We start from the raw sequence: 55,317 nt of genomic DNA, 5'->3' as shown, positions 1-55,317 counted from the left end.
GGCCGTCGTCGAGCATCGGCTGGGACGTTTCCCGACCGTCGGGCGCGACGATGCGCAGCTGCGCCGACGCCACGCGGCCGGCATCCAGCCCCAGCCGCGGCGCGTTCGCACCGTCGTCGGCGGCCAGCATGGCAATGATGCCCATCGGTTCGCCGACCAGCTGGCGGCGATGCGCCTGGTGCGAGGCCAGCTCGAGCCCGGCGTCGCCCTGCAGCAGCACGTAGCCGCGCGCGGCCTTGCCCGGCCGCGCCTGCAGGTGCAGGGTCCAGTCACCGCGGACCAGGCCGTCCAGGCGGACTACGGTACCGACCTGGCCATCGTGTTCACCCCCGAGGCGGGACGTGCCGGCGCCGCGCGCGAGCGTGGCCGCGGGCAGGTCCACGCCCGCGGGCGAGACCAGGCGCGGCGCCCAATCGGCGCCGCCGGACAGCAGCATCGCGTTGAGCCGGCCCCCATGCAGCGGCAGGCGCACATCGGCACGGCCCGAGGCATCGAACACCACCGGCAGCAGCGCGCTGCGCGACAGGATCGCGGCCTCCGCCGGATCCGGGGCGCGCATCGCCGCGAACTCTTCCGGCGGGCCCGCCAGCTGCTTGGGCAGCAAGGGCGCATCCGCACCGGCCGCCAGGGCCGCACCTGTCGCCAGCATCAACGACACGCCCAGCAGCGTGCATACGACCGTTCCCGTCCGCTTGCGCATTCCGTCTCTCCACGTTGGTGGGCGGATCCCCATCCGCCGGCCCAACCCTTATAGCGGCCGACAGCACCGCGAAACGTGCGCGGGTAGGCGGTCCGACCGTACCTTCCGCCCCGCGTGCGGACGCTGCGCAGGCTCCTGGATCGGTAAGATCGGCCGACCATCCGGGGAGAGTCCTGCCATGCCGCACCGCACGCGCGTCCGCATCCCGACCACCGCCCTGCTGCTCGCACTGGCCTGCGCCACGCCACCGTTGCTGGCCCAGGACGCCCAGCGCAGCGAGGTCGCCGATGCCGCGCAGTCACTGCAGCAGAAAGTCGTGGACTGGCGGCGCGACATCCACCAGAACCCCGAGCTCGGCAACCGCGAAACACGCACCGCGGCGCTGGTGGCCGAACACCTGCGCGCGCTTGGCCTCGAACCCAGGACCGGCATCGCCACCACCGGCGTGACCGCCGTGCTCAAGGGCGGCCAGCCCGGCCCGCGCCTTGCGCTGCGCGCCGACATGGACGCGCTGCCGGTGACCGAGGCTACCGGCCTGCCCTTCGCATCGAAGGCGACATCGACCTACCGCGGCGAGACCGTGGGCGTGATGCATGCCTGCGGCCACGACGCCCATACCAGCATCCTGCTGGGCGTGGCCGAGGCGCTGGTGGCGATGCGCGACGAGCTGCCTGGCGAAGTGCTCTTCGTCTTCCAGCCGGCCGAGGAAGGCCCGCCGGACGGCGAGGTGGGCGGCGCCAGGGAAATGCTCGCGCAGGGCATCTTCACCGACTTCAAGCCCGACGCGGTGTTCGGCCTGCATGTGTTCTCGACCCTGCAGGCCGGACAGCTCGGCGTGCGCAGCGGGCCGACCATGGCCGCGTCCGACCGCTTCAACATCGTGGTCAAGGGCCGGCAGACGCACGGCTCGCGGCCCTGGGGCGGCGTGGACCCGATCGTCGCCGCGGCCGACATCATCGGCACCGCGCAGACCATCGTGAGCCGTCGCCAGGACATCTCGAAGCAGCCCGTGGTGGTCAGCTTCGGCGCGATCAAGGGCGGCATCCGCTACAACATCATCCCCGACCAGGTCGAGCTGGTGGGCACGATCCGCACCTTCGACGACGGCATGCGCGACGCGGTGTTCGCCGACCTGAAGAACGTGGCGGAAAAGGTCGCCGCCGCGCACGGTGCGACGGTCGAGGCGAACGTCCCCGACCAGGACGGCAACCCGGTCACCGCCAACGATCCGGCACTGACCGCGCGCATGCGTCCGAGCCTGGAAAAGGTGGCCGGCCCGGGGAACCTGGTCGACATGCCGCTGAACATGGGTGCGGAGGATTTCTCGTACTACGCGCGCGAGGTGCCGGGGCTGTTCTTCTTCGTCGGCGCGACGCCGGCCGGGCAGGATCCGGCGACGGCGCCGAGCAACCATTCGCCGGAGTTCTTCCTCGACGAGTCCGCACTCGACCTCGGGCTGCGCGCGATGCTGCAGCTGAGCCTGGACTTCCTGCAGGGCGGAGAGGCGCCCGCCAGCGGCGGCTGAGCGCAGGCGCGATAATGCGCCCATGACCACCGAACTCCCCCTCGGCCGCGAGGTCGCCTACCCGCGCGCCTATGACCCGTCCCTGCTGTTCCCGATCGCCCGCGACCAGGGTCGCTCGGCGCTCGGGATCGCCGGCGGCCCCCTGCCCTTCGCCGGCCACGACCGCTGGCATGCCTACGAGCTGTCGTGGCTGGATCCGCGCGGCAAGCCGGCGAGCGACGCCGCCACCTTCCTGGTGCCGGCCGATTCGCCGCACCTGATCGAATCGAAGTCGCTCAAGCTCTATCTCAACTCGCTCAACTCCACCCGCTTCACCGGTCGCGACGAGGTCCTGGCCAGGATCACCGCCGACCTGTCCGCGGCCGCCGGCGCCCCGGTGGCGGTCGACTTCGGGCTGCCGCCGGTGGATGCGGACGGCGCCGACGCGCCGGCATCGATCGATGGGCTGGACGTCGACTGCGACGAGTACGACGCGCCGAACCCGGACCTGCTCGCGGCCGATCCCGGTGACATCGCCGGGGAAGTGCTGCATTCGGCGCTGCTGAAATCGAACTGCCCGGTCACCGGCCAGCCCGACTGGGCCAGCGTGCGCATCGCCTACCGCGGTCCGCGCATCGACCGCGCCGCGCTGCTGCGCTACCTGGTGTCGTTCCGCGAACACGCCGGCTTCCACGAACAGTGCGTGGAGCAGATCTTCGTCGACATCTCCTCCCGCTGCCGGCCGACGGAACTCTCGGTCGAGGCGCGCTACACCCGGCGCGGCGGGCTCGACATCAATCCCTGGCGGGCCACGCCGGGACTGCCCCCGCCCCCGGCCGCGCGCGATTCGCGCCAGTAGCCCCGGCGCAATATTTTCTTAACGGGACCGGTGCTTAGCTGTCGCAGCCACGTGCGGCACAGGAGGCCCGAATGAGCAACCCCCAGAATCCCAACGATCCGGACGCCCTGTCGCTGAAAACCGGCAGCACCGCGTCCGGGGACAAGCCCGACTTCAGCAACGTCAAGAGCAGCGTCCGCAGCACCGAGGCCGAGGTGGCCAAGCCCGATTTCAGCAACGTGCAGTCATCGGTCCACTCGACCGAAGAGATCGTGGGCGAGACCGAGTACACCGTGCAGGCGGGCGACACCCTCTCGCACATCGCCAAGGCGCAGTACGGCAAGGCCAGCCAGTGGCGGCGGATCTTCGACGCCAACCGCGACCAGCTGGACGATCCCGACCGGATCAAGCCCGGCCAGGTCCTGAAGGTCCCGGCTGCACCGTCCGAAGACTGACCCGTCCGCATCCACACCACGGAGAGACCCTATGACCCGGAACCCGATTCCCGCCGCGCTCGCCGCGGCCCTGCTGGGCACGCTGGCACTGGCCGGCTGCAAGAAGGACGAACCCGCTCCGCCGCCGCCCCCGGTGGCCGCTCCGGCCCCGGCCCCCGCGCCGGCACCGGCGCCCGCACCGATGGTGAGCGTCACCTCGGTCGACGTCGGCAATGCGATCGACGGCAGCAACCGCCTCACCCCGATGACCACGTTCGCCACCACCGACACCATCTATGCATCGGTGGCCACGGCATCGTCGGATCCCTCGACCCCGCAGGCCGGCCAGCTGACCGCGCGCTGGACCTACGAGGGCGACCAGGTCGTGGACGAGACCAGCCGCGACTTCAGCTTCACCGGCACCGGCACGACCGCCTTCGAGATCAGCAAGCCCGACGGCTGGCCGACCGGCAACTACCGCGTCGAGATCCTCCACAACGGCCAGGTGATGCAGACGCGGGACTTCGAGGTCCGCTGAGCCCCGTCGCCTCGTGAAGGCGCGGTCCTGCGGGGCCGCGCCTTTTCAATGCCCGCACGTCGCGGAGCCCGGCGCCCTTCGCCGGCCGCCGGCTTTGCCCGCGCCGCCGCGAAGCGCGACAATGGTCGTCCGATTTTGCCGCGCGCCCCTGGCCGCGGCCCCCTGGAGGAACAGATGGCAGACTTCACCCCGGCCGTGCCCGCAGGCGGCAGCCCGATCACCAAGACCGCGAAGGGACTCAGCGTCCCCGACCACCCGATCATCCCCTTCATCGAGGGCGACGGCACCGGTCCCGACATCTGGCGCGCCAGCGTGCGCGTGCTCGACGCCGCGGTCGCGAAGGCCTACGGCGGCAAGCGCAAGCTCGAGTGGATGGAAGTGCTGGCCGGCGAGAAGGCCTTCAACCAGACCGGCGAATGGCTGCCCGAATCTTCGGTCGAGGCCTGCCGCGAGTACCTGGTGAGCATCAAGGGCCCGCTGACCACGCCGGTCGGCGGCGGCATCCGCTCGCTCAACGTCGCGCTGCGCCAGATGCTCGATCTCTACGTCTGCCTGCGCCCGGTGCGCTGGTTCGAGGGCGTGCCCTCGCCGGTGAAGAAGCCGGGTGACGTCGACATGGTGATCTTCCGCGAGAACACCGAGGACATCTACGCCGGCATCGAATTCGAGCCGGGCTCGGCGGACGCGACGAAGGTGCTCGACTTCCTGCAGAAGGAATTCCCGAAGGGCTTCGACAAGATCCGCTTCGGCACCGCCGACAAGGCCAATGCCTGGAACGAGCAGCTGTCCGCGGTCGGCCAGCCGGCCACCGATGCCTCGGTCAACGTCGGCATCGGCATCAAGCCGGTCAGCTGGCAGGGCACCCAACGCCTGGTGAAGTCGGCGATCGAGTACGCGATCGCCAACGGCCGCAAGTCGGTGACCCTGGTGCACAAGGGCAACATCATGAAGTTCACCGAGGGCGCGTTCCGCGACTTCGGCTACAAGGTGGCGCGCGAGCAGTTCGGCGCGGTCGAACTCGACGGTGGCCCCTGGCACGTCATTCCCGAGGGCAAGCCGGGCGCGGGCCTCATCATCAAGGACGCGATCGCGGATGCGTTCCTGCAGCAGATCCTGCTGCGCCCGCGCGAATACGACGTCTCGGCCACGCTCAACCTCAACGGTGACTACCTGTCCGACGCGCTGGCCGCGCAGGTCGGCGGCATCGGCATCGCGCCGGGCGCCAACATCAACTACGTCACAGGCCACGCGGTGTTCGAGGCCACGCACGGAACGGCACCGAAGTACGCGGGGCTGGACAAGGTCAATCCGGGTTCGGTGATCCTGTCGGGCGAGATGATGCTGCGCTACATGGGCTGGACCGAGGCGGCCGATGCGATCATCCGTGCGATGGACGGGGCGATCGGCAGCAAGCGCGTCACCTATGATTTCGCGCGCCTGATGGACGGGGCGACCGAGGTGAAGTGCAGCGAGTTCGCGGACGAGATCATCAAGCACCTCTGATCGCTTACCGCTGTTCAACGGCAATGCCTGCGATGCGAGTCGTGGGCATTGTTGTTTTTGGGGCTTGGCGGTTGGAGAGCGACGGGTTGGAGGATGGCGAGATTGGGTCGCGGGCTGGCGACCGCGACGCGGCCGTGGCGCGCAGCGCCATCAACCCGCCTCAGCGGTGGTCGCGGAGGGCACGTGGGGTACGCAGCCGGCATAAAGACCACCACGTGGTCAGCCGGCGGAGTACCCCACGTGCCCTCCGCCGCCACGAGCAAAACTGCGCCACACTCCGCGGCATGCCGACACTCCTGACCGACCCGCTGGTTCAGCGCGCGGCTGCGCTGGTGCTGGATGCGTTCGAGGATTACGACGCGCGCTTTGGCGATCTGACGCGGCGGGCGCGGCGGCGGTTCGTGCGACGGGACTGGCGTGGGGCGCAGGCGGATGCGGTGGCGCGCATCGACCTTCAGGATGGCTTCCTCGGCGAGGCGCTCGGGCGCTTCGAGGCGCTGGTGGGGGAGCGGATGCGGTCGCGGGCGTTCTGGGCCGCGGTGCGGGAGCGCTATGAGGAACTGACGGACGGGCGTGCGGATGCCGCGCTGGCGCGGACGCTGTTCAATTCGATGTCGCGGCGCTTCTTCCTGACCGAGGGCGTCGCGCCGGCGCTCGAGTTCCACGAGCCGGGCGATGGCGGGGCCGGTGACCCCGGCTGTCCGGGCGAGCTGCGGCCGCTGCCGGCGGCTGCGGATGCCTTCGAGCGTTGGCGGCTGGCGCTGCGGGCGCGGGGCTTCCCGCACTTCGACCTGGACGCCGATGCGCACGCCATCGCCGATGCGGTGGCGGAGCGACTGGGCGCGCCAGCCGCGGAACATGGCGACGCACGCGGGCCCGATGTCGCCTTGCTTGAGACCGTGTTCTATCGCGAGCGTCGCGCCTACCTGGTCGGCCGGGTCGATGCACCTGGCGGTCCGCGGCCGCTCGTGGTGGCGCTGGTGAACGAAGCCGAGGGCGTGCGCGCCGACGCGGTCCTGCTGGAGCGCGACCGGGTGTCGATGCTGTTCGGCCATGCGCACAGCTGGTTCCACGCCGACCTCGCGCGCGTGGGTGATGCGGTTGCGTTCATGCATGCGCTGCTGCCGCACAAGCCGGTGTCGGAGCTGTACTCGGTGCTCGGCCGCGGCAAGCAGGGCAAGACCGAACGCTTCCGGGAGATCCAGCGCCACTTCGCGGCGCATGCCGACGAGCAGCTGGTCCGCGCCGACGGCGTGCGCGGGATGGTCATGGCGGTGTTTACCCCGCGTGCGCTGCCGGTGGTGTTCAAGGTCATCCGCGATCGCTTCGCCGAGCCCAAGGACAGCGTGCGCGCCGACATCGAGGGCAAGTACCGGCTGGTGGCGCGCCGCGATCGCATCGGGCGGCTGGTGGAGGCGCAGGAGTTCCGCCGGCTGCGCTTTCCACGCGCGGCGTTCGAGCCGGCGATGCTGTGCGAGCTGCTGGAGGAATGCGCCGAGACCGTGGTGGCCGAAGGCGATGCGGTGCTCGTGCGGCACTGCTACGTCGAACGCAGGCTGCGGCCGCTGGACCTGTACGCACGCGAGCGACCCGAGGCCGGGGCCCTGGGCGCGGTGATCGATTACGGCCAGGCCATCACCGACCTCGCGCGCAGCGGGATCTTCCCCGGCGACCTGCTGCTGAAGAACTTCGGCGTCTCGCGCCACGGTCGCGCGCTCTTCTACGACTTCGACGAGCTGTGCCTGCTCGAGGACGTGCGCTTCCGCGACGTACCCGAGCCGCGCGAGGAGGACGAGACGCGGCCGCTGGAGGACTGGCTCTATGCCCGGCGGGACGATGTCTTCCCGGCGCTGTTCCCCAGCTTCCTCGGCCTGGCGCCTGCGCTTCGCGAGGCGCTGCTCGAAGCGCATCCGGGCATTTTCCGCGCCGACTGGTGGCGCGAAGTGCAGGCGCGACTGCGCGGGGAAGGGCACCTGGACGTCGCGCCCTATCCCGAAGCCGCGCGGCTGCCCCGCACGGCGCTCAGCGGAACAGCGACAGCGCCGTCGAGCACAGGGTCGTGATGCCGCGGCCGAAGTGCGCGGCCCCCGATCCGCCGTCGCGGCATGCCGGCGGCGCGGGCGGGGATTCCCCGGTGATGGTCGCCGCCGCTTCGAGCGCCTCCGCGGACGGCGATTCGGCGCCAGGAGTGGCCTGGACATCGCCTGCCTCGGGAACGCCGGCCAGCTCACGTGCAAGCCGCGGGTCGGAGATGTAGCCGTTGAGCATGAGGAGGTCGTGGTAGATGCGCATTGCCGGGCTCCATTACTTGAGTGCAATCGAAGGTAGGCGCACCATCGGTCCCTGAAAAGCGAGAGATCTGCAAGCTTTCCTTGAAAGGAATTCAAGTCGATGGCCGTTCGTCCACCGCTTCACGCGCTCCAGGGATTCGTCGCGGCGGCCCGCCACGGCAACCTTTCGAGGGCGGCCGAATCCCTGCATCTGACGGTGAGTGCGCTGAGCCACCAGATGCGTACGCTGGAGGAGCGCCTGGGCTATCCGCTGCTGGTGCGCGAGCCACGTGGCGTGCGCACCACCGTGGAGGGGCAGCGCCTGCTGGAGCGGATCGCACCACACCTCGACGCCATCGGTGCCGCGCTGCAACCCTTCGCCGCCCGCCGCGACGAGGTCCTGACCATCAGCGCCACGCCCTCGATGGCTTCGGCCTGGCTGGTGCCGCGGTTGGGCGCGTTCCTCGCCGCGCACCCCGCGCTCGAGCTCAACCTGCAGTCGACCGAGCGCCTGGCGGATTTTTCCGCCACCGACGCGCCCGACGTCGCCCTGCGCATCGGCCGTGGCGCCTGGCCAGGGCTGACCGCCGAGCACCTGTTCGACGAATGGCTGGTGCCCGTGGCCAGCCCGGCGCTGGTGGCGCGCATGCGCGAACAGGGGGATCCGCCGCTGGCCCAGTGGCCGCTGCTGGGCGACCCAGACGGTGAATGGAATCGCTGGTTCGAGAGCGTCGGCCGGCCGCCTCCGGCCCAGTTCGTGGCCGTGTTCGACGATTCCGAATCGCACCATCGCGCCGCGCGTGACGGCGTCGGCGTGGCCCTTGGGCGCATGACCCGCGCGCGCCTGCTGCTGGATGCGGGCGAACTGGTGGTGCTTTCGAAACAACGCATCAAGGCCGGCTACGCGCATTACCTCGCCTATCCCGCACGCAGCGAATCGCACCGCGGGTTCCTGGCCTTCCGCGACTGGCTGCGCGTGCAGGCGGCCGAGCACGTCGGCCACGTGGCCCGTGCGGACACGCTGCCGGTGGCGCACGGCGGCGGGAGCGGTGGCGGCGCGGCGTGACCGGTTTGCCGTTAGGCTTGGCGCCTCCAAAGAGGAACCACAGCCATGACCCGACGCCTGCTTCCCACCGCCTTGCTGCCGCTGCTGCTGTGCGCGTGCGCGGCCTCGCCCGCCGCCGGGCCGGCCGCCAGCGCCGATGCGTCCGATGCCGCGGCAGCTGCCGCAGCTGCGGCGGCGTCGGCACAGTCCACGCCGACGCCGCCGGCCGCCATGTCCATGCGCGCTCCCGACCCGCTGCTCGACCAGGCGCTGGGCGGAGCCTGGCGCTCGCCGGAAAACGTGGCCCGCGACGCGCACCGCCATCCGCGTGACACGCTCACCTTCTTCGGCATCGAGACCGGCCAGACCGTGGTCGAGATCACGCCCGGCGGCGGCTGGTATGCCGAAATCCTGGCGCCGTGGCTGCGTACCGGCTATGTCGCCGCGATCCCCGACCCCATGGCCTATCCGGAGGAGCGCCGCGACTACGCCGCGCGCTCGAAGACCGCTCTGGAGACGCTGTTCGCCGCGAAGCCGGCGCAATTCGGCGACGCGCACATCGTCGCCTACGATCCGGCGGCACCCGTCTTCGGCGCGGCCGCCTCGGCCGATGCCGTGCTCACCTTTCGCAACGTCCACAACTGGCGTTCGGCCGGCATTGCCGACGCCATGTTCAAGGGCTTCTTCGACGTGCTCAAGCCCGGCGGCGTGCTGGGCGTGGTCGAGCACCGCGCCGCCGGCGATGTCGCCGACGACGACAAGTCCGGCTACGTCGGCCAGGACCAGGTGATCGCGCTGGCCACGGCCGCCGGCTTCCGTCTGGACGAGAGCAGCGAGATCAACGCCAACCCGCGCGACACCCGCGACCATCCCAACGGCGTGTGGACCCTGCCGCCCACCAACCGCCACGACGCCGAGGACCGCCAGCAGTACCAGGCCATCGGCGAAAGCGACCGGATGACGCTGCGCTTCATCAAGCCCTGAGTGCTGGTCGCGTTCAACAAACCGCACGGCGTGCTCTGCCAATTCACCGACAGGAGCACGCCGCCGCGGCCGACGCTGGCGGGCTTCGGCCTGCCGGCGGGCGTCTATCCAGCGGGCCGGCTCGACCACGACAGCGAAGGCCTGCTGCTGCTCACCGACGACGGCCCCCTGGTCCACCGCATCACCGACCCGCGCCACAAGCTCGCCAAGACCTACCTGGTGCAGGTGGAAGGCGATCCGACGCAGACGCAGCTCGCCGGGCTGCGCGAGGGAGTCGAACTGCGCGATGGACCGACGCGTCCGGCACTGGCGCGCCAGCTCGATGCGCCGCCCGCGCTGTGGCCGCGGGATCCACCGGTCCGCGCGCGCAAGACGGTGCCCGACGCCTGGCTCGAGCTCGTGATCCGCGAAGGTCGGAACCGTCAGGTCAGGCGCATGACCGCGGCCGTCGGGCTGCCGACACTGCGCCTGGTGCGGATCGCCATCGGTGGCGTCGCGCTGGACGCACTCGCGCCCGGACAATGGCGCGAGCTGCCGCACGCGGCGCCGTTTTCCTGAATGGTTCAGGTCTCGCCTGCGCAATCGCCGCGAGCCCCCGCTTCGCCGGTTCAGCAACGCCCCTTATCTGATAACTTGCGCGTTGCCGCGCCACTCCCGTCCCGCGCCGCTCCAGATCGATGCCCATGAAGGCAAACACCAACCGCGGCCGCGTACTCGTCGTCGACGACCAGGCGGCCAACCTGCGCGTGGTCAGCGCGCTGCTCGAGCGCCAGGGCTACGAAGTGGCCATCGCCGAAGACGGCGAGGCCGCGCTCGCCGTGGCCGAGGACCAGGCCCCCGACCTGATGCTGCTCGACATGATGATGCCGGGCATGGACGGCTTCGGGGTGATGGAAGAGATCCGCCTGCGCGCGCTGCTGCCGCGGGTGCCGGTGGTCTTCCTGACCGCCGCGCAGGACCGCGCGCTTCTGCTGCGCGCCTTCGAGGTCGGCGCGGTCGACTACGTGGTCAAGCCCTTCATCCCCGAGGAGTTGCTGGCGCGGGTGAATGCGCATATCGGCCTCAAGCTCGCGCGCGACCGCCTGGAACAGGTGGCCCGCGAACGCCAGGAGCTGGTGAACCTGGTCGCGCATGACCTCAAGAACCCGCTCAGCAGCGTCGTCTTCGCCAGCGACATCCTGGTCTCGGGCACGCTGAAGCCCGAACGCATCCCGCGCTATCTCGAAGTGATCCGCGAGAGCGCCGAGGACGGCCTGGGCTACATCCGCCGCTACCTGGAAACCCAGGCCACTGCCCGCAAGGCGACCGGCGCCGGCGGGGCGAACGTGGCCCTGGCCGCCATCGTGGAGTGGATCGTCGGGCGCTACGGGCTGCAGTTCGAGGACAGCGGCTGCAGCCTGCGCGTGGGCGAGATCGCGCCGGCGGTGGTGGCCATGGACGAACTGGTGCTCCGCCAGGTCACCGGCAATCTCATCAGCAATGCCATCAAATACGCGCCGTGCAGCGACGTCGACATCGACACCGACCGCGGCGCCCCCGGCTACTGGCGGCTGCAGGTCAGCGACCGAGGTCCCGGTGTGCCCAAGGGCCGCCAGCGCGAGCTGTTCACGCCCTTCGCGCGCCTGGCCGACGGCGACCCGACGGGGGGTGGCTCGTCAAGCGGGCTGGGCCTGTCCCTTGCGCGGCAGATCGTGATCAATGCCGGCGGGCAGCTCCTGTACGAGGATCGCGAAGGCGGCGGTGCCTGCTTCGTGATCGAACTGCCGGAAGTTCCGGGCGCCTGAGCCCTGCCGGGCGAATCGCGCCCCATCAGGTCCGCTGACGGAGCGCCTGGCTACCGCCCGGGTCAGCCGGCGTCGCGGCCCGGCCCGACGCCGAGATCGCCGGCATGCGGATCGACATGGCTGCTGTCGAGGGCATCCCGGATCCGCTGCGAGCGGCCTTCGATCGCCGCGCGCTCGGCGGCCTTCCGGCGGTGGCGGGCGACGGCGTAGAGCGCGGCGCCGATACCGACCGCGGCCGCGGTCAGCGCCACCGGATGGCGACGCGCGACCTTGCCGGCCGCGCGTGCGCCGGTGCGCGCCGCACCCAGCGCAACGCCGGCCTGGAGCCACTTGCCGGCGCCATCGGGCACGCCCTGCAGCCACTGGCCCGCGCTGCGAGGTGCATCGTGCAGCCACTTGCCGGCACCGTCGGGCACGGCATGTCGCAGGCCGTCGCCGATGCGCCCGGCGAAATCCATGGCCCTGTCGGGAAGTGCGTCGCGAACGTCGCGGATGATGGTGCGCTTGCGCATGGGGGAATCCTCGATTGCGTGGGCTGGCGCGGATGCGCCGAGGGTGTTGGAAAAACAGATGGACAGTGTCGGCGGACGCGCGTGGTGCCGGCGTGAGCCGCCTGCATCCGTTCAGCCACGGCGCGGTCGCGCCCGATGGGTGGGAACGGCATTCCAGGGATCCTCGGGCCAAGGGTGCTTCGGATAGCGGCCCTTCATCTCGCGCCGCACTTCCGGCCAGGTGCGGTCCCAGAAACTGCGGAGGTCCGAGGTCACCTGCAGCGGCCGCCCTGCCGGCGACAGCAGGTGCAGCAGCAGGGGCACCCGTCCGTCCGCTACGCGCGGGGTATCGGCCAGGCCGAACAGTTCCTGCAGCTTCACCGCCAGCACCGGCGGCCGCGGCTGGCCGTCGTCGCCGATCGCGTAATCGATGGCGCGCGCCTGCCCGGAAGGCACGGTGATCCGCGTCGGCGCCAGCGCATCGACACGCTGCTGCAGGGCCCAGTCGAGGCGCGAGCGCAGTGCGTTGCCGAAGTCTTCCGTGGACAGTGCGTCCAGCCGCGACTTGCCGGCGAATGCGGGCTGCAGCCACTGGTCCAGGCTGGCCAGCAGCGCCTCGTCGCCGAGGTCGGGCAGGGCGAGTTCCGGCATCCACGCGCGCAGGCCGGCGAGCCGCGCCCGCCACTGCCGCAGGCCGTCGCTCCACGGCAGGACGTCGAGGCCGAGCGCACGCACCGCATCGGTCAGGGCCTGTGCGGCCGCGGCGGGGTCGGCACGTCCGGCGGGCCGGCTGTCGAGCACGATGCCGGCGAAGCGGCGCACGCGTTCGGCGACCAGCGCGCGGCGGTCGGCATCCCACCGGGTCTCGTCACGCTCGCTGAAACGCTCGCCGAAGTCCCGGTGCAGCGCGGCCTCGTCCACCGGCGCCGCCCGCAGCAGCAGCGCGTCACCGCGTGCTTCGTGGCGCAGCTCGCTGGCCACCAGCCAGGGCTCGCCGATGAGCTCGCTGTCGTCGAGCAGCCGCGCCATGCGGCCGTTGGCGAGCTGGTAACGGTGCAGGTCGCCGGCGTGGCGGGCGGCGATACGGTCGGGGAACGCGTGCGCGAGCAGGTCGCCGAGCGCATGCGCGGGCACATCGCCCGGTGGCGCCGCATCCACGCGCAGCCGGCGTCGCCACTGGCGCGCGGCGGCATCGATCGCGGCCAGCGCCGACCGGTTGGCATCGGCCGGAACCCGGCGCTGGCGGAACGCGGCGAGCGCCCCCCAGCGCACGGCGACCGCATCGCTGCGCGTGCGCAGCGGATCGCGCGCTTCCAGCAGCGCGGCCAGGTCGCAGGCAAGCGCACGCGACGACGCATCACCGGGCGCCAGCAGCATCGCCGCCAGCCGCGGATGCGTGCCGAGCGCCAGCATGCGCCGGCCCCGCACCGTGATTGTCATCGGGCCGGTTCCCGTCGCGAGCGCGCCGAGCTGCCGCAGCAGATCGCGCCCCGCGGCGAGCGTGCCCGCCGGCGGCGCATCCACGAACCGCAGCGCATCGTTGCCCCAGGCGGCAAGTTCCAGCGCCAGGGCGGCCAGCTCGACCTGGGCGATTTCGGGCCGTCGCTGCGCTTCAAGACGCTGTGACTCGGGCCACAGCCGATAGGCCCAGCCCGACGCGACGCGTCCGGCGCGCCCGGTGCGCTGGTCGGCCGAGGCCTGCGCGATGCTCACCACGTCCAGGCGGCTGAAACCGCTGTTGGGATCGTGCCGCGGCTCGCGCGCCAGCCCGCTGTCGACCACGACCCGCACACCCGGCAGGGTCACGCTCGACTCGGCCACGTTCGTGGCCAGCACCACGCGGCGACGCCCGTCCGCGGCCGGGCGCAGCAGGCGCGCCTGCGCGTCGACGGGCAGGTCACCGTGCAGCTCGAGCACGTCGGCACCGGAGGCCCGCACCGCATCTCCCGCGGCCAATGCCGCGGCCGCGCGCGCGATCTCGCGGCGCCCGGGCAGGAACGCGAGTACATCGCCGGGATGACGCTGCAACGCATGCTCCACCGCGCGCCGCAGCTGGTGCTCCAGCGCCTCCTCGCGCCGTGCCGGGAAGTGCGCGATCTCGACCGGATGGCTGCGCCCCGCGCTGGACAGGCGTGGCGCATCGAGAAACGACGCCAGCCGCTCGCCATCCAGCGTCGCCGACATCACCACGATGCGCAGGTCCTCGCGCAGCCCCGCCTGCACGTCCAACGCCAGCGCCAGGCCGAGATCCGCGGCGAGATGGCGCTCATGGAACTCGTCGAACAGCAACGCGCCCACGCCCTCGAGCATCGGATCGTCCTGCAGCATGCGCGTGAGGATGCCCTCGGTGACTACCTCGATCCGCGTTGCCGCCGACATCCGGTTCTCGAAGCGGATGCGGTAGCCGACGGTCTGCCCGACCTCCTCCCCCAGCGACGACGCCATGAACCCCGCCGCCGCCCGCGCCGCGACCCGGCGCGGCTCCAGCATCACGATGCGCTGGCCCGCCAGCCACGGCGCATCAAGCAACGCCAACGGCACGCGCGTGGTCTTGCCCGCACCCGGCGGCGCCTCGAGCACCAGCCGCGGGTGCTCCGCCAGGCTCGCCCGGATCGCCGGCAGCAGTTCATCGATGGGAAACGAAGCGTCCTTCACCCGCAAAGGATAGGGCCTGCCGCGTTTCGCCATGCGCACCACGTTGTCGCGCAGCGGCCAACTGCGCACACCCGCCCCCCGCACAGCGGCGTGCTCCGCCACGGAGCCGGGAATCCACGGCCCCTGCTTTCGACCCCACACAGCAGCACCGTCAACAAGTCACCCGATCCTCCTCCGCCTACAATGCCTCCATGCAACTGATCGACATCGGCGCCAACCTCACCCACGACAGCTTCGACCACGACCGCGACCAGGTCATGGCGCGCGCCCGCAGCGCCGGCGTCGTGCAGATGGTCGTCACCGGCGCCAGCCGCGAACACTCCCCGATGGCGCTGGAACTCGCCCGCGCCCACCCTGGCGAACTCTTCGCCACCGCCGGCGTCCATCCCCACCACGCCACCGACTACACCGCCGAATGCGACGCCGAGATGCGGGCGCTGCTTGCGCATCCTGAAGTCGTGGCCGTGGGCGAAACCGGCCTCGACTATTTCCGCGATTTCTCGCCGCGCCCCGCCCAGCGCAAGGCGTTCGAGCGCCAGCTCGAGATCGCGGTCGACACCGGCAAGCCGCTGTTCCTGCACCAGCGCGACGCCCACGCCGATTTCGTCGCGATCATGAAGGACTTCGAAGGCCGCATCGGCCCCGCGGTGGTGCACTGCTTCACCGGCAGCCGCGCGGAACTGTTCGACTGCATCGACCGCGACTGGCACATCGGCATCACCGGCTGGCTGTGCGACGAGCGCCGCGGCCAGCACCTGCGCGAGATCGTCGCCAACATCCCCGCCAACCGCCTGATGGTGGAAACCGACGCGCCCTACCTGCTGCCGCGCTCGCTCAAGCCGATGCCGAAGGACCGCCGCAACGAGCCGATGCACCTCGGGCACATCGTCGAGGAGCTCGCGCGCGACCGCGGCGAGGACGTCGCGGTGGCCGCGGCGAACGCCACGGCCACCACGCGCGCGTTCTTCAGGCTGCCGGCCCCCCGCTAGCGGCGCACCAGCTCCACGCGCCGGTTCGCGGCGCGGCCGTCGTCGGTGCCGTTGTCAGCCACCGGGTTCGCGGTGCCGAAGCCGCGCGCCTCGAGCCGGTCGGCGGCAATGCCGGCCTCCACCAGCGCTGCCACCACTGCCGCCGCACGCGCCTCGGACAGCGCCTGGTTGCGCGCCGCATCGCCGGTGTTGTCGGTGTGGCCGTCGACGTGCAGGCGCAGCGCATCGCTGCCTTCAAGCAGCGCGACCACCTGCTCCACCTGCGGCTGCGAGGCGGGCAGGATGTCGGCCTTGTCGACCGCGAAGTGCACCTGGATCGCGACCCGGCCATCGGCCTCGATCTTCGCCCGCAGGTCGTCGGCCGGCAGCAGCGCCGAGGTCGGCACCAGGGCGCGCTCGCGCACCACGATCAGGCCGGCGAAGTGGCGGCTGGTGCAGGCGCGCACCCAGACGTTGCCGTCGTCGCGGCGCAGGACGTACACCTCGACCGGGTTCATCACCAGGCACTTGGCTTCGGCCGGGTACTCGCGCATCACCGCCTGCACCGCCTTGTCCTGGCGCGCGCTTGCCGGCTCCTCGCCGCCATGGACCTTCACCCCGCCGGCCGCGGTCACCACGTGCTCGATGTTGCGCGCGACCTCGGTCGCGGAGAAGTCCTTGCCCGCATCGCGCTCCACGCGCATGCCGGCCGCATAGACCTGCCCTTCGACCGTCTCGAAGCGGTCGCCGACCCAGAACGCCGCCTGGCCATGGTCCAGTCGGCGGCTCTGCCGCGGCGTTTCGCGGTAGCCGTCGGGAATGGAGAAGTACGGAAACGCGCCCAGGGCCACGGTCGACGCCGGCAGCGCGGCGATATCGAAGCCGCCCGCCTCGCCCCCGGAAGCGGCGCCGTCGGCGGGCAGCAGCCCGGCACTGGCGGCGAAGTCCGCGCTCTCGCTGATGGCCAGGCTGCCACCGGCGCTGTAGGTGTTGAGGTGGATCCAGATGTTGCGGTCGGGCCGACGCACCAAGAACACGGTGCTCGGCCGGTTGCCAATGCCGCCGAGGCCGGTGTTGTGCCGGACCATGACGTCTTCGCCCAGGGATTTCACCGCCTCCGCCGGCACGCGGCCTTCGAACACCTTCACGCCACCGGCCTGTACCACCACGTGCTCGAGGTTGCGGCGCACTTCCAGCTCCGACATCTGCTTGCCGGGTTCGGTGCCGATGAACGTCGCCCAGGTCGGACCCTCGACCCATTCGAAGCGGTCACCGACCCAGTACGGGAAGCGGTCGAAGTCGCTGGTCTCCGGTCCGTTCGCGCGGTAGCCGGCCGGCAGGCCGATGTACGGGAACGCGCCCAGTGCAAGGGTCGACACCGGGACTGTTTCGATGTCGAACCCGGCGGCCCCGGCGTCACCGTCCTGCTCTGCGACCGCGTCTGCGGGCTGTGCCTGCGCCTGCTGCGCGGAGTCCGCGGCCGTGGCGCCGTCGGCGGACCGGTCGCACGCGGTCGCGGCGAGCGCGAGCATCGCGAACAGCAGGGTGGTGCGGGTGGTGCGGCTGGTTCCCTTCATGGCGATCTCCCTGATGGTGGTCTTGCCGCGCGCGGCAGCGGGCAAACCTACCAGATCGCGTCGCCGGATCTCAGCTGCGCAGGCCCACGCCCCGCTTCAGCAGCGACAGGCTGAGCGCGCCCAGCGCCGCCACGAAGCCCAGCATCAGCGCGTACGCCACCCACAGCGGCACGTCGCCGCGCCCGAGCAGGCCGTACCGGAACGCGTTGACCATGTAGAAGATCGGATTGGCGTAGGTGAGCTTTTCCGCCCAGCCCGGGAGCAGCGTGACCGAATAGAACACGCCGCCCAGGTAGGTCAGCGGGGTGAGGATGAAGATCGGCACGATGGCGACGTCGTCGAACTTCTTCGCGAACATCGCGTTGACGAAGCCGGCCAGCGAGAAGATCGTCGCGCCCAGCAGCACCGTCGACAGCGTCACCCACGGGTGCGGGATGCGCACGGTGGTGAACAGCATCGCGATGCAGAGCACGATCACGCCCACCATCAGCCCGCGCAGCACGGCGCCTGCGACGTAGCCGCCCAGGATCACCCACGGCGGCATCGGGCTGACCAGCAGCTCCTCGACGTGGCGGCCGAACTTGGCGCCGAAGAACGAGGACGAGATGTTGCCGTAGCTGTTCTGGATCACGCTCATCATCACCAGGCCCGGGACGATGAAGTCCATGTAGGTGATGCCGTCCATGGTCCCGATGCGGCTGCCGATGAGGCCACCGAAGATCAGGAAGTACAGCGTCATGGTGATCGCCGGCGGCACCAGGGTCTGGCTCCAGATGCGCAGGATGCGCATGATTTCGCGGCGGGCGACGGTGCCCAGGGCCACGAGGTTCGAACGGAGCACGGATGCCTCCTCGGCAGCAGCGGGCGTGGGGGTGGTGGCACTCATGCCGCCTTCCCCGTCGCCGCGGCGTCGGCAGCCGCGCCGGTATCGCCGGTCATGCGCACGAAGAGTTCCTCCAGGCGATTGGTCTTGTTGCGCATCGAACGCACGCGGATGCCCGCGGCATCAAGCGATGCGAAGACGCGGTTGAGGTCCATCGCGCGCGGCATGTCGACGTCGAGCGTGTGCGCGTCCACGACGCGCACCTCGGCGCCGGGGATCTCCGGCAGCGCCTCCGGCAAGGCATCCTCGACGTCGAGCAGGAAGCCTTCCACGTCGAGCTTGGACAGCAGCGAGCGCATCGGGCCGGACTCGACGATGCGCCCGTGGTCGATGATGGCCAGGTTGCGACAGAGGTTCTCGGCCTCTTCCAGGTAGTGCGTGGTGAGGATGATCGTGGTGCCCGCGGCGTTGATCTGGCGCAGCGTCTGCCACATGCCGCGGCGGATCTCGATGTCGACGCCGGCGGTGGGTTCGTCGAGGATCAGCAGCCGCGGCCGGGTCATCATGGCGCGGGCGATCATCAGCCGGCGCTTCATGCCGCCCGACAGCGTGCGGCTCATCATGTGCGCCTTGTCCCACAGCTGCGCCGAGCGCAGTTCAGCCTCGGCGCGCACGACCGCCTCGGCGCGGGGGATGCCGTAGAAGCCGGCGTAGTTGACGAGGATGTCGAGCGGCTTCTCGAACATGTTGAAGTTGATTTCCTGCGGCACCAGGCCGAGCAGGCGCATCGCGCGGTCGCGCTCGGCGTGGAGGTCGACGTCGAACACGCGCACCTCGCCCGCGGTCTTGTTGACCAGCGAGGAGACGATCCCGATCAGGGTCGACTTGCCGGCGCCGTTGGGACCGAGCAGCGCGTAGAAATCGCCGGGAACGACCTCGAGCGAGACGCCCTTGAGGGCCTCGACGCCGTTGTCGTAGGTCTTGCGCAGGTCCCGGACCGAGAGCGCGGCGGGCATGGCCTGGTTCATCGGTGCTCCTTGCCGCGGGGGGTCGCGGCGGAGCGGTATTATAGGAGTCCCTTGGGCCGTGGCCCGGCAATGGTCCGTTCCAACGTGCCCGCACACTTCCCCCTCAAGCTCGTTTCGCGCCGCATGCTGGCGCCCACCGTCGCCCACCTCGCCTTCTCCCGCGACGACGGCCTGCCGCTGGACTACATCCCGGGCCAGTTCCTGCAGGTGCACTTCGAGTACGGCGACGGCACCGCCACCAAGCGCAGCTATTCGCTGGCCACCATCCACGACCACGCCACGGGCCCGGGCGAGCTGGTCGAGATCGCGGTGAGCTACGTGCCCGGCGGCGCCGCCACGTCGCTGTTCGAAACACTCGAGATCGGTGGCACCGTTCAGGCCAGCGGGCCCTTCGGCCGCTTCTGCCTGCAGGCCGGCGACGACAACCGCCGCTACCTGCTGGTCGGCACCGGCACCGGGGTGACCCCGTACCGGGCGATGCTGCCCCTGCTTGAAAAGGCCATGGCCGGACGCGGCATCGAGGTCGTGCTGCTGTTCGGGGCGCGCACGCCCGAAGAACTGCTCTATGGCGACGAGTTCCGTGCGTTCGCGGAAGCCCATGCCGGCTTCCGCTTCGTGCCCTGCTTCTCGCGCGGGCTCCCCGCTCCGGGTACGGCCCAGGACCACCCGGACGTGCGCCATGGTTACGTACAGCAGTTCCTGGGCGAGTTCGCGCCGTCCGCCGAAGGCGACATCGCCTATCTGTGCGGCAACCCGGACATGGTCGACGCCTGTTTCGAAGCGCTGAAGGAACATGGCCTGCCCATCCCGCGTATCCGCCGCGAGAAGTACGTCAGCAGCAAGTAGCGGCCGTGGGGTGCGAAGCTGTCGGGACACATGGAACCCCGGAATTGGTCACAGGCGCAGCTCGGCGATCGTCTGGATGTCTCCAGGCAGACGGTGAACGCCATCGGGACCGGGAAGTACGACCCGAGCCTGCCGCTCGCCTTCCGCATCGCGCGCCTGTCCGGCGCGTCCATCGAATCCATTGTCCAACCGGGGAACGACGCATGAAGACACACCGGACATCCATCGCCAGCGTGCTCGCTGCCGCGCTGGCTGCCACGCTCGCGGGCTGCAGCCCGCCCGGAAGCGCCAAGGGTGCCGACGACGACGGCCAGCTGCGCCTGGGCGACATCGCGTTCGAGTCCTGCTCCCTGAGCGCGGTCGGCGCGCGGGCGGTCGAGGCGCAATGCGCGCGCCTGGCCGTGCCCGAAGACCACGATGCGCCCGACGGCCGCCAGATCGAACTGGCGATCGCCGTGTTGCCCGCGAAGACCCAGGCCGAACCCGATCCCGTGGTCATGATCGCCGGTGGCCCGGGACAGTCGGCGCTGGAGTCCTACCCCATGGTCGCGGCCGCCTTCGCGGATGTGCGTCGCAGCCGCAACGTGCTGCTGGTCGACGCCCGCGGCACCGGCGGTTCGCATCCGCTGCACTGCAAGGACGAGGAGGGCGACAACGCGTTCGGCAGCGACGCGCCGACGCCCGAAGCCATGCGCGCATTCACCGAGCGCTGTCGGGATGCACTGGGGACCGGCACCGACCTGCGCCGCTACGGCACCATGGACCACGTCCGGGACCTCGAGCTGGTGCGCAAGGCGATCGGGGCGCCGCAGCTCAACCTGGTTGGCGTGTCCTATGGCACGCGCGTGGCGCAGCAGTTCGCGAAAGCGTTCCCGCAGGCCACGCGCAGCGTCGTGCTCGATGGCGTGGCTCCCAACGCCATGGTGCTGGGGCAGGACCACGCACGCAACCTGGAGCAGGCGCTACAGGCGCACTTCGCGCGCTGCCGCGACGAGCCCGCCTGCGCCGGCAACCTCGGTGATCCCGCGGAGCAGCTGCCCGCCGTGCGCGCCGCGCTCGAAGCCGGCGACCTGGCCGCGGTCCGCTACCGCGACCCGGTCAGCGGCGAATGGCTGGAGGAGACGCCGGACTTCGGCCGCCTCGCCATCCTGTTGCGGATGTTCTCCTACCAGCCCACCACCGCTTCCACCCTGCCGCTGCTGCTGCACGACGCCGCGCAGGGCCACTACGCACCGATGCTGGCGCAGTCACGGATGATCATGGGCTCGCTCGGCGACCAGATGGCCCACGGCATGCAGCTGTCGGTGATCTGTACCGAAGACGCGGCCGACATGGCGATCGACCCGGACGACGTCGGCAGCGTGCTCGGCACCGACATGGTGGCGCTGCTCAAGGCGCAGTGCGAAGCCTGGCCGACGGCGCCGCGCGCGGACGGCTTCCGCGATCCGCTCACCGGCGACGTGCCGGTGCTGGCGATCAGCGGCGAGTTCGATCCCGTCACCCCGCCGCGCTACGGCGACGAGATCGTCGCCCACCTGCCCCGTGGCCGCCATCTGGTCGCGCCCGGCCAGGGCCACAACGTGATCGGCGCCGGCTGCATGCCGAAGCTGTTCGCGCAGTTCGTCGAGCGCGCCGACGCCGCCGACATCGATGCAAGTTGCCTCGACCGGCTCGCGCCGGCACCGCCGTTCGCCGGCTATTACGGTTGGGAGCCCTGAGATGATCGAAGTCCACGACCTGCACAAGACCTTCAAGGCCAAGTCCGGACCGGTGCACGCTGTGCGCGGCGTCGGCTTCACCGCCCGCGACGGCGAGATCACCGGCCTGCTCGGCCCCAACGGCGCCGGCAAGACCACCACCCTGCGCATGCTCTACACGCTGATGTCGCCCGAGCGCGGCACGGTGCGCGTCGACGGCCTGGATGCACAGCGCGATGCCACGCAGGTGCGCCGCCGGCTGGGCGTGCTGCCCGACGCGCGCGGCGTCTACAAGCGCCTGACCGCACGCGAGAACATCGTCTACTTCGGCCGCCTCTACGGCATGGACGACGCCACCATCGACGCGCGCATCGAGGAGCTGGCAGGCACGCTGGGCATGGAGGATTTCCTCGACCGCCGCACCGAGGGCTTTTCGCAGGGCCAGCGCACCAAGACCGCGATCGCGCGCGCCCTGGTGCACTCGCCGCGCAACGTGATCCTCGACGAACCCACCAACGGCCTGGACGTGATGACCACGCGCGGCCTGCGCGTCTTCCTGCAGGAGCTGCGGGCGCAGGGCCACTGCGTGATCTTCAGCAGCCACATCATGCAGGAGGTCGCCGCGCTCTGCGATCGCATCGTGATCATCGCCCAGGGCGAAGTTCGCGCGAACGGCACGCCCGATGAACTGCGCGCGCAGTCGGGCGAAGACAACCTGGAGGACGCGTTCGTCCAACTGATCGGCACCGAGGAGGGCCTGTCCGCATGAGTCTCTTCCACAACACGGTGCTGACCGTCGCCCGCAAGGAGCTGCTTGACCTGTTCCGCGACCGGCGCACGGTGCTGCTCGGCCTGCTGATGGGCCCGCTGCTGTTCCCGGTGCTGATCCTGGGCATGGGTTCGATGGCGGAGAAGCGCGCGCGCACCCAGCTCGAGTCGACGCTGGAGCTGCCGGTGATCGGCGCCGAGCACGCGCCCAACCTGGTGCGCCACCTCGGCACACGCGACATCGATGCCATCGACCCGCCCGAGGACGCGGAGCGCGCGCTGCGCGAGCAGGTGCACGACGTGATCCTGCGGATTCCGGCGGAGTTCCCCGAGCAGTGGCGCGAAAGCCGCATGGCCGCGATCGAGCTTCTGTATGACTCCTCGCGCCAGGACTCGCGGATTCCCGTGGAACGCGTGCGCGCGGCACTCGGCGAGTACGGCCAGCAGGTCGGTGCCCTGCGCATGATCAGCCGCGGCATCAGCCCCGAGGCCACGATCGCGGTGATGGTGGCGCAGCGCGACGTGGCCACGCCGGAGTCGCGGCGCGGCATGCTGCTGGCCTTCCTGCCCTACCTGCTGATCTTCAGCGCCTTCGTCGGCGGCGCCTACATGGTGATCGACGTCACCGCCGGCGAGCGCGAGCGGCAGTCGCTGGAACCGCTGTTGGCCACGCCGAGTTCGCGCAGCGCGTTGATGAGCGGCAAGATCCTTGCCGCCACCGCGCTGGGCCTGCTCAGCCAAGTGCTGATCCTGGTCGCGCTGGCGGTCAGTCTGGCGATGGCGCCACGCGCGCTGCAGATGGTGGCGATGACGCCGGGCATGCTGGCGATGCTGCTGCTGGTGCTGGCGCCGATCGTCCTGATCGGCTGCACCCTGCTGACCCTGATCTCGGCCAGCGTGAAGTCGGTGAAAGAGGCGCAGAGCTACATGAGCGTGCTCATGCTGCTGCCGATCATCCCCACGGTGGTGTTGATGGTCAGTCCGGTGAAGGAGCAGCTCTGGCAGTTCGCGGTGCCGTTCCTGGCGCAGAACCAGATGGTGCTGAAGCTGGTGCGCAGCGAATGGATTGCGCCGATGGAGTGGCTGGTCTACTTCGCATCGGGCTTCGGACTGGCGCTGGTGCTGTGGTTGATGGCCGCGCGCCTGTACCACCGCGAAAAGCTGGCGATCTCGGCCTGAGGCCGCCGTCTGGCGGAACGGAAAAGCCCGGCCGTGTGGCCGGGCTTTTTCTTTTGTCGCCGGTCGCGTCGTGTCAGCCGCCGCCGGGGTTGAAGGCGATGGTGCGCCGGGTGGTGACCGGCTCGGCGATGGGCTCGAAGCGCCAGCGGCGAACCGCCGCCACTGCCGCACGGTCGAATACCCGCGGCGGATCGGCGCGGACCACGCGGGCATCGCTGATGCTGCCGTCGGGCGCGACAGTGAACTCGACCTGGACTTCGCCCGACTGTCCGGCGCGCAGTGCCTCGGTCGGATAGGTGGGCGCCGGCGTGCTCAGCGGCCGCAGCGTGGGCGCCGCGGGCGGCGGCGTGGACGTCGGGGCCTGCTGGGCCTGGCGCTGCTCCGAGGCGCGCTGTTCGGCCGCACGCCGCTCTGCGGCGACGCGGTCGGCTTCGGCGCGCTCTGCGGCTTCCCGCTCCGCGGTCTGTTGCTGCTCCACCAGCTGGGCCGCCGCCAGGCGCTGCTGCTCGGCCTGGGCGCGCGTGCGCTCCTCGGCAAGCAGGCGCTGGCGCTCGGCTTCCTGCTCGGCGCTCAGTGCCTGCTGGGCCACGCGACGCTGCGTCGCATCGCGCGCGCCGGTGATCGTTTCCTGCAGGCGCGACAGGGCCGGATGGTTGGCGTCCGCGCGCGCGACCAGGGCCGCCAGGCGTCCGGCTTCGTCGAAGTCCTCGCGGTCGCGGGCCTGCTCGGTGGCGATCACCAGCATCGGCATCAGGTCGGTCAGCGCGCTGGCAACAGCGGCATCGCCGGGCGACTTCTCGCGCAGTGCCAGGTAGTACTCCAGCGCGTTGTCGCCGGGCGGCGCGTAGAGCCGGCTTTCGGCATAGGCGGTGCGGCCGCGCTCGCGGAGTTCGTCGGGGCCGAGTTCGGCCAGCGCGTCCGCCTGGGCAGCCACCTGGTCGGCCGCATCGGGCGCGGCTTCGGCGGCCTGCCCGGCGGCAGTGGTGGCGGCATCGCCCGCGGGTGCCGCGGCCTCGTCCTTGCCGCAGGCCGAGATGGCCACGACAAGGGCCGCAACAAGTGCCAGCCGCGGCAGGACCCCGCCCGCGGATGCTTGGTTGTTCACGGACATCTGTTTGTACTCCCCCTGAGTGTGCGGATACGCACGAATGCGTAGGACGCGACACACGGGGCGGTTTGTCAACACCCCGGTGCCGGTTCGCGGCTGCGCTACTTGCCGATGCAGAAGCGCGAAAAGATGTGCCCGAGCAGCGCGTCGGCCCCGATCCGACCGCTGATGTCGCCTAAAGCGTGATGCGCGTCACGCAATGACTCCGCCGCCAGCTCGAGTGCCTCGATGGCCAGCGCAGACGTCGCGGCATCCAGGTGCCGTGCTGCGCGACCCAGTGCATCCACGTGCCGCGCGCGCGCGGTGAACTCGCCGTCACCGGCACCGCCCTCGCCCACCACCAGGGAGCGCAGGCGCGAGTGCAGCGCCGCCATGCCCAGGCCCGTGGAGGCGGATACGCGCAGCTCGCCGGCCGGTGGCGGCGGCGCATCCGGCGGCAGCAGGTCCGACTTGTTGTGCAGCCACAGCACCTGCGGCACGCCGTCGAGCCCCGACGCGACCGCCGCGCGCCCGGCATCCGGATCGCACGCATCGAGCACGACGATCGCCAGGCCCGCGCGCGCCAGCTCGTCGCGCGCGCGGCGCATGCCTTCGCGCTCGATCGCGTCGCCGCCGGCGCGCAGGCCGGCGGTATCGACCAGGGCCAGTTCCGCACCGTCGACGTGCACGGTTTCGCGCAGCAGGTCGCGGGTGGTGCCGGCGACATCGGTGACGATCGCGCGGTCGCTGCCGGCCAAGGCGTTGAGCAGTGAACTCTTGCCGGCATTGGGCGGGCCGACGATCACTGCATGCAGGCCGTCGCGCAGGCGGCGGCCGCGGGTAGCAGCGGCCAGCAGCGTGGCAAGGTCGGCGCGGGCACGCGCGAGGCGCGCGGCCAGTTCCGATCCGCCCAGCGTCTCCAGCGGCTCGTCGGCGAAGTCGATCGCGGCTTCTGCGTGGACGCGCATCGCGACCAGGTCGTCGGCCAGGGCGTTGACCCTGCGCGAGAACTCGCCGTCCAGCGAGCGCCGGGCGGCGCGGGCGGCGGTCAGGTCGCCGGCGGCGACAAGATCGGCCACGGCTTCGGCCTGGGCCAGGTCGAGGCGACCGTTGAGGAAGGCGCGCTCGGTGAACTCGCCCGGCCGCGCCATGCGCGCGCCAAGCGCGCAACAGCGCGCGACCAGGGCCTGCAGCAGCACCGGATTGCCGTGGCCCTGCAGCTCGACCACGTCTTCGCCGGTATAGCTGGCCGGCGCCGCGAACAGCAGCGCGATGCCGTCGTCGATCGGCTCGCCGTCGGCGTCAAGGAAACGGGCGTGGCGCGCGTGCCGCGCCCGCAACCTACGGCCGCAGATCGCGACGGCGATGGTGGGCGCGGCGGGTCCCGACAAGCGGACGATGCCGACCCCGCCACTGCCCGGCGGGGTCGCGACGGCGACGATGGTGTCGGTGGCCATGCTGCCCCCGCCCGCGGATCAGTCGCCGGAGGCGGCGGCCTTCGCCGGCGCGGGCTCCGCGTACTTGCGGATCAGCCACCACTGCTGCGCCAGGCCCAGCGTGCCGTTGGTGACCCAGTACAGCACCAGGCCCGAGGGGAAGAAGATCATGAAGACACCGAAGATCAGCGGCATCAGCTGCATCATCTTCTGCTGCATCGGATCCATGCCGACCATCGGCGTCAGCTTCTGGGTCGCCCACATCACGGCGATGTTGAGCACCGGAAGGATGAACAGCGGATCGCGCGCGGTCAGGTCCTGGATCCAGCCCATCCACGGCGCATGGCGCAGCTCCACCGACTCCAGCAGCACCCAGTACAGCGCCAGCCAGATCGGCATCTGCAGCAGCACCGGCAGGCAGCCGCCGACGGGATTGATCTTCTCTTTCTTGTACAGCTCCATCATGGCGACCTGGAACTTCTGCTTGTCGTCGCCGTAGCGCTCCTTGAGCTGCTGGATGCGCGGCTGGAAGCGGCGCATCTTTGCCATCGACTGGTACTGCGCCTTCGACAGCGGATACATGATGGCCTTCACCACCACCACCAGGCCGATGATCGACCAGCCCCAGTTCTGGAACAGGCCGTGGAGCTTGTTGAGGATCCAGAACAGGCCTTCGCCGAGGAACGCGAACAGCGCGAAGCGGCTGTAGTCCACCGCGCGGTCCAGCCCGGGGACCTGCTGCGCCTTGATCTGGTCGACCAGCTTCGGGCCCACCCACAGGCGCGCGCTGATGCTGCCTTCGTCGCCGGGCGCCACCGCAAGGCCCGGACCCATCTCGCGGATCAGGTACTGGGGCGCGCCGCCGGCACCAGTGGTGGTTTGCAGCGAAACGACGACCTCGTCATGCGGCCGGGGGATCCAGGCGCTGAAGAAATGGTGCTGGAGCATGGCCACCCAGCCGCCGGTCTGGCGCGCGTTGACTGGGCCTTCGTCGTCGAACTTCGCGTAGCGCACGCGCTGGTAGCCCTCGCCCGGGCTGAACCAGGTGGCGCCGTACAGGCTGAAAGACTCGGGGTTGGTCCAGCCGGTCTTGAGCACAGGCGGCAGCCGCGTCAGCTGGCGGTAGGCGTGGCCCTGCCAGAGCGTCTGGCTCTTGTTGTAGACCGTGTCGAGCACCTCGATGGCGTAGCTGCCGCGCGTGAACACATAGCTGCGGCGGATGCTGACGCCGTCGGGGCCGTGCCACACGAAGGGAACCTCGAGCGTGTCGGCACCTGCGCCCAGCACGTAGTCGGTGCCCGGCGATTCCGGCACGAAACCGGCCTCGTGGCTGGGCGCGGCGCTGGTCGCGCTGACCCAGCCGCTCTGCGCAGCGTAGAAGCTTCCCGGCGCGTCATCGAACAGGCGCACCGGCGGGCTGCCCTCGTCGCGGGTCTGCGGGAACAGCAGCAGGTCGGCGCGCGCGACGGCACCACCGCGCAGCGCAAGGTCGAGGACGTCGGTGCGGACACGGACCAGCCCGGCGGTCGCGGCCGGTGCGGCGGATGCGGACACGCCGGGCACGGCGGCCACCGACGGTGCCTGCGGCACGGCACCCGGCACGGTGGCAGGTGCGTCGACGACGCCCGGGGCGCCGGGGATCGCAGCCGCGGGGTCTGCTGCCGTGGCGGCGGCCACGGCTTCGGACTGCGGTGCCCGCTGTTCCTTGCCCCACTCCATCCACAGCAGGGTCGCCACCATCAGCCAGGCGAAGATCAGGAAGGTACGGGTCTGGTTCATCGGACGGGCATGCTCATTCGCCGGCGGAACGCGGCGTCGGGACGGGAACGGGGGAAGCGGCGGGCATTGTGCCGCTCAGGTCGGGCGCGGGCAACGCGCCGGCGCGGCGCAGGGCATCGTGGAAGGCGGCGCGCAGCTCGACGCGGCTGGCCTTGGCGGCCGCGGCGCGCGCAACGAGCACATAGGCGGCATCCGGCAGCCCGGCGCGCAGGACGCGGAACTCTTCGCGCAGCGCACGCTTGATGCGGTTGCGACCGACGGCGCGGCGGTCGACCTTGCGCGAAACCGCCAGGCCCAGGCGCGGCGGCTGGCCGTCGCGGTGGTAATGCAGGGCCAGCAGCGGCGTGCCGGTGCGGCGGCCTTCGCCGAAGACGCGGTCGAACTCCGCGCGCACGCGAACGCGCGCTTGGCGTGGCAAGCGGCGGTCCATGGGGCTTGGGATCGCGGCGGGGCGGCCGTCAGGGGGGCCGCCCGCGGTCATCAGGCGGTGAGGCGCTTGCGGCCCTTGGCGCGGCGGCGGGCAAGGATCTTGCGGCCGTCGGCGGTCGCCATGCGGGCACGGAAACCGTGGTCGCGCTTGCGCTTGAGGTTGCTGGGTTGGTAGGTGCGCTTGGTGGCCATGGGATGCTCGAGCGTGACGCAGCGGAAAGAACCGGAGATTCTATGCCGCGACCGTCGCCCGGTCAAATACCCGGGGCGGGCGCGGCCCACGCGACGACCGCCGGCGCGCAGGCCCCGGGGCGCGATGGTAGGCTGGCTGCCCCCTCTTCCACCGCCCGCCGCACGTGGCCCGCCGCGTCGCGCGGCCGGTCCCGCTGTCGGTATGTCGAACGTACACATGGATGCCTGGCCCCGCTGCCTCGAACGCCTGGAAGCCGAATTCCCGGCCGAGGACGTCCACACCTGGCTGCGACCCCTGCAGGCCGCGCGCCGCAATGATGCGACCGTGCTGTACGCGCCCAATGCGTTCGTGCGCGACGCGGTGCACGAGCGCTACATGCCGCGGATCCGGGAGCTGCTGGGCTTCTTCGGCGGCAACGGCGACGTGTCGCTGGAGATCGGCTCCCTGCCCCGCGTCGCCGAACCGGTGCGTGCATCGGCCACGGCCGCGGCCACCGCCGCGAGCGCGGCCGCCGGCGCCGCCGCCTTCCACGGCAACCTCGACAACCATTACACCTTCGACAATTTCGTCGAGGGCCGCAGCAACCAGCTCGGCCGCGCCGCCGCGTGGCAGGCCGCGCAGAAGCCGGGCGAGCGCGCCCACAACCCGCTGCTGCTGTACGGAGGCACGGGACTGGGCAAGACCCACCTGATGTTTGCCGCCGGCAACGAGATGCGCCGGAACAATCCGTCGGCACGCGTGCTGTACATGCGCTCCAACGACTTCTACAGCGCCTTCTTCCGCTCGCTGCAGGAACGCACCGCCGACCAGTTCAAGCGCCAGTTCCAACAGCTCGACGCGCTCCTGATCGACGACATCCAGTTCTTCGCCGGCAAGGACCGCACCCAGGAAGAGTTCTTCCACACCTTCAACGCGCTGTTCGAAGGCCGGCAGCAGATCATCATGACCTGCGACCGCTTCCCGCGCGAAGTCGAAGGCCTGGAACCGCGCTTGAAGTCGCGCCTGGCCTGGGGCCTGCCAGTGGCGATCGACCCGCCCGACTTCGAGACCCGTGCGGCGATCGTGCTGGCCAAGGCCCGCGAGCGTGGCGTCCATATCCCAGAAGACGTGGCGTTCCTGCTGGCCAAGAAGATGCCGTCGAACGTGCGCGACCTCGAGGGGGCGCTGAACACGCTATCAGCCCAGGCCAACTTCACCGGTCGCGCGATCACGCAGGAATTCGCCCAGGAAACCCTGCGCGACCTGCTGCGCGCCCAGCAGGCGGCGATCAGCATCGCCAATATCCAGAAGACCGTGGCAGACTACTACGGACTCCAGATGAAGGATCTGCTGGGCAAGAAGCGCACGCGTTCGCTGGCTCGTCCGCGCCAGATGGCGATGGCGCTGGCCAAGGAACTCACCGAGCACAGCCTGCCGGAGATCGGTGACGCCTTCGCGGGTCGGGACCACACCACGGTCCTGCACGCCTGTCGTCAGATCCGCACCCTCTCGCAGACCGATGGAAAGCTTCGCGAGGACTGGGACAAGCTCATCCGCAAGCTCAGCGAATGAGCCCGGGACGGCGGGCCAGGGAGCCGGTGTACAGGCAGGGGGCAAGCTGTGGACAAGTTCGGGGCTGCGGCAGGGGCCCAAAGTTGTCCACAGCTTGTCCGCATTGGCGGCAGGATGTTGTCCACGGGGTTGTAGCGCAATTAAACCGTTATTAGTCAGGTAGTTGGATGAGTTCTCAACCGTTTTAGCGGACTCCACCACCACCGCATTTAAGTATTTATCCTATTCAAGAGCTAGGGCAAGGGGACACCACCGGCATGCGTTTCAGTCTGCAGCGAGAAGCCTTCCTCAAGCCGTTGGCGCAGGTCGTCAACGTGGTCGAACGCCGGCAGACGCTGCCGGTGCTCGCAAACCTGCTGGCACTGGTGCAGGACGGCCAGCTGTCGCTGACGGGCACCGACCTGGAAGTCGAGATGATCGCGCGTTGCGCGGTCGACGACGCCCAGGACGGCGAAGTCACGATTCCGGCCCGGAAGCTGTTCGACATCGTTCGTGCCCTGCCCGATGGCAGCAAGGTCACCGTCAGCCAGTCCGGCGACAAGATCACCGTGCAGGCCGGGCGCAGCCGCTTCACCCTGGCGAGCCTGCCGGCCAACGACTTCCCGTCGATTGACGAGGTCGAGGCGACCGAACGGGTCGAGGTGCCGGAAGCAGCGCTCAAGGAGCTGATCGAGCGCACCGCATTCGCGATGGCGCAGCAGGACGTGCGGTATTACCTCAACGGCCTGCTGTTCGACCTCGGCGACCACCGGCTGCGCTGCGTGGCCACCGACGGCCACCGACTGGCATTGTGCGAAGCCGAGCTCAGCGGCAGCAGCCAGTCCAAGCGCCAGATCATCGTGCCGCGCAAGGGCGTGAGCGAGCTCCAGCGCCTGCTCGAGGGCGGCGACCGCGTGCTCGAGCTGGAAATGGGCCGGAACCACATCCGGGTGAAACGCGACGATGTCACCTTCACCAGCAAGCTCATCGACGGGCGCTTCCCCGATTACGAAGCCGTGATCCCGATCGGCGCCGATCGCGAGGTCAAGGTCGACCGCGAGGTGCTGCGCGCGGCCTTGCAGCGCGCGGCGATCCTCTCCAACGAGAAGTACCGCGGCGTACGCATCGAAGTCTCGCCGGGCCAGCTGAAGATCAACGCCCACAACCCGGAGCAGGAAGAGGCGCAGGAAGAGATCGAGGCGGACACTTCCGTCGATGGCTTGGCCGTGGGTTTCAACGTCAACTACCTCCTGGATGCCCTTGGCGCGCTGCGCGACGAAACGGTTGTGCTGGCGCTGCGCGATGCGAACTCCTCGGCGCTGGTCCGCGAGGCCGCCAATGAACGCTCGCGCCACGTCGTGATGCCGCTGCGGCTGTGACCCCTGCAAGGTTCCACGTGGAACACGAACGCCCGGCATTGCCCGGGCGTTCTGCTTTTCCGGGCGCGCTGCAGTGCATCTGACCCGCTTCGATGTGCGCGACCTGCGCAACCTCACGGATATTGCCCTGGAGCCAGGGCCCGGGCTGAACCTGTTCTCCGGGCCCAACGGCGCCGGCAAGACCAGTGTGCTCGAGGGTCTCCACCTGCTGGCCTACGGACGCAGCTTCCGCGGCCGGGTGCGCGACGGTCTGGTGCGTACCGGGCGGGAAGCGGTGGAAGTGTTCGCCGAATGGCGCGTTGCAGGGGAAGAGGGCAGTCACCGTGCCGGTCTCCGCCATTCCGGCGCCGGCTGGGAAGCCCGGCTGGATGGTGAGCCGGTCGGACACCTGGGTGAGCTTTGCGCAGCCTTCATGGTCGTGACCTTCGAGCCCGGCAGCCACGCCCTGGTGTCGGGGGGCGGGGAGCCGCGGCGTCGTTTCGTGGACTGGGGCCTGTTCCACGTGGAACAGGGTTTCCTTCCGCTGTGGCGGCGCTACTCCCGCGCGCTGAAGCAGCGCAACGCCCTGCTGAAGTCGGGGGCCTCCGGAGCGCAGATCTCGGCTTGGGACCAAGAACTGGCCGGATCGGGCGAAGAGCTGACGCGGCGGCGCGCACAGTACCTGGAGCGGTTGCAGGAGCGCCTTGCGCCCGTGGCCGCTGCCCTGGCGCCCACGCTCGGGCGGATGTCTGTGGATTTCGAGCCTGGCTGGCGGCGGTCGAGCCTGTCCCTGGGCGACGCACTGGCGGTCGCCCGCGAGCGCGACCAGGCGCTGGGCCACACGACTGTCGGACCGCACCGCGCCGACTGGAAGCTGCGGCTGGCGGGGAAAGGGGAGGGAGAAGCGCTTTCGCGCGGGCAGGCCAAGCTCGCGGCCCTGTCCTGTCTGTTTGCGCAGGCCGCGGATTGCGCCGCCGAACGCGACGACTGGCCGGTCATCGCGCTTGATGACTTGGCGTCGGAGCTGGACGTGGTCCATCGCGAGCGGGTGCTGGCGTTCCTGGCGTCGATTCCAGCGCAGGCCTTCATTACCGGGACCGACCCGCTGCAGCTGGGCGCACCGGCCACCATGTTCCACGTGGAACATGGGCAAGTGGTTCCAGTCCAGTGACTTTGTTTCACGTGGAACCACCCGCATCGACTGGGGTGCTCCCGTGGGGTTGGCCTGCCGTGCGGCTTGGTTCAAAGCCCTTGCCAAGGGACGCAAACTGGTATAATGCCCGCCTCAAGCCCCTATAAGTAATGTGTCCTGCGCCGGCCGTGCCGCGTCGGCCATTGCTGGGCGATCCCAATGCCAGAAAGACACAGATGACCGAAGACACCGGCAACACCCCCGAGGCCGCGAACACCGGCTACGACTCCAGCAAGATCACCGTCCTGCGTGGCCTCGAGGCCGTCCGCAAGCGCCCAGGCATGTATATCGGCGACGTGCACGACGGCACCGGTCTGCACCACATGGTGTTCGAGGTTGTCGACAACTCGATCGACGAGGCCCTGGCCGGTCACGCCGACGACGTCAATGTCACGATCCACGAGGATGGCTCGGTCTCTGTGTCGGACAACGGTCGCGGAATCCCGGTGGACATCCACAAGGAAGAGCACATCTCGGCGGCCGAGGTGATCCTTACCGTGCTGCACGCCGGCGGCAAGTTCGACGACAACAGCTACAAGGTCTCCGGCGGCCTGCACGGCGTCGGCGTGTCGGTGGTCAACGCGCTGAGCGAGCACCTGTGGCTCGATATCTGGCGCGACGGCGAGCACCACGTCCAGGAATACTCCCTGGGCGAGCCGCTGTACCCGCTCAAGGTAGTGGGCCCCTCCAACGGCCGCCGTGGCACCACGCTGCGCTTCAAGCCGGCCACGGAGATCTTCAGCGACGTCGAGTTCCACTACGAAGTGCTGGCGCGCCGCCTGCGCGAGCTGTCCTTCCTGAACTCGGGCGTCAAGATCACCCTCAGCGACGAGCGCGGCGAATCGCGCCGCGACGTGTTCCAGTACGAGGGCGGCATCGCATCCTTCGTCGAGCACCTGGCCCAGCTGAAGACGCCGCTGCATCCGAAGGTGATCTCGGTGATCGGCGAGCAGAACGGCATCACCGTCGAGGTCGCGCTGCAGTGGACGGACTCCTACCAGGAGACCATGTTCTGCTTCACCAACAACATCCCGCAGAAGGATGGCGGCACCCACCTGATCGGCTTCCGCGCCGCGCTTACGCGCACGCTCACCAACTACATCGAGCAGAGCGGGATCGCCAAGCAGGCCAAGGTGCAGCTGTCGGGCGACGACATGCGCGAAGGCATGATCGCTGTGCTGTCGGTGAAGGTGCCCGACCCGAGCTTCTCCTCGCAGACCAAGGAAAAGCTGGTCAGCTCCGACGTGCGCCCGGTGGTCGAGCAGACCTTCGGCGCCAAGCTCGAGGCCTTCCTGCAGGAACACCCGAGCGAAGCCAAGGCGATCGCCGGCAAGATCGTCGACGCCGCCCGCGCCCGCGAAGCCGCGCGCAAGGCCCGCGACCTGACCCGCCGCAAGGGCGCGCTGGACATCGCCGGCCTCCCGGGCAAGCTCGCCGACTGCCAGGAGAAGGATCCGGCGCTGTCGGAACTCTTCATCGTCGAGGGTGACTCGGCCGGTGGCTCCGCCAAGCAGGGTCGCAACCGCAAGAACCAGGCGGTGCTGCCGCTGCGCGGCAAGATCCTCAACGTCGAGCGCGCGCGCTTCGACCGCATGCTCGCCTCGGCCGAAGTCGGCACGCTGATCACCGCGCTGGGCACCGGCATCGGCAAGGACGAGTACAACCCGGACAAGCTGCGCTACCACCGCATCATCATCATGACCGACGCCGACGTCGACGGCGCCCACATCCGCACCCTGCTGCTGACCTTCTTCTACCGGCAGATGCCGGAGCTGATCGAGCGCGGCCACATCTATATCGGCTTGCCGCCGCTGTACAAGATCAAGCAGGGCAAGACCGAGATCTACCTGAAGGACGACGCGTCGCTCGACGCCTACCTCGCCGGCAACGCCGTGGAGGGCGCGACCCTGGTCCCGGCCGAGGGCGAACCCGGCATCACCGGCGGCGCGCTGGAGAAGCTGCTGCTGGCCTACGCCGCGGCCCGCGAGACCATCGCCCGCAACGCCTGGCGCTACGACCCCGAGGTGCTCGCCGCGCTGATGAACTTCACCCCGCTCGACGCCGAGGCCCTGGCCGGCAACGTCGACGAGCGCCACGAGCTCGAACTGCTCGAGCAGCGCCTCAACGAAACCGGCCTCGGCAAGCCGCGCTACTCCCTGGAGTTCCAGCCGGCCAACGAGCTCGCCGGCCCCGCGCTGGTGGTACATCGCCGGCACATGGGCGTGGACGCGGTGCAGGTGCTGCCGTTCTCGGCCTTCGAGGGGGGCGAGCTGCGCTCGCTCCGCGACGCCGCCTCGCTGCTCCACGGCCTGGTGCGCAAGGGTGCGCAGATCATGCGTGGCAACCGCGCGCAGCCGGTGACGAGCTTCGCCCAGGCCCAGGCCTGGCTGCTCGAGGAAGCCAAGAAGGGCCGCCAGATCCAGCGCTTCAAGGGCCTGGGTGAAATGAACCCCGAGCAGCTGTGGGACACCACGGTCAATCCTGAAACCCGCCGCCTGCTGCAGGTGACGATCGAAGATGCGGTTGCCGCCGACCAGATCTTCAGTACCCTGATGGGCGACGTGGTCGAACCGCGCCGCGCTTTCATCGAGGACAACGCCCTGAGGGTGTCCAACCTCGACGTCTGACCGGGCCGGTTGACGCCGCCTTCAGGTGGCGGCGTCTACAAAACACGAAGCCCAACCAGGACGCCGCCATGAAGATGCTTCCGCTTGCCGCCGCCGTCGTCGCCACCCTGGCGGTCGCGGCCTGCGCCACCACGACGTCGCCCACGGGCCGCACCCAGTACGTGGGCGCGGTGTCGCAGGAGCAGCTCAACCAGCTTGGCGCCCAGGCCTTCACCGAGCAGAAGGCGACGATGCAGCAGACGGGCAACGCGGCCCAGAAGCGCTACGTCGACTGCGTGGTGCGCGCCGTGGTGGCGCAGCTGCCGGCGGCCCAGCGCCAGATCGCCTGGGAATCGGCGGTGTTCGTCGACGACAACCCCAACGCATTCGCGCTGCCCGGCGGCAAGGTCGGCGTCTATACCGGCATCTTCAGCGTGGCCCGCAACCAGGACCAGCTCGCGGCGGTGATCGCGCACGAGATCGGTCATGTCATCGCCAACCACCACGACGAGCGCATCACCCGCCAGATGGGCGCGCAGGCAGGGTTGGGCGTGGTCGGCGCGCTGGTCGGCTCGCGCTACGGCGAGGGCGCGACCCAGACCACCAACCAGCTGGGTGGCGCCGCGCTGCAGGCGGCGTTCCTCCTGCCTGGTTCCCGCGTGCAGGAGTCCGAGGCCGATGTCGTCGGCCAGCGGCTGATGGCCGAAGCCGGCTTCGACCCGCGCCAGGCGGTCAACCTGTGGCAGAACATGATCTCGGCCAGCAGCGGCAACCGTTCGCCGCAATGGCTGTCGACCCACCCCGACCCCGCCGCACGCATCGGTGAGCTGCAGTCGCGCGCGACGGGTCTCGTGCCGACGTGGGAAGCGGCGCGCAGCGCCGGGCGTCGCCCTGCCTGCGGCTGAACATTGCGCCATCGTCCGATGGTGCGGTCGCGCCACCCGCACCGGTTCTGTTAGCTTTGCATCCCCCGAGCGCGCACCGGCACAAGTCGACGCGTGCGTTGCATACCCCGAGGCCCACATGTCCGCACTCTCCAGCCATCGTCATCTCCTGGTTTCCGCAGTCATCGCCGCGCTTGCCATCGGCGGCATCGCCGACGCCCATGCGCAGACGGCAGCCGAACGCCTCGCCGAACGCCGTGCGGCCCGTGAAGGCAGCCGCGGTGGCGCCCAGGAAAAGGCCGAGGCCGAATACCCCGCCGCGACGCGCAAGGACCCGGGCCTGAGCGCGAGCTCGCGCCTGACGCCGAAGATCAACGCCGTCTCCGAAGCCCAGCAGGCAGGCGACGTCGCCGCTGCCGAGGCCGCCGGTGCCGATGTGCTGGGTGACGAGCGCGCCAACGCCTACGAGCGCGCGATCACCCTGCGCCTGATCGCCGACCTCCTGATCGACGAGGATCCGGTGCGCGCCAAGGACTACCTGCGCCAGTCCATCGAGCTCGACGGCCTCGGCAACAACGAGCACTTCAGCAGCATGTTCATGCTCTCGCAGCTGCAGCTCCGCGACGACCAGTACGCCGAGTCGCTCGCCACGCTCGACCGCCTGCTCGCCGAGACCAAGTCGGACAAGCAGGACCTCCAGGTCCTGCGCGGCAACATCCTCTATCGCATGGACCGCTTCGACGAGGCCGCGACCGTGCTCGAGCCGCTGGTACGCGGCAAGGCGGACGCCAGCCCGGAGGCGCGCCAGCTCCTGCTGGCCGTGTACTCCGAAGGAAACCGTGCCAGCGAAGCGGCCGCCCTGGCCGAGGAGATCGCCACGCAGACCCCGGGAGACAAGAGCGCCCAGCTCAACCTCGCCACCGTCTACCTGCAGGCAGACGACTACCCCAATGCGATCGCCGTCTACGAGCGCCTGCGCCAGTCCGGCGACCTGACCGAGGAGCGTGACTACCGCAACCTCTCGGCGCTGCTCCTGAACACCGACGGCGGTGAGCCCAAGGCGATCGAGGTGCTCAACGATGGCCTGCAGAAGGGCATCCTGCCGGGCGACTACAAGACCTACGCGCTGCTGGCCCAGGCCTACTACTTCAGCGACCAGCACGACAAGGCGATCGAGTTCTACCAGAAGGCGGCTCCGCTCGACGAGGATGGCAACACCTACCTCAACCTCGCCAAGGCGCTCAGCAACGAAGGCCGCGACGCCGAATCGAAGGCCGCGGCCCAGAAGGCACTGGACAAGGGCCTGACGAATCCCGAAGAGGCGCGCAAGCTGCTTGCGCGCTGACATCGTGCGCATCATTGAGGTGGACGGCGCGGTGGAATCGAGCGCCAAGATTGGTATAAGCTTGGGAATTCCCGCGCAGAACACGCGTGCGGGTCCAGACAACACTCGGGGCGCTCGCGGCCCGGCCAGAGACGAGTTCCCCGCATGACGCAGCACGCCACGACCCCCGACCGGAACAATGACCAGGACGAGGGCCTGAACTGGGCGCGTATCGCCGGCTTCACCATGGTGGTGGCGTTCCACGCCGCCGCCGTCCTGCTCCTGCTGGCCCCGGTCAACCCGCCCGGCGCGGCGCCGGAGGAGGAGCAGGTCACGCGCGTGGTGATCATCGAGCCGCCGCCGCCCCCGCCGCCGCCGCCGCCGCCGCCGCCCAAGCCGCCGGAGCCGCAGCCGATCCGCGAGCTGGTGCCGCCGCAGCCCACGCAGCTGCCGCCGCCGCCGGAAGAGCCGCCGGTGGTCTTCGACGAACCGTCGCCGATGGACACCCCGGCGCCGCCTCCGGCCCCGCCTGCCCCGCCGGCCCCGACGCCCAACATCGGCGCCAGCGTGGACCCGTCGTCCAAGAGCATGAACCCGCCGAAGTACCCGCCGGCGGCCCTGCGCTCGGGCATCACCGGCCAGGTGATCCTGATCGTCGAGGTCGATGCCAGCGGCAACGTGACCAACGTGTCGGTCGAGAAGTCCAGCCGCAACCGCGACCTCGACCGCGCCGCGATCGACGCCGCGCGCCGGTGGCGCTTCAATCCCGAGGTTCGCGACGGCGTCCCCGTGGCCGGCCGCGTCCGCGTCCCGGTGGACTTCGTCCTTTGACCGGCGGCGCGCCCCTGGCGCGCCACCGCATCACATGCAACACCGCTGTGCCCGCTTCACACTTTCCAACACCACAACATCTAGAAGGTAAGCGTCATGCTGCAGGAAACCACTAACGTCCCCGCCGCCGGCGGCGGCAATGCCGCTGCGCTCCAGCAGATGGGCTTCGCGGACATGGTCCAACACATGGATGCCGTCGGCTGGGTGGTGCTCATCACCCTCCTGATCATGTCGGCCATGTCGATCTACTGGATCATCTTCAACGCCATCAAGCACATGCGCCTGCGCGGAAGCGCCGACCGCGTGATCACCACGTTCTGGGAAACCCAGAATGCGCAGGACGCGATCCGCGCGATGGAAGAAGAGTCCAGGAGCGAGCCCTTCTCGAAGGTCGCCCTTGATGCCGCCCAGGCGGCCGCGCACCACCAGCGCCACGAAGGTTCGCGCCTGGTCGAGTCGCTCAACCGCTCCGAGTTCGTCGACCGCGCGCTGCGCCAAGGCGTGACCCGCGAGTCGCTGAAGCTCGAGGCCGGCCTGACCGTGCTCGCCACCGTCGGTTCGACCGCGCCGTTCGTCGGCCTGCTCGGTACCGTGTGGGGCATCTACCGCGCCCTGATCCGCATCGGCGCCAGCGGCCAGGCCGACATCGGCGCGGTGGCTGGTCCGGTCGGCGAGGCGCTGATCATGACCGCGATCGGTCTTGGCGTCGCGATCCCGGCGGTGCTCGGCTACAACTTCTTCGTCCGCCTCAACCGCGGCCTGAACTACAAGCTCGACACCTTCGCCCACGACCTGCACGACTTCTTCGCCACCGGTTCGCGCGTCGGCGAGCAGAAGCGCTGATCGCGCAAGGCCTTACGGAGAACCGACATGGCTTACACATCAAGCGGTAGCGGCCATGACAAGGTCAACGCCACGATCAACATCGTGCCGCTGGTCGACGTGATGCTGGTGCTGTTGATCATCTTCATGGTCACGGCACCGCTGATGGCCCACAAGGTCAAGGTCGAGCTTCCGCAGGCCAACCTGGACGAGCGTCCCGAGACCGCGCCGGCAGCGATGCCGATCACGGTCGCGGTGACCGACAATGGCGAGGTGTTCCTCAACGACCAGCCGGTCACGCTCCAGCTCCTGGAGAGTTCGCTGGCGGTCGAGGCACAGAAGACACCGCAGCCGGCGGTCAACGTCCGCGCCGACAAGACCACGAAGTACGGGATGGTGAAGGAAGTCGTCGACCTCGCGCAGAAATCTGGCATGCGCAAGGTGGGCTTCGTCGCCACCCGTGAGAGCAACTGACCCGGAGTTAGCAGCATGGCTTTTTCTTCCAACGCCGGCGAAGGCCCGATGGCCGACATCAACATCATTCCGCTCTGCGACGTGATGCTGGTGCTGCTCATCATCTTCATGGTCACCGCGCCGCAGCTGTCGTATCCGATCGACATCGACCTGCCGCAGCGGTCCGTCAATCGTCCGGACAACCCGGTCGAGCCGCCGGAGCCGATCAAGCTCCGGATCGACGGCGGCGGCCAGGTCTTCTGGAACGACAGTCCGGTGCCGGTCACGGCGCTGCGCAGCATGATGGAGAGCGAGGTCCAGCGTGACCCCGCGAACCAGCCGACGCTGCAGCTCGACGTGAACGAAAGCGCGGACTACGGCGTGCTGACCAAGGTCCTCGCCGAAGCCAAGAACGCGCAGATGATGAAGATCGGTTTCGTCAAGAACTGAGTACCGCACGATCCGCCCGGCGTCGCCTGCAGCGCGCCGGACCGGACATCACGCTTGCTTTCTTGCGCCGCCCCCAAAGGGCGGCGTTTTTTTGTGTGTGGGAAAAGCAGAAAGCTTCTTTGGCCCCGGATTTGCGCGGATAAGAGCGCATCAAGCGGAGAGCAAAGAGAAGAAAGTTGAAGGTAGAAGCAGAAAGCAGAAAGCAGAGAGCAGAGAGCAGAGAGCAGACGACGATGGTAGAAGGCGAGGAGCAGGGAGCCGGGGGGCCGGAAGCGAGAAGCTACGGCGGAGTAGAAATGGATCGGTGGGTGAGGGCTAAGGAGATAAGAGCGAAGAGCCTTTTTGGCCACGGATTTGCGCGGATGACGCGGATCTTGTCGCGGCAACCTGCCGGATCTTCGGGATGACGGAACGTCACCGGCCCCGCGGAAGCTGGCTCTCGTTTACGCCTTTGCCCTATCCGCTTGATCCGCTCTTATCCGCGCAAATCCGTGGCCAAGAAAGCTCTTCCCGCCGTTCGACGCGCCCGGACTACATCAGCGCGAGGTAGCGGGAGACGGTGATGGCCAGGCCTTCGTAGAGGGCTTCGCTGATGAGGGCGTGGCCGATCGAGACTTCTTCGATGCCGGTGACCGCGGCGAGGAAATCGCGGAGGTTGTCCTGGCTGAGGTCGTGGCCGGCATTCACCCCGAGGCTTACGGCCTGCGCGCGGCGTGCGGTGTCGGCACATGCGGCAAGCGCCGCGGCGGCGTTGCCGGTCGCGTGTGCGTCGGCGAAGGGGCCGGTGTAGATCTCGATGCGGTCGGCACCGGTGGTGGCGGCAGCTTCGACGGCGCTGCCGGCGTCGGCGAACAGGCTGACGCGGCAGCCCAGCGCCTTGAGTTCGGCCACCAGGGGCGCAAGGCGGGTGCCGTCGCGGGCGAAGTCGAAGCCGTGGTCGGAGGTGATCTGGCCGTCGTCGTCTGGCACCAGGGTGGCCTGCGCCGGACGTGCCTCGCGGCACAGGGCGATGAAGCCCGGATAGCCCGGGCGTGGCGGGGCGAAGGGATTGCCCTCGAGATTCAGCTCGATGCCGCGCTCGACGGCGAGCGCCGCCAGCGCCATCACGTCGTCCGCGCGTGCGTGGCGGGCGTCGGGGCGCGGGTGCAGGGTGAGGCCGTGGGCGCCGGCATCCAGGCAGGTGCGCGCGGCGCGCAGCACGTCGGGCTCGGCGCCGCCGCGCGAATTGCGCAGCACCGCGATCTTGTTGAGGTTGACGCTGAGGCGGGTCATGGCCGGCAGGATACGCTGCCGTCCACCGCGGTTCAGGACTGCGGCGTCTCGGCACCTGCGTTCGCGGCGCCGCCGGCGCGGCGGGCGTCAGCCTGGTCGCGCAGCCGCTTGAGCTCCACGGGGTCGAGCATCATGGAATCGTCCCGCGCCTGGTTGCCCACGCGCTGCGCCAGCAGGCCAAGCACCCAGGCCACGGTGGCGGCCAGCGCAACCAACAGGCAGACGACGGCCAGTGCCATCGAAGAGGAATTCAGCGCCACCGCGAACGCGGCCACGGCCAGCAGCAGGAACAACCAGGGCATCGCACGCCTCCGCGGGAACCGGGAATCGAAGTCTAGCCCGGGGCAGCGCCCGCCTGCGCATCCGCCCGGCGGCGGCAGCGTGCCGCCGGTCGCAATTCCGCGGGCTGCATCGCTACAGGAGCGGGGACATCAGCCGTGCCAGCGCCTCGGGCAGGCGCGCACGCAGCAGCCCGCGGTGGCGCCCCTGCTGCACGCGCGGTGCATGCGCGAACTCGCCCTCGATGAGCGCCGCGAGCTCCGCAGCAAGGCCCGGATCGTCGAACAGCACCGAGACCTCGAAGTTGAGCCGGAAGCTGCGGTGGTCGAAGTTGGCGCTGCCGATCAGCACCAGTGCGTCGTCGACCAGCAGCGACTTGCTGTGCAGCATCCGCGGGCCGTATTCGTGGATCTTCACCCCGGCCACCAGCAGCGGGCCGAAATAGGAGCGGGCGGCGAGGGTGACGAGCTTCGAGTCGCTCTCGCGCGGCACCAGCAGGCGCACGTCGAGGCCCGCGAGCGCCGCCGAGCTCAGGGCCATCAGCGCGGCCTCGCCGGGCACGAAGTAGGGCGTGGTCATCCACACGCGGGTCTTGGCCGCCTGGATCGCGGAGACGTGCATGCGGTGGATCGCCTCCCAGGGCGAGTCCGGCCCCGACACCAGAACCTGCGTGCGCACGGGGCCAGGCGCGGCCTCGCGTGGCGTGTCGGTGGCGACGCTGGAGAGGAAATCGCGGTCGCCGGTGGCATAGGCCCAGTCCTCGCAGAACACCAGCTGCAGGGTGCGCACGACTTCGCCTTCCAGGCGCAGGTGCAGATCGCGGTAGGCGGCGTCGCCCAGGCGTTCGTCCTGCGCGTCGGTGACGTTCATGCCGCCGGTGTAGGCAACGCGGCCGTCGATCACCACGATCTTGCGGTGCGTGCGCAGGTTCGCCCACGGCCGGCGCCAGACGTGCCCCAGGCGCATCGGATGGAACCACGCCACGTCGCCGCCGGCGTCGAGCAGGGGCTGGAAGAAGCGTCGCGAACGCGCCGAGCCGATCGCGTCCACCAGCAGCCGCACGTGGACGCCGGCGCGGGCACGCTCGGCCAGGGCGTCGCGCAGCGCGGTGCCGGTGCGGTCGGGCTCGTAGATGTAGTACTCCAGGTGCACGTGCTTCGACGCCTTGGCGATGTCGGCCAGCAGCGCCTGGTACTTGGCGGCGCCGTCGACCAGCAGACGCACATTGCGCGCGCTCGAGGGCGCCAGGCCGGTGGTCGCCTGGCCCAGGCGCGCGAGCTCGGCGGCATCGGCGTGGGCGGCATCGGCGAAGAAGTCCTCGGGTGGCAGCGTCTCGCGGCTGCGCGCCCGGCGCAGGCGCTGGCGCTTGATCCGCTGCGGCCCCAGCACGTGGTAGATGAAGAAGCCCAGGTAGGGCAGCAGCGCCAGGCCCAGCAGCCAGCTCAGCGTAGCGACCGGCTCGCGCTTCTGCAGGATGATCCAGCCGCCCAGCAGCAGCAGGTAGGCGGCCCAGGCCGCAAGCAGCCAGGTCCCCAAGCGGGGGATCGACAGCAGGCCTTGCCAGGCGTGGTGCAATGCGTCCAGAGCGTTCCCCCGTCGCAGAAGCTGCGACACCGTGGCCGTAGGCTAGCCCGATGCGCGACGACGGCAAAGCGAGGCTTGCGGCCCAGGGTCCCTTGAAGGGGCGCGGGGCGGGCTCGCGGGTGGCCGGACGCTTCGACCAGCGCAGTGCCAGCCGCGAAGACGACGGCTGGGGCTCGGGCCACGATTTCAACGACGCCAGCGGCGAAGCGCTCGAGCCCGGACCCGATACGGTGGTGACCACCGAACGCGCGCGCAGCATCATCAGCCGCAACCAGTCGCCGGACATCGGCTTCAGCCAGTCGGTCAATCCCTACCGCGGCTGCGAGCACGGCTGTGTGTACTGCTTCGCCCGCCCCAGCCATGCCTACCTGGACCTGTCGCCGGGCCTGGACTTCGAAACCCGGCTGTTCGCCAAGACCAATGCCGCGGAGCTGCTGCGCGCCGAGCTTGCCCGGCCGCGCTACCGGTGTTCGCCAATTGCCCTGGGCGTGAATACCGACGCCTACCAGCCGCTCGAGCGGCGCCAGCGCATCACCCGCGAGCTGCTCGAAGTGCTCGCCGAAACGCGCCACCCCGTGCACCTGATCACCAAGAACGCGCTGGTGCTGCGCGACCTCGACCTGCTCGCGCCGATGGCCCGCCAGAACCTCGTACAGGTCTCGCTGTCGGTGACCACGCTCGACAACCGCCTCGCCGCACGGATGGAACCGCGGGCATCGGCGCCGCATGCGCGGCTGAAGGCGATCGCCGGCCTGCATGCCGCCGGCGTGCCGGCGAGCGTGATGGTGGCGCCGGTGATCCCGGCCATCACCGACGGCGAGCTCGAGGCCATTCTCCTGGCCGCGCGCGAGGCGGGCGCCAGTGCGGCCTCCTACGTGCTGCTGCGCCTGCCGCATGAGCTCAAGGAGATCTGGCGCGAGTGGCTGGACCAGCACTACCCCGAGCGCGCCGCGCACGTGATGAGCCTGGTCGCGCAGATGCGCGGCGGCCGCGACTATGACAGTGCCTTCGGCTCGCGCATGAAGGGCGAGGGGCCATTCGCGCAGCTGCTCGCGGCGCGCTTCGCACGTGCGCATCGACAGCTGGGATTCATGCCGCAGCCGGCCCTGGACTGCAGCCGGTTCGTGCCGCCCCGCGCTGACGCGGCTTCGCCGCAGGGCAGCCTGTTCCATCCCCCGATGCCCTAACGCCGCCGCTACGCCGTCGTGGTGTACGGTCTCGCGATGAAAGAGGATCTGAGCCGCGGACTGCCCCCCCCGGGAGGGGTCGCGGCGGAACTACACCGTGCAGCACGCCGCGCCGGGATGCCGGCCGTCGATGTGGGCGCCCGGCTCCAGGAATGCGAAGCCGAGCTCGCCCGCGTGCTGCAGGACCAGACCCTCGTGTCCTACGGCATCGCCCACGACCTGCGTGCGCCGCTGCGCGCGATCGAGGGCTTCGCGACCATGCTCGACGCCCATGCCGGCGAAGCGCTCGATGCCACGGGTCGCGATTACCTGGCGCGGATCCGTGCCGCCGCCACGCGCATGGCCGGGCTGATCGATGGCCTGCAGGCCCTGTCACGCGCCTCGCACGACCACCTCGAGATCGCCGATCTCGACGCCAGCTTGCTGGCCGACTGGGCGCTGGTGGAGCTGTGCGACGCCGAGCCCGGCCGCAAGGTGGAGGCCACGGTGCAGCCGGACATCCGCGTGCGCGCCGACGAGCGCCAGCTCAAGCAGCTGTTCGACCACCTGTTGCACAACGCCTGGAAGTTTTCCGCCGGCCGCGACGCCGTGCGGATCGCGGTCGACGCCGAGCGCGATGGCGACATCGTCCGCATCCACGTGCGCGACCAGGGCAGCGGCTTCGACCCGCGCCACGCCGAGCGCGCCTTCGAACCCTTCCAGCGCGTGCACGGTCCCGACGAGGGCGGTGGCCACGGCCTGGGCCTGGCGATCGCCCAGCGCATCGCGGCGCGCCTGGGCGGGCGCATCGGCGTGGACACGGTGGCCGGCGAGGGCAGCGTGTTCCACGTCGAACTGCCGGCGACGGAGGACGGAACGCCCTCATGAGCAACCGCCCGATCCTGCTGGTCGAGGACAACCCCGACGACGTCGAGCTCACCCGCATCGCCTTCGCCCAGGCCAAGATCGCCAACCCGCTGCACGTGGTGGGCAACGGTGCCGAAGCGCTGGACTACCTGTTCGGCCGCGGCGACTACGCCGATCGCCCACGCCACGAGCAACCGTCGCTGGTGCTGCTCGATCTCAACATGCCCCGCATGGACGGCCGCGAAGTGCTGCAGGCGATCCGCGCCGACGCAAGCACGCGCAGCCTGCCGGTGGTGGTGATGACCACCAGCACCGAACCCTTCGACGTCGAGGCCTGCTACTCGCTGGGCGCCAACAGCTATATCCGCAAGCCGGTGGATTTCAGCCAGTTCATGTGGGCGGTGAAGCAGGTCGGGATGTACTGGCTGATGCTGAACCACCCGCGCGAAGGCTGAGCTCCGGGAGGGGCCAATGTGGGAGCGGCTATAGCCGCGATCGGAAAAGCCGCAGCCACCGATCCACGCCGATGACGGGCAGATTCAAGCGGATTTAGAGCAAAGGGACGAAAAAGCGAAGAGCTTTTTTGGCCACGGATTTGCGCAGGCAAGAGCGGATCTGGCTGTGGCCAGCGCCGGCGGAACGCGCCGCAGGATTTTCTTCAGATGGGCTCTTTGCCAACTGTCGGGCTGGGCTCCGCTCGCCACGTTTGCCTTGGCTTGATCCGCGTTTATCCGCGTAATCCGTGGCAAAGGCTTTTAAAGCCTTTCGCGGCTGTAGCCGCTCCCACAAAAGCAGGCGTCAGGTGGCGGGGAACAGGGTTTCGGCGCGGTGGAACAGGATCCAGCTGGTGGCGATGAACTTGTCGCCGCCTTCGGGGCGGTTGCCGCGGTGGGTGTGGGTGAAGGCGGTCGGGGCGATCAGCAGGTCGCCCACGCGCGGCTTGATCTTGCGCTGCTGGAACATGAACTCGGTTTCGCCGGCCTCGAAGCCGTCGTTGAGGTAGACCGTCCACAGCAGGTGGCGGTGCAGTGTCTCGGCCTGCGGGTCGCGCGGGTAGAGCTCGCAGTGCCAGTAGGGATAGCCGCCCTGGCCCGCGGTGTACCACTGCAGGTTCACGCTGCCGGGGCGCAGGCAGGCCATGGCCAGCTGGCCGAGCGCGCGGTCGTCCATGGCGGCGATGTCCTCGGCGTGCAGCCGGCGCAGCGCGCCATCGGTACCAGGCTGCTGCAGCATGAGCGGCGCGATCAGCACCTGCGGCCAGCGGCGGATGTAGGCGAGCAGGCCCCGGTACACGGCCACGTTCAGTGCCTGCTCGACGTCGGCCCAGTCGGCGCGGCCGGCCAGGGCGATGTCGCGGCTGTTCTTCAGCTCGGGGAACACGCCGCTGCCCACGCGGCCGGGCTGCAGCGCATCGCTCGCGCGCATGCGCTCGACAATGGCGGCGCAGGTCGCGGCGTCAAGCGCGCCCGGCGTGACTTCGATGAAATCTGCGGTGGCGCTTTGGGTCATCGTGGGAGGCTCTGCTGGCAGTGGGGGTTGAAGAGCGGCTTTTGCCACGGATTGACGCGGATAAACGCGGATCTGGCTGAGGCGAGTGTTGGGGCGTGCGCTGTAGGGGTTCTTTTCTCAAATGGGCTTCTGGCCAAACTGTCGGGGTGGGCTCTGGACTGCAGGCTGGCCTCGGCTCGATCCGCGTTTATCCGCGTAAATCCGTGGCAAAAAAGCTCTTGGGCTTCTGCTTCCTCTGCGTTGATACGCGGGAAAGCTTTTCGCGGCTGTAGCCGCTCCCACAGCCAGTCGACCAGGCAGTCGGCGGTCAGTGGGCGTCGTGGTCGCGGTGGTAGCGGGTGGCGGCTTCGACTTCGGACTTCGAGCCGAGGAAGACGGGGACGCGCTGGTGCAGCTGCGTGGGCGCGATGTCCATGATGCGGTCGCGGCCGTTGGTGGCGGCGCCGCCGGCCTGCTCGACCAGGAAGGACATCGGGTTGGCCTCGTACATCAGGCGCAGCTTGCCGGGCTTGGACGGATCCTTGCGGTCCCAGGGATAGATGAAGATGCCGCCGCGGGTCAGGATGCGGTGCACGTCGGCCACCATCGAGGCGACCCAGCGCATGTTGAAGTCCTTGCCGCGCGGGCCTTCCTTGCCGGCCAGCAGGTCGCGCACGTAGTCCTGCATCGGCGCCTCCCAGTGGCGCTGGTTGGACATGTTGATCGCGAATTCCTTCGTCTCTTCCGGAATGCGGATCGCCTCGCGCGTCAGCACGAACATGCCCTGCTCGCGGTCGAGGGTGAAGGCGTGGGTGCCGTGGCCGAAGGTCAGCACCAGCGTGGTCTGTGGGCCGTAGACGCAGTAGCCGGCGGCGACCTGGGCGCTGCCCGGCTGCAGGAAGTCCTCGTCGCAGGCCGCGTTCGTGCCCTCGGGGCAGCGCAGCACCGAGAAGATGGTGCCCACGGACACGTTGACGTCGATGTTGCTGGAGCCGTCCAGGGGATCGAACAGCAACAGGTAGTTGCCGCGCGGGTAGGCGTCGGGGATCGGGAAGCAGTGCTCCATCTCTTCCGAGGCGCAGGCCGCGAGGTGCCCGCCCCAGGCATTGGCCTCGAGCAGGATCTCGTTGCTGAGCACGTCGAGCTTCTTCTGCGCCTCGCCCTGCACGTTGCCGGTGCCGGCATCGCCCAGCACGCCGCCAAGCGCGCCCTTGCCGACCGCGATCGAGATGCTGGTGCAGGCGCGCGCGACCACTGCGATCAGCTGGCGCAGGTCGGCGTTGATGCGGCCGGCGCGCTGCTCCTCGATCAGGTGGCGGGTGAGGGAGACGTGGCTGGACATCGCGGACCTGTGAGGGTGGGAGACGCCGTCATTGTCGCCCAAGGGGCGGGGCGATGCAGGGGCCTGCTCGACTACACCGCGCGTCAGCGGCGGTCGAACTGCCACTCCAGGCCGAGCAGCCAGCCGCGTCCGGCGCCGGGCTCGTAGAAGCGCCCGTTGCCCTCGTTCACGATCACCGAGCCGACGTGCTCGCGGTCGAGCAGGTTGTCGATGCGCGCGAACACGCGCACGGGGCCGGCCGAGGTGGCCCAGCGCCGCGACGCCTCGACGTGCAGCAGGCCATAGCCGGGTGCCGAGCCGGTGCCGGCATCGTTGACCATCACATCGCCCATGGCTTCGGCCTCGAACGCCGCGCTCCAGGGGCCGCCGTGCCACTGCAGGCGGGTGAAGGCGTGGCGTTCGGGCACGCCGGGGATGCGGCCGGCGATGTTGGTGCCGCCGTCGGCCGCCGTACCGCCTCGGAACTCCGCCTCCAGCTGGGTGGCCGCCAGCTGCAGGTCCCAGGCCTCGCCCAGCGGCTGCAGCCACGACAGCTCCACGCCCTGGCGGCGCGCGCTGCCGGCGTTGCGGTAGCTGCTGCGCCCGGCGACGTTGGTCGCGACCGCGATCTCGTCGTCGGTGTCGGCGCGGAACAGGGCTGCCTCGAGCAGGCCGCCGGTGGGCGTGCGCCACTTCAGGCCGAGCTCGTGGTTGTCGCTGACCGCCGGACGCAGGCCGAAGGCGAGGCCGGCGCCGCCGTCGGCGCGGTAGGAGAGTTCGTTGAAGGTCGGGGTCTCGAAGCCGCGGCCGACCGAGGCGTACAGCCGCAGGTGCTCCGACGGCGCGAAGGTGACGCCGGCCACCGGCGAGGTTTTCGAGTACTCCACGCGGCCGCTGTCGTCGGGATTGCCCGCGCTGACGTAGCGGTCGTTCGAGGTGAACGTGACCTCGCTGTGGCGCGCGCCGAGCAGCAGCGACCAGCGCGGCGCAACCTGCCACCAGGCCTGCGCATAGAGGTCCTCGGTCTCGACTTCGTTGCGTTCGTCGCGGCGCAGCGCACCGCGCACGCCGAGCGCGTCGCCGACGAAGTTCTCGAAGCCCCGGCGCCGCTGACGCTGGCGTTCGCCGTTGGCGCCCGCGGTCAGCTCCAGCGGACGCGATGCCAGGCTGCCGCTCCACGACCAGCGTGCATCGAAGCCCGCATAGCGGTTGTCGAGATCGATCACGCCGCCCGAATGCAGCGGATTGGCCTGCGGCGCGGGCGGAATCGGCAGCACCTGCATCACCTCGCGGTCGCCGCCCCATGCCGACAGCCGCAGCGCGTGTGCATCGCCCAGCCCGTGCTCATAGACCGCGCCGGCCTGCGACTGGCGCACGCTCTTGCGGGTGTCGTAGATGTAGGCGTTGGCGACGGCCTGGCGCGGGTCCTCGCGCATCTGCGCCGCAGTGAGGCCGAGCGGATCACGCGCCTCGGGAATATCGACGTGGTTGAGCACCAGGCTCAGCTTGCGGCGATCACCCAGGTCGAACCCGAGCTTGAGGTTGGCGACGTCCCGCCGCGCGGCGGAATGGTCGCGCCAGCCGTCGGTGTCCAGGCGCGAGAACGCGAAGTTGTAGCCGACGATGTCGTTGCCGCCGAGCAGCCGCGCAGCACCCGTCCAGGTGCCGTCGCTGCCGACCGTGGCCCGCAGCCGCCAGGGATCACCGGCCTGGCCATCGGCGCTGTGGATCGAAACCACGCCGCCCGACGAATTGCCGTGGAGCGCAGAGAACGGACCGCGCAGGACTTCCACGCGATCCGCGCCCGCGATGCTGAAGTGCGAGAGCTGGCCCTGCCCGTCGGGCATCGACGCGGGAATGCCGTCTGCATACAGGCGCAGGCCACGCACGCCGAAGGTCGCGCGCGCACCGAAGCCGCGAATCGAGAGCTGCGTGTCCTGTGCGAGGTTCTGGCGATCGCGCGCCAGCAGCCCGGGAATGCCGCGAAGCACTTCGGAGACATCGGCGTCGGCGTTGGCGCGCTCACCCGAGAGGTCGATGGTGGCGGTGGATGCGGGCGTTTCAAAAGCCGGGACGGTGCGCAGCCGGGTGGCTTCGACGATGACTGGATCGAGGGTGGTGGCTGCAACGGCGGCGGTGGTCGGCGTGGCGGCTGAAGGCGCCGTCGCGGGCGCGCTGCTGGCAGTGTCGACGACTGCGGCGGCGGGCGTTGGATTGCTCTGAACGGATGGCGCCGCATGTGCGGCAGCCGGGACGGCGAAGGCCAGGACGAGCGCCCGGGCGAGAAGGGAACGCGGGGGAATTGTCATCCCGGTATTGTCGCCCGCGTGGCGTGCTGCAAGTGTGTGCAGGGCGGCTTTGGGGCGGAACACTGTGGAGCGGATGCGCTGTCGCGATGTCGTGCCGTTTGCGCACACGACGGCAGTGAATGCGGGAATCTGGCCTGCGGGAGTACGCGAAGCGGTAAGCCGGAAGCGGAAGACAGGGAGCGGGCTACGGACTGCGATAGCGATGGCGATCGCGCTGAGATCGCGACGCGAGGCCGCTGCCGGTGCCGCGCTGCAGCGGCACCCTGGGGCGCGCGTCGCGATGCTGCTCAGACGTCGCCGTCGGTGGACCAGCCTTCGCCCGTGCCGCGATGGTGCACGACGTCCGACTCCAGCACCGTGCCGGCGGGCACCGAATCGTGCTCCGCCAGGCGCGCGTAGATCGGAGTGAAGTCGGGATCGGTCGCCGCCATCAGCTGGTCGAAGCTGTCGATGACGAAGTAGGTCTTCTGGTAGGTGTCGATGCGGTAGCGCGTGCGCATGATGCGCTCGAGGTCGAAGCCGATGCGGTTGGGCGCCGCCGACTCCAGCGCATGCACCGATTCGCCGCTGGAGGACACGATCCCGCTGCCGTAGATCCGCAGCCCGCCGGCCTCCCGGATCAGCCCGAATTCCACCGTGTACCAGTACAGGCGCGTCAGGTTCTGCAGCGCATCGGCACCGATCGCGTGCGCCTTCACCCCGCCGCGCCCGTAGGCCGCCATGTAGTCGGCGAACACCGGGTTCATCAGCAGCGGCACGTGGCCGAACAGGTCGTGGAAAAGGTCTGGCTCCTCGATGTAGTCGATCTGGTCCGGACGCCGGATCCACCACGTCACCGGGAAGCGCCGGTTGGCCAGATGCTCGAAGAAATCCAGCTCCGGCAGCAGGCCCTCGACCCCGATCAGGCGCCAGCCCGTGGCGGGCTCCAGCACGCGGTTGAGGTCGTCGTACCGGGGGATGCGATCGGGCGTCATGCCCATCGCGTCCTGAGCCTCCAGGAAGGCGCTGCTGGCGCGTCCGACCAGCAGCGTGCGCTGGCGCTCGAAGAGCGTGGCCCAGGTGGCGTGGTCCTCGCTGGTGTAACCGGCCCAGTTCTGGTCGACCACGCCCGTGGCGTAGACCGGCACCTTGCCCTTGTCGGTGTGCAGGTTCTCGACCCGGCGGGGCTGGATGGGGGCTTGGGCGGACATCGGCGGCTCCGGCTTGGATGAAGTGCAGCTTCGTGCGTATGGAAGCGGTGAACCATCGACTCTAGCGCGGGCGCGGCGCAATATGGTTGCGCTTGTTGCGCCATATGGCCGTGTGCGAGCAATAATCTTGCGACACCATTGGAGTCATGCTGCATGCCTGCAAACGAGAGCCTGGACCGCATCGACATCCAGCTGCTGGCCGAACTCCAGCGCCACGGCCGCCTGAGCAACGCCGAACTCGCCGAGCGCGTGCACCTCTCGCCCTCGGCCTGCCTGCGACGCGTGCAGCGCCTGGAGCGCAGCGGCGTGATCGCCGGCTACCGCGTCGAAGTGGATCCCGAACGCCTGGGCCTGGGCCTGACCGCCTTCGTCCGCATCCGCCTCAACCACCACGACGCCGCTGCCGTCGCAGACTTCGCGCGCGGCGTGAACGAATGGGATGAAGTCGTCACCTGCCACGCACTGACCGGCGACATGGACTACCTGCTGCAGGTGGTGGTGACCGACCTCGAACACTTCTCCCGCTTCCTGTTGGACCGCGTACTGGCCCGGCCCGGCGTGGGCGACGTGAACTCGAGCTTCGTGCTGCGGACGGTCAAGGCGATGCGCGGCTTGCCGCTGCCTGCGGCATGAGGCGGGCCATGCGTGGGCCTGCCGCCGCCCGCCGCGTAAAGCGCCACCGCGCCCGGCGGCGAAGCCCGGAGCAGGGCGTCCGGGGCCGGTCTACTCCCGGTCGAGTGGACTGAGCACCCCGCCGGCCCCGCGGCCAAGCACATGGGTGTAGATCTGCGTCGTGGCCACGTCCTTGTGTCCCAGCAACTCCTGCACCGTGCGGATGTCGTGGCCCGACTCCAGCAGGTGCGTCGCGAAGGAATGACGCAGCGTGTGGCAGGTGGCCGGCTTGTCGATGCCCGCCGCCACCCGCGCCGCCTTGACCGCGCGCTGCAGCACCGCCTCGTCGACGTGATGCCGCCGCCGCGTTCCGCTGCGCGGATCCACCGACAGCTGCCGCGCCGGGAATACCCACTGCCATCCAAACTCGCGCGCCGCCGTCGGATACTTGCGCGACAGCGCGTGCGGCAGCCACGCCTCCCCAAAGCCGAGCTGCATGTCGCGCGCGTGCAGCACGCGCGCCCGCTCGACCTGCGCCTTCAGCGCCGCTTCCACCGTGCGCGGCAGCGGCACCCGCCGATCCTTTCCGCCCTTGCCATTGCGCACGATGATTTCCCGGCGCCCGAAGTCCACATCCTTGGTCCGCAGCCGCACCGATTCCATCAAGCGCATGCCCGCGCCGTAGAGCAGGGAGGCCATCAAGCCGACCTGACCATCCATCTGCGACAGCAACGCCCGCACCTCCACATGCGTGAGCACGACCGGCAGCCGCTTCGGCCGCTTCGCCCGCGTGACCGACCCGACCCACGGCAGCTCGAGGCCGAGCACCTCCTTGTAGAGGAACAGCAAGGCCGACAGCGCCTGGTTCTGCGTGCTTGCCGCGACGTTGTCCTGCACCGCGAGCGACGAGAGGAAGGCCTCAACCTCCGCAAGCCCCAGGTCCCGCGGATGGCGACGCCCGTTGGCGAGGATGAAGCGCCGCGCCCAGCCGACGTACGCGCGTTCGGTGCGGATGCTGTAGTGCTTTGTCCGACAGCGAATGCGGACCTGGTCGAGCAGGCGGGGTGGTTGGGGAGAGGCGTCACCCCCACTCTCGACGCCATCGGGCTGCGCGTTTACCGCCTCATTCTTGACCCGGTATGGCATACCGCCTCGTCCATGAGGTATTTGTCGGAAGCATTACCGCTGCGCAGCAATGTGCGAAGGCCGTAAGGACGTGATTTCAGGTGGGATTCTTCCGATGCGGGCGTCGGAAGTCGGGGATAAGGGAACCTGCTACATTCCGTTTTTGAGATCTACTTAGTGTTAGGCGGCAATGTCACGATTGATGCTGTCCAAACTAGCAGTCGGATTCGGAGCCTTGCTGCTACTGGTTGCAGCCGTGCTTCTCACCAACGGCTACTTCTGTACTTTCAATAAGGCCTCATGCGGCATGGTAGAGCCATTTCTTGCTCTGCCAGTGACGTTGCTAGGCGCCTTTCTTGTTCTTGGAGGTTTCCTTGGCATCCGGCGAAGCTAACCAGACGGCATCTGCTCGGAACCGTTTCGGCGTCCATTGCCATGGATCCTGCAATGACGCAGAGTTGCCGCCTAACAATTAATTCAGGCCGACGCCGCTTCGCGGCGCGGATTAATTCAGGCGTTAGGCCGCTCATCGCGTCAGTTCGGGGAGACTGATCCATGCCGCAAGCTCTGGTTCTGCCAATGGCCGCGCATGTCGCGCTTACGGCATTCCTATACGTGCTGCTCACCGTCGCGCGGGCTCCGGCAGTGTGGGGCTTGTGGCGCCAGGCGGACGGGAGCAACCCGTGGTCCGCCATCGAGCCGCGGATCAGCGCCAATCTGTCCAACCAGTTCGAGTGGCCGCTGTTCTTCCACGTCGCCTGTCTCTTCTTCTTGTATTTCCAGGCTACCCAGACAGGTGTCGCCCTCGCTTGGATTTTCGTTGGTGGCCGCATCCTTCATAGCGCCGTGCAGATTCTTACCAGCAACGTCCGGCTCAGAGGGCTCGTCTTCACCGTCAACTTTCTGGCAGTGCTCGGCTTGTGGTACCTCTTGGTCGCGGCTTCGGGTACGGCAGCCGCGGCCTAACAATTCATTCAAGCCGAAACCGCTTCGCGGTTCGGCTTAATTCAGGTGTTAGGCTGCTATGGATCCCTTGTCGCGCATCGAGTTCTCAGTTCGCTATCGGCTCGGAGAGTATCTGCATTTCGTAACGGAGCACGCCTTCGATACAGATGATGCCTTACGCACGCTGAGCGGAGTAAGACGGCACTTGGCGCGCATTACGCTTCAGTGTGTTGCAACAATCGGCTTCGTGTACAAATCGTCTCGTGTCGGCCGATGCGACTTCACTATCGACGCTACGGGTGTGAGCAGACGCACCAAGGGCGGACCAGGCTCTGTTGTTTGGTCCAGGTGAAGGCAGTCCACACTTACAGCCGTGGCTTTCTTATTGAGCTCGAGAGTGGCGCTATGCCCATACCTTTCCGCGTACTCTCGCCCGAACAGCAAGCCCAATTTCGTCTACTGGCAGCGGACCAACTTCTTGCGGGGCCGCAGCCTAACAATTCATTCAAGCCGACGCCGCTTCGCGGCGCGGCTTAATTCAGGCGTTAGGCCTAAAGGGGTCGTTATATGAGGTTCCTAAGAGCATTAGTTGTTGTTGCCATGCTGCTGGCGGGCTGTGCGGATGGTTCTGCTGTTGAAGCAGCGTCTGCGGATGATCTCGCCGGCACGTACGTAAGACGGGATTCAGATACGAACATTTACTTGCTGCTTGTCAGTGATGGGCGCGGCGCAACAATCGCCGAGCAGCGCACCGGCGAATGGACGATGCTGATGACATTTGACTGGAGCCTTGAAGGAGATAAGTTTCTTCAGACGCAAGTTGGTTGGACTACGGACGGAGAGAAGTTCTACCAGTCTCATGACGACAGCACTCCGTACAGACGCGACGGTCACGCTTTTGCAACCCGCATCAAAAAGACCGGAGAATGGGTTCGATGGGAGCCCACAGAGACTGATATCTTTGAGAAAGCAAGCAAGGCGATCTCTGTCAAGTTTCCATCTCAGCAATAGTCGCTATTAGGCCTAACAATTCATTCAAGCCGACGCCGCTTCGCGGCGCGGCTTAATTCAGGCGTTAGGCACCGCTATGGCCGCTTTCGTACGTCGTGCTAGTCCAGAAGATGTCGAGAAGATATCTTCGATCCATCGCGAG

The 55,317-nt window shown here is 69.4% G+C and carries 52 protein-coding genes (1 of these 52 only partly in view); 32 read left to right on the top strand and 20 right to left on the bottom strand.

Annotated features, from left to right (window positions below; translation table 11 throughout):
* On the bottom strand, positions 1–700 hold the start of the coding sequence (locus tag ACW5F0_RS04970; RefSeq protein ID WP_456999188.1) for a choice-of-anchor X domain-containing protein. The gene continues 1,241 nt to the left of window position 1, outside the view; 700 of the gene's 1,941 nt are visible here — the first part of the coding sequence; the start codon lies at positions 698–700; the stop codon falls past the left edge of the window.
* Positions 701–878: 178 nt separating this feature from the next.
* On the opposite strand from ACW5F0_RS04970, the gene ACW5F0_RS04965 reads away from it, so the two are divergent.
* The 6 genes from ACW5F0_RS04965 (at position 879) to aceK (ending at position 7,580) form a co-directional block, all read left to right on the top strand.
* Positions 879–2,225 (top strand): M20 family metallopeptidase, encoded by a 1,347-nt coding sequence (locus ACW5F0_RS04965; protein ID WP_456965344.1) that lies wholly within the window; start codon positions 879–881, stop codon positions 2,223–2,225.
* A 22-nt stretch (positions 2,226–2,247) separates the two neighbouring features.
* Positions 2,248–3,063: an NADPH-dependent 7-cyano-7-deazaguanine reductase QueF gene (queF, locus tag ACW5F0_RS04960; RefSeq protein ID WP_456999186.1), complete on the top strand. Its 816-nt coding sequence runs from the start codon at positions 2,248–2,250 to the stop codon at positions 3,061–3,063.
* Positions 3,064–3,134: 71 nt separating this feature from the next.
* Complete coding sequence (locus ACW5F0_RS04955) at positions 3,135–3,497, top strand: LysM peptidoglycan-binding domain-containing protein (protein WP_456965342.1); 363 nt, start codon at positions 3,135–3,137, stop codon at positions 3,495–3,497.
* A 31-nt stretch (positions 3,498–3,528) separates the two neighbouring features.
* Entirely contained in the window at positions 3,529–4,014 is a 486-nt protein-coding gene (locus ACW5F0_RS04950) for a hypothetical protein (RefSeq protein ID WP_456965341.1), read from the top strand.
* A gap of 174 nt (positions 4,015–4,188) precedes the next feature.
* Positions 4,189–5,517, top strand: coding sequence for an isocitrate dehydrogenase (NADP(+)) (gene icd / locus ACW5F0_RS04945; RefSeq protein ID WP_456965340.1), 1,329 nt, complete (start codon positions 4,189–4,191; stop codon positions 5,515–5,517).
* Between the two features lie 284 nt (positions 5,518–5,801).
* The gene (gene aceK, locus ACW5F0_RS04940) at positions 5,802–7,580 is read left to right on the top strand and encodes a bifunctional isocitrate dehydrogenase kinase/phosphatase (protein ID WP_456965339.1); all 1,779 of its coding nucleotides are present in this window, start codon (positions 5,802–5,804) and stop codon (positions 7,578–7,580) included.
* On the opposite strand, the gene ACW5F0_RS04935 is transcribed toward aceK, so the two are convergent.
* The gene (locus ACW5F0_RS04935; protein ID WP_456965338.1) at positions 7,540–7,809 is read right to left on the bottom strand and encodes a hypothetical protein; all 270 of its coding nucleotides are present in this window, start codon (positions 7,807–7,809) and stop codon (positions 7,540–7,542) included. The two genes, aceK and ACW5F0_RS04935, sit on opposite strands and share 41 nt — an antisense overlap.
* Before the next feature lie 99 nt (positions 7,810–7,908).
* On the opposite strand from ACW5F0_RS04935, the gene ACW5F0_RS04930 reads away from it, so the two are divergent.
* The 4 genes from ACW5F0_RS04930 to ACW5F0_RS04915 all read left to right on the top strand — a co-directional run bounded on the left by ACW5F0_RS04930 (position 7,909) and on the right by ACW5F0_RS04915 (position 11,600).
* A complete protein-coding gene (locus ACW5F0_RS04930; RefSeq protein WP_456999185.1) occupies positions 7,909–8,853 on the top strand; it encodes a LysR substrate-binding domain-containing protein in 945 nt (314 codons plus the stop codon).
* A 45-nt stretch (positions 8,854–8,898) separates the two neighbouring features.
* Positions 8,899–9,816: a class I SAM-dependent methyltransferase gene (locus ACW5F0_RS04925; protein WP_456965336.1), complete on the top strand. Its 918-nt coding sequence runs from the start codon at positions 8,899–8,901 to the stop codon at positions 9,814–9,816.
* Positions 9,817–10,374 (top strand): pseudouridine synthase, encoded by a 558-nt coding sequence (locus ACW5F0_RS04920; RefSeq protein ID WP_456965335.1) that lies wholly within the window; start codon positions 9,817–9,819, stop codon positions 10,372–10,374.
* A gap of 125 nt (positions 10,375–10,499) precedes the next feature.
* Positions 10,500–11,600: a hybrid sensor histidine kinase/response regulator gene (locus ACW5F0_RS04915; protein ID WP_456965334.1), complete on the top strand. Its 1,101-nt coding sequence runs from the start codon at positions 10,500–10,502 to the stop codon at positions 11,598–11,600.
* Between the two features lie 62 nt (positions 11,601–11,662).
* Here ACW5F0_RS04915 and ACW5F0_RS04910 read toward each other — a convergent pair whose 3' ends face one another.
* Together ACW5F0_RS04910 and hrpB are read right to left on the bottom strand one after the other, a co-directional pair.
* Positions 11,663–12,112 carry a hypothetical protein gene (locus ACW5F0_RS04910; protein WP_456965333.1) on the bottom strand — a complete coding sequence of 150 codons (450 nt, stop codon included), beginning with the start codon at positions 12,110–12,112 and terminating at the stop codon, positions 11,663–11,665.
* A 111-nt stretch (positions 12,113–12,223) separates the two neighbouring features.
* Positions 12,224–14,779: an ATP-dependent helicase HrpB gene (hrpB, locus tag ACW5F0_RS04905; RefSeq protein ID WP_456965728.1), complete on the bottom strand. Its 2,556-nt coding sequence runs from the start codon at positions 14,777–14,779 to the stop codon at positions 12,224–12,226.
* A gap of 158 nt (positions 14,780–14,937) precedes the next feature.
* On the opposite strand from hrpB, the gene ACW5F0_RS04900 reads away from it, so the two are divergent.
* On the top strand, positions 14,938–15,735 hold the full coding sequence (locus ACW5F0_RS04900) for a TatD family hydrolase (RefSeq protein ID WP_456965332.1): 798 nt from the start codon (positions 14,938–14,940) through the stop codon (positions 15,733–15,735).
* On the opposite strand, the gene ACW5F0_RS04895 is transcribed toward ACW5F0_RS04900, so the two are convergent.
* The 3 genes from ACW5F0_RS04895 to ACW5F0_RS04885 form a co-directional block, all read right to left on the bottom strand.
* Positions 15,732–17,291, bottom strand: coding sequence for an OmpA family protein (locus ACW5F0_RS04895; protein WP_456999184.1), 1,560 nt, complete (start codon positions 17,289–17,291; stop codon positions 15,732–15,734). The two genes, ACW5F0_RS04900 and ACW5F0_RS04895, sit on opposite strands and share 4 nt — an antisense overlap.
* 70 nt (positions 17,292–17,361) lie before the next feature.
* Positions 17,362–18,177: an ABC transporter permease gene (locus tag ACW5F0_RS04890; RefSeq protein ID WP_456965330.1), complete on the bottom strand. Its 816-nt coding sequence runs from the start codon at positions 18,175–18,177 to the stop codon at positions 17,362–17,364.
* Entirely contained in the window at positions 18,174–19,142 is a 969-nt protein-coding gene (locus ACW5F0_RS04885) for an ABC transporter ATP-binding protein (protein ID WP_456965329.1), read from the bottom strand. The genes ACW5F0_RS04890 and ACW5F0_RS04885 overlap by 4 nt, the downstream gene beginning before the upstream one ends.
* 69 nt (positions 19,143–19,211) lie before the next feature.
* Between ACW5F0_RS04885 and ACW5F0_RS04880 the strand changes: the two genes are divergently transcribed.
* From ACW5F0_RS04880 to ACW5F0_RS04860, 5 genes are read left to right on the top strand one after another with little or no spacing between them, the layout of a single operon-like run.
* Positions 19,212–19,988, top strand: a complete 777-nt coding sequence (locus tag ACW5F0_RS04880) for a ferredoxin--NADP reductase (protein WP_456965328.1) — start codon at positions 19,212–19,214, stop codon at positions 19,986–19,988.
* A gap of 18 nt (positions 19,989–20,006) precedes the next feature.
* Positions 20,007–20,195 carry a helix-turn-helix transcriptional regulator gene (locus ACW5F0_RS04875; protein WP_456965727.1) on the top strand — a complete coding sequence of 63 codons (189 nt, stop codon included), beginning with the start codon at positions 20,007–20,009 and terminating at the stop codon, positions 20,193–20,195.
* Complete coding sequence (locus ACW5F0_RS04870; protein WP_456965327.1) at positions 20,192–21,706, top strand: alpha/beta hydrolase; 1,515 nt, start codon at positions 20,192–20,194, stop codon at positions 21,704–21,706. The genes ACW5F0_RS04875 and ACW5F0_RS04870 overlap by 4 nt, the downstream gene beginning before the upstream one ends.
* Before the next feature lies 1 nt (position 21,707).
* Positions 21,708–22,454, top strand: coding sequence for an ABC transporter ATP-binding protein (locus tag ACW5F0_RS04865; protein ID WP_456999183.1), 747 nt, complete (start codon positions 21,708–21,710; stop codon positions 22,452–22,454).
* Positions 22,451–23,632 (top strand): ABC transporter permease, encoded by a 1,182-nt coding sequence (locus ACW5F0_RS04860; RefSeq protein WP_456999182.1) that lies wholly within the window; start codon positions 22,451–22,453, stop codon positions 23,630–23,632. The genes ACW5F0_RS04865 and ACW5F0_RS04860 overlap by 4 nt, the downstream gene beginning before the upstream one ends.
* Positions 23,633–23,705: 73 nt before the next feature.
* Here ACW5F0_RS04860 and ACW5F0_RS04855 read toward each other — a convergent pair whose 3' ends face one another.
* The 5 genes from ACW5F0_RS04855 to rpmH form a co-directional block, all read right to left on the bottom strand.
* Complete coding sequence (locus ACW5F0_RS04855) at positions 23,706–24,737, bottom strand: TonB family protein (protein WP_456999181.1); 1,032 nt, start codon at positions 24,735–24,737, stop codon at positions 23,706–23,708.
* 104 nt (positions 24,738–24,841) lie between these two features.
* Entirely contained in the window at positions 24,842–26,176 is a 1,335-nt protein-coding gene (gene mnmE / locus ACW5F0_RS04850; RefSeq protein WP_456965323.1) for a tRNA uridine-5-carboxymethylaminomethyl(34) synthesis GTPase MnmE, read from the bottom strand.
* A gap of 18 nt (positions 26,177–26,194) precedes the next feature.
* The gene (yidC, locus tag ACW5F0_RS04845) at positions 26,195–27,934 is read right to left on the bottom strand and encodes a membrane protein insertase YidC (RefSeq protein ID WP_456999180.1); all 1,740 of its coding nucleotides are present in this window, start codon (positions 27,932–27,934) and stop codon (positions 26,195–26,197) included.
* A 13-nt stretch (positions 27,935–27,947) separates the two neighbouring features.
* Positions 27,948–28,364 (bottom strand): ribonuclease P protein component, encoded by a 417-nt coding sequence (gene rnpA / locus ACW5F0_RS04840; RefSeq protein ID WP_456999179.1) that lies wholly within the window; start codon positions 28,362–28,364, stop codon positions 27,948–27,950.
* A gap of 50 nt (positions 28,365–28,414) precedes the next feature.
* On the bottom strand, positions 28,415–28,555 hold the full coding sequence (gene rpmH / locus ACW5F0_RS04835; RefSeq protein WP_027083663.1) for a 50S ribosomal protein L34: 141 nt from the start codon (positions 28,553–28,555) through the stop codon (positions 28,415–28,417).
* 217 nt (positions 28,556–28,772) lie between these two features.
* Here rpmH and dnaA point away from each other — a divergent pair, with 217 nt between their 5' ends.
* The 10 genes from dnaA to ACW5F0_RS04785 all read left to right on the top strand — a co-directional run bounded on the left by dnaA (position 28,773) and on the right by ACW5F0_RS04785 (position 40,006).
* Complete coding sequence (dnaA, locus tag ACW5F0_RS04830; protein ID WP_456965320.1) at positions 28,773–30,107, top strand: chromosomal replication initiator protein DnaA; 1,335 nt, start codon at positions 28,773–28,775, stop codon at positions 30,105–30,107.
* 257 nt (positions 30,108–30,364) lie between these two features.
* The gene (dnaN, locus tag ACW5F0_RS04825) at positions 30,365–31,465 is read left to right on the top strand and encodes a DNA polymerase III subunit beta (protein ID WP_456965319.1); all 1,101 of its coding nucleotides are present in this window, start codon (positions 30,365–30,367) and stop codon (positions 31,463–31,465) included.
* A gap of 73 nt (positions 31,466–31,538) precedes the next feature.
* The gene (recF, locus tag ACW5F0_RS04820; protein ID WP_456999178.1) at positions 31,539–32,615 is read left to right on the top strand and encodes a DNA replication/repair protein RecF; all 1,077 of its coding nucleotides are present in this window, start codon (positions 31,539–31,541) and stop codon (positions 32,613–32,615) included.
* A gap of 197 nt (positions 32,616–32,812) precedes the next feature.
* Positions 32,813–35,263, top strand: a complete 2,451-nt coding sequence (gene gyrB, locus ACW5F0_RS04815; RefSeq protein ID WP_456965317.1) for a DNA topoisomerase (ATP-hydrolyzing) subunit B — start codon at positions 32,813–32,815, stop codon at positions 35,261–35,263.
* 74 nt (positions 35,264–35,337) lie between these two features.
* Positions 35,338–36,147 carry a M48 family metallopeptidase gene (locus ACW5F0_RS04810; protein WP_456965726.1) on the top strand — a complete coding sequence of 270 codons (810 nt, stop codon included), beginning with the start codon at positions 35,338–35,340 and terminating at the stop codon, positions 36,145–36,147.
* 118 nt (positions 36,148–36,265) lie between these two features.
* Positions 36,266–37,471: a tetratricopeptide repeat protein gene (locus ACW5F0_RS04805; RefSeq protein WP_456965316.1), complete on the top strand. Its 1,206-nt coding sequence runs from the start codon at positions 36,266–36,268 to the stop codon at positions 37,469–37,471.
* Positions 37,472–37,615: 144 nt separating this feature from the next.
* A complete protein-coding gene (locus tag ACW5F0_RS04800; RefSeq protein WP_456999177.1) occupies positions 37,616–38,281 on the top strand; it encodes an energy transducer TonB in 666 nt (221 codons plus the stop codon).
* A gap of 96 nt (positions 38,282–38,377) precedes the next feature.
* Complete coding sequence (locus ACW5F0_RS04795; RefSeq protein ID WP_456965314.1) at positions 38,378–39,124, top strand: MotA/TolQ/ExbB proton channel family protein; 747 nt, start codon at positions 38,378–38,380, stop codon at positions 39,122–39,124.
* Between the two features lie 27 nt (positions 39,125–39,151).
* The gene (locus ACW5F0_RS04790) at positions 39,152–39,577 is read left to right on the top strand and encodes an ExbD/TolR family protein (protein ID WP_456965313.1); all 426 of its coding nucleotides are present in this window, start codon (positions 39,152–39,154) and stop codon (positions 39,575–39,577) included.
* A gap of 15 nt (positions 39,578–39,592) precedes the next feature.
* Positions 39,593–40,006 carry an ExbD/TolR family protein gene (locus ACW5F0_RS04785; protein ID WP_456965312.1) on the top strand — a complete coding sequence of 138 codons (414 nt, stop codon included), beginning with the start codon at positions 39,593–39,595 and terminating at the stop codon, positions 40,004–40,006.
* Between the two features lie 531 nt (positions 40,007–40,537).
* On the opposite strand, the gene ACW5F0_RS04780 is transcribed toward ACW5F0_RS04785, so the two are convergent.
* The 3 genes from ACW5F0_RS04780 to cls form a co-directional block, all read right to left on the bottom strand.
* On the bottom strand, positions 40,538–41,278 hold the full coding sequence (locus ACW5F0_RS04780; protein WP_456999176.1) for a pyridoxine 5'-phosphate synthase: 741 nt from the start codon (positions 41,276–41,278) through the stop codon (positions 40,538–40,540).
* 32 nt (positions 41,279–41,310) lie between these two features.
* The gene (locus ACW5F0_RS04775) at positions 41,311–41,580 is read right to left on the bottom strand and encodes a hypothetical protein (protein ID WP_456965310.1); all 270 of its coding nucleotides are present in this window, start codon (positions 41,578–41,580) and stop codon (positions 41,311–41,313) included.
* A gap of 112 nt (positions 41,581–41,692) precedes the next feature.
* Positions 41,693–43,171, bottom strand: a complete 1,479-nt coding sequence (gene cls / locus ACW5F0_RS04770; RefSeq protein ID WP_456999175.1) for a cardiolipin synthase — start codon at positions 43,169–43,171, stop codon at positions 41,693–41,695.
* A gap of 20 nt (positions 43,172–43,191) precedes the next feature.
* On the opposite strand from cls, the gene ACW5F0_RS04765 reads away from it, so the two are divergent.
* From ACW5F0_RS04765 to ACW5F0_RS04755, 3 genes are all read left to right on the top strand, one after another.
* Entirely contained in the window at positions 43,192–44,328 is a 1,137-nt protein-coding gene (locus ACW5F0_RS04765; protein WP_456999174.1) for a PA0069 family radical SAM protein, read from the top strand.
* A 117-nt stretch (positions 44,329–44,445) separates the two neighbouring features.
* Complete coding sequence (locus ACW5F0_RS04760) at positions 44,446–45,195, top strand: sensor histidine kinase (RefSeq protein WP_456999173.1); 750 nt, start codon at positions 44,446–44,448, stop codon at positions 45,193–45,195.
* Positions 45,192–45,629 (top strand): response regulator, encoded by a 438-nt coding sequence (locus tag ACW5F0_RS04755; protein ID WP_456999172.1) that lies wholly within the window; start codon positions 45,192–45,194, stop codon positions 45,627–45,629. Before ACW5F0_RS04760 ends, ACW5F0_RS04755 begins: the two co-directional genes overlap by 4 nt.
* A 343-nt stretch (positions 45,630–45,972) precedes the next feature.
* Here the strand turns inward: ACW5F0_RS04755 and ACW5F0_RS04750 are convergent, their stop codons facing one another.
* From ACW5F0_RS04750 to phhA, 4 genes are all read right to left on the bottom strand, one after another.
* Positions 45,973–46,683 carry a 2OG-Fe(II) oxygenase gene (locus ACW5F0_RS04750; RefSeq protein WP_456999171.1) on the bottom strand — a complete coding sequence of 237 codons (711 nt, stop codon included), beginning with the start codon at positions 46,681–46,683 and terminating at the stop codon, positions 45,973–45,975.
* Positions 46,684–46,990: 307 nt separating this feature from the next.
* Entirely contained in the window at positions 46,991–48,004 is a 1,014-nt protein-coding gene (locus ACW5F0_RS04745) for a class 1 fructose-bisphosphatase (protein ID WP_456965305.1), read from the bottom strand.
* 83 nt (positions 48,005–48,087) lie between these two features.
* Positions 48,088–50,292 (bottom strand): TonB-dependent receptor family protein, encoded by a 2,205-nt coding sequence (locus ACW5F0_RS04740; RefSeq protein WP_456999170.1) that lies wholly within the window; start codon positions 50,290–50,292, stop codon positions 48,088–48,090.
* 287 nt (positions 50,293–50,579) lie between these two features.
* Positions 50,580–51,482 (bottom strand): phenylalanine 4-monooxygenase, encoded by a 903-nt coding sequence (gene phhA / locus ACW5F0_RS04735; protein ID WP_456999169.1) that lies wholly within the window; start codon positions 51,480–51,482, stop codon positions 50,580–50,582.
* Positions 51,483–51,635: 153 nt separating this feature from the next.
* Between phhA and ACW5F0_RS04730 the strand changes: the two genes are divergently transcribed.
* Complete coding sequence (locus ACW5F0_RS04730; protein WP_456965302.1) at positions 51,636–52,115, top strand: Lrp/AsnC family transcriptional regulator; 480 nt, start codon at positions 51,636–51,638, stop codon at positions 52,113–52,115.
* A 90-nt stretch (positions 52,116–52,205) separates the two neighbouring features.
* On the opposite strand, the gene ACW5F0_RS04725 is transcribed toward ACW5F0_RS04730, so the two are convergent.
* Complete coding sequence (locus tag ACW5F0_RS04725; RefSeq protein WP_456999168.1) at positions 52,206–53,240, bottom strand: integron integrase; 1,035 nt, start codon at positions 53,238–53,240, stop codon at positions 52,206–52,208.
* Between the two features lie 534 nt (positions 53,241–53,774).
* Here ACW5F0_RS04725 and ACW5F0_RS04720 point away from each other — a divergent pair.
* Together ACW5F0_RS04720 and ACW5F0_RS04715 are read left to right on the top strand one after the other, a co-directional pair.
* Positions 53,775–54,185: an MAPEG family protein gene (locus ACW5F0_RS04720; RefSeq protein WP_456999167.1), complete on the top strand. Its 411-nt coding sequence runs from the start codon at positions 53,775–53,777 to the stop codon at positions 54,183–54,185.
* A 546-nt stretch (positions 54,186–54,731) separates the two neighbouring features.
* A complete protein-coding gene (locus ACW5F0_RS04715) occupies positions 54,732–55,175 on the top strand; it encodes a hypothetical protein (protein ID WP_456999166.1) in 444 nt (147 codons plus the stop codon).
* The last annotated feature ends 142 nt before the right edge of the window (positions 55,176–55,317 follow it).

Source organism: Luteimonas sp. A534 (genome assembly GCF_054072805.1).
This window is presented reverse-complemented; position numbering and strand designations above follow the sequence as displayed.

Excerpts from the sequence above, each read along its gene's own strand:
- ACW5F0_RS04965 (WP_456965344.1), top strand. The coding sequence starts at position 879 with ATGCCGCACCGCACGCGCGTCCGCATCCCGACCACCGCCCTGCTGCTC.
- queF (WP_456999186.1), top strand. The coding sequence starts at position 2,248 with ATGACCACCGAACTCCCCCTCGGCCGCGAGGTCGCCTACCCGCGCGCC.
- ACW5F0_RS04955 (WP_456965342.1), top strand. The coding sequence starts at position 3,135 with ATGAGCAACCCCCAGAATCCCAACGATCCGGACGCCCTGTCGCTGAAA.
- ACW5F0_RS04950 (WP_456965341.1), top strand. The coding sequence starts at position 3,529 with ATGACCCGGAACCCGATTCCCGCCGCGCTCGCCGCGGCCCTGCTGGGC.
- icd (WP_456965340.1), top strand. The coding sequence starts at position 4,189 with ATGGCAGACTTCACCCCGGCCGTGCCCGCAGGCGGCAGCCCGATCACC.
- aceK (WP_456965339.1), top strand. The coding sequence starts at position 5,802 with ATGCCGACACTCCTGACCGACCCGCTGGTTCAGCGCGCGGCTGCGCTG.
- ACW5F0_RS04935 (WP_456965338.1), bottom strand. The coding sequence starts at position 7,809 with ATGCGCATCTACCACGACCTCCTCATGCTCAACGGCTACATCTCCGAC.
- ACW5F0_RS04930 (WP_456999185.1), top strand. The coding sequence starts at position 7,909 with ATGGCCGTTCGTCCACCGCTTCACGCGCTCCAGGGATTCGTCGCGGCG.
- ACW5F0_RS04925 (WP_456965336.1), top strand. The coding sequence starts at position 8,899 with ATGACCCGACGCCTGCTTCCCACCGCCTTGCTGCCGCTGCTGCTGTGC.
- ACW5F0_RS04915 (WP_456965334.1), top strand. The coding sequence starts at position 10,500 with ATGAAGGCAAACACCAACCGCGGCCGCGTACTCGTCGTCGACGACCAG.
- ACW5F0_RS04910 (WP_456965333.1), bottom strand. The coding sequence starts at position 12,112 with ATGCGCAAGCGCACCATCATCCGCGACGTTCGCGACGCACTTCCCGAC.
- hrpB (WP_456965728.1), bottom strand. The coding sequence starts at position 14,779 with ATGGCGAAACGCGGCAGGCCCTATCCTTTGCGGGTGAAGGACGCTTCG.
- ACW5F0_RS04900 (WP_456965332.1), top strand. The coding sequence starts at position 14,938 with ATGCAACTGATCGACATCGGCGCCAACCTCACCCACGACAGCTTCGAC.
- ACW5F0_RS04895 (WP_456999184.1), bottom strand. The coding sequence starts at position 17,291 with ATGAAGGGAACCAGCCGCACCACCCGCACCACCCTGCTGTTCGCGATG.
- ACW5F0_RS04890 (WP_456965330.1), bottom strand. The coding sequence starts at position 18,177 with ATGAGTGCCACCACCCCCACGCCCGCTGCTGCCGAGGAGGCATCCGTG.
- ACW5F0_RS04885 (WP_456965329.1), bottom strand. The coding sequence starts at position 19,142 with ATGAACCAGGCCATGCCCGCCGCGCTCTCGGTCCGGGACCTGCGCAAG.
- ACW5F0_RS04880 (WP_456965328.1), top strand. The coding sequence starts at position 19,212 with ATGGTCCGTTCCAACGTGCCCGCACACTTCCCCCTCAAGCTCGTTTCG.
- ACW5F0_RS04870 (WP_456965327.1), top strand. The coding sequence starts at position 20,192 with ATGAAGACACACCGGACATCCATCGCCAGCGTGCTCGCTGCCGCGCTG.
- ACW5F0_RS04865 (WP_456999183.1), top strand. The coding sequence starts at position 21,708 with ATGATCGAAGTCCACGACCTGCACAAGACCTTCAAGGCCAAGTCCGGA.
- ACW5F0_RS04860 (WP_456999182.1), top strand. The coding sequence starts at position 22,451 with ATGAGTCTCTTCCACAACACGGTGCTGACCGTCGCCCGCAAGGAGCTG.
- mnmE (WP_456965323.1), bottom strand. The coding sequence starts at position 26,176 with ATGGCCACCGACACCATCGTCGCCGTCGCGACCCCGCCGGGCAGTGGC.
- yidC (WP_456999180.1), bottom strand. The coding sequence starts at position 27,934 with ATGAACCAGACCCGTACCTTCCTGATCTTCGCCTGGCTGATGGTGGCG.
- rnpA (WP_456999179.1), bottom strand. The coding sequence starts at position 28,364 with ATGGACCGCCGCTTGCCACGCCAAGCGCGCGTTCGCGTGCGCGCGGAG.
- rpmH (WP_027083663.1), bottom strand. The coding sequence starts at position 28,555 with ATGGCCACCAAGCGCACCTACCAACCCAGCAACCTCAAGCGCAAGCGC.
- dnaA (WP_456965320.1), top strand. The coding sequence starts at position 28,773 with ATGGATGCCTGGCCCCGCTGCCTCGAACGCCTGGAAGCCGAATTCCCG.
- dnaN (WP_456965319.1), top strand. The coding sequence starts at position 30,365 with ATGCGTTTCAGTCTGCAGCGAGAAGCCTTCCTCAAGCCGTTGGCGCAG.
- gyrB (WP_456965317.1), top strand. The coding sequence starts at position 32,813 with ATGACCGAAGACACCGGCAACACCCCCGAGGCCGCGAACACCGGCTAC.
- ACW5F0_RS04810 (WP_456965726.1), top strand. The coding sequence starts at position 35,338 with ATGCTTCCGCTTGCCGCCGCCGTCGTCGCCACCCTGGCGGTCGCGGCC.
- ACW5F0_RS04805 (WP_456965316.1), top strand. The coding sequence starts at position 36,266 with ATGTCCGCACTCTCCAGCCATCGTCATCTCCTGGTTTCCGCAGTCATC.
- ACW5F0_RS04800 (WP_456999177.1), top strand. The coding sequence starts at position 37,616 with ATGACGCAGCACGCCACGACCCCCGACCGGAACAATGACCAGGACGAG.
- ACW5F0_RS04795 (WP_456965314.1), top strand. The coding sequence starts at position 38,378 with ATGCTGCAGGAAACCACTAACGTCCCCGCCGCCGGCGGCGGCAATGCC.
- ACW5F0_RS04790 (WP_456965313.1), top strand. The coding sequence starts at position 39,152 with ATGGCTTACACATCAAGCGGTAGCGGCCATGACAAGGTCAACGCCACG.
- ACW5F0_RS04785 (WP_456965312.1), top strand. The coding sequence starts at position 39,593 with ATGGCTTTTTCTTCCAACGCCGGCGAAGGCCCGATGGCCGACATCAAC.
- ACW5F0_RS04780 (WP_456999176.1), bottom strand. The coding sequence starts at position 41,278 with ATGACCCGCCTCAGCGTCAACCTCAACAAGATCGCGGTGCTGCGCAAT.
- ACW5F0_RS04775 (WP_456965310.1), bottom strand. The coding sequence starts at position 41,580 with ATGCCCTGGTTGTTCCTGCTGCTGGCCGTGGCCGCGTTCGCGGTGGCG.
- ACW5F0_RS04765 (WP_456999174.1), top strand. The coding sequence starts at position 43,192 with ATGCGCGACGACGGCAAAGCGAGGCTTGCGGCCCAGGGTCCCTTGAAG.
- ACW5F0_RS04760 (WP_456999173.1), top strand. The coding sequence starts at position 44,446 with ATGCCGGCCGTCGATGTGGGCGCCCGGCTCCAGGAATGCGAAGCCGAG.
- ACW5F0_RS04755 (WP_456999172.1), top strand. The coding sequence starts at position 45,192 with ATGAGCAACCGCCCGATCCTGCTGGTCGAGGACAACCCCGACGACGTC.
- ACW5F0_RS04750 (WP_456999171.1), bottom strand. The coding sequence starts at position 46,683 with ATGACCCAAAGCGCCACCGCAGATTTCATCGAAGTCACGCCGGGCGCG.
- ACW5F0_RS04745 (WP_456965305.1), bottom strand. The coding sequence starts at position 48,004 with ATGTCCAGCCACGTCTCCCTCACCCGCCACCTGATCGAGGAGCAGCGC.
- ACW5F0_RS04740 (WP_456999170.1), bottom strand. The coding sequence starts at position 50,292 with ATGACAATTCCCCCGCGTTCCCTTCTCGCCCGGGCGCTCGTCCTGGCC.
- phhA (WP_456999169.1), bottom strand. The coding sequence starts at position 51,482 with ATGTCCGCCCAAGCCCCCATCCAGCCCCGCCGGGTCGAGAACCTGCAC.
- ACW5F0_RS04730 (WP_456965302.1), top strand. The coding sequence starts at position 51,636 with ATGCCTGCAAACGAGAGCCTGGACCGCATCGACATCCAGCTGCTGGCC.
- ACW5F0_RS04725 (WP_456999168.1), bottom strand. The coding sequence starts at position 53,240 with ATGCCATACCGGGTCAAGAATGAGGCGGTAAACGCGCAGCCCGATGGC.
- ACW5F0_RS04720 (WP_456999167.1), top strand. The coding sequence starts at position 53,775 with ATGCCGCAAGCTCTGGTTCTGCCAATGGCCGCGCATGTCGCGCTTACG.
- ACW5F0_RS04715 (WP_456999166.1), top strand. The coding sequence starts at position 54,732 with ATGAGGTTCCTAAGAGCATTAGTTGTTGTTGCCATGCTGCTGGCGGGC.